This is a genomic window from Bradyrhizobium iriomotense (genome assembly GCF_030160715.1).
GTDB lineage: Bacteria > Pseudomonadota > Alphaproteobacteria > Rhizobiales > Xanthobacteraceae > Bradyrhizobium > Bradyrhizobium iriomotense.
In genome coordinates, this window is sequence record NZ_BSOW01000008.1 from 226,691 (window position 1) to 276,463 (window position 49,773).

44 protein-coding genes and 1 pseudogene (1 of these 45 running past the window's edge) are annotated in these 49,773 nt (G+C 64.5%); 20 read left to right on the forward strand and 25 right to left on the reverse strand.

The window, feature by feature from the left end; genetic code table 11:
* From QQL28_RS14075 to QQL28_RS14110, 8 genes are all read right to left on the reverse strand, one after another.
* Positions 1 to 190: the 5' end (the start) of a DUF1932 domain-containing protein gene (locus QQL28_RS14075; RefSeq protein WP_284265971.1), read on the reverse strand. It extends 734 nt beyond the left edge of the window; 190 of the gene's 924 nt are visible here — the first part of the coding sequence; its start codon is at positions 188 to 190; the stop codon falls past the left edge of the window.
* A complete protein-coding gene (locus QQL28_RS14080; protein WP_284265973.1) occupies positions 190 to 1,059 on the reverse strand; it encodes a substrate-binding domain-containing protein in 870 nt (289 codons plus the stop codon). The genes QQL28_RS14075 and QQL28_RS14080 overlap by 1 nt, the downstream gene beginning before the upstream one ends.
* Before the next feature lie 24 nt (positions 1,060 to 1,083).
* Positions 1,084 to 1,767, reverse strand: coding sequence for a 4-carboxy-4-hydroxy-2-oxoadipate aldolase/oxaloacetate decarboxylase (locus QQL28_RS14085; protein WP_284265979.1), 684 nt, complete (start codon positions 1,765 to 1,767; stop codon positions 1,084 to 1,086).
* Positions 1,764 to 2,477 carry a PIG-L deacetylase family protein gene (locus QQL28_RS14090; protein ID WP_284265981.1) on the reverse strand — a complete coding sequence of 238 codons (714 nt, stop codon included), beginning with the start codon at positions 2,475 to 2,477 and terminating at the stop codon, positions 1,764 to 1,766. Before QQL28_RS14090 ends, QQL28_RS14085 begins: the two co-directional genes overlap by 4 nt.
* Positions 2,478 to 2,545: 68 nt before the next feature.
* Entirely contained in the window at positions 2,546 to 3,847 is a 1,302-nt protein-coding gene (gene dctA, locus QQL28_RS14095; RefSeq protein ID WP_284265983.1) for a C4-dicarboxylate transporter DctA, read from the reverse strand.
* Positions 3,844 to 4,719 carry an amidohydrolase family protein gene (locus QQL28_RS14100; RefSeq protein WP_284265985.1) on the reverse strand — a complete coding sequence of 292 codons (876 nt, stop codon included), beginning with the start codon at positions 4,717 to 4,719 and terminating at the stop codon, positions 3,844 to 3,846. The genes dctA and QQL28_RS14100 overlap by 4 nt, the downstream gene beginning before the upstream one ends.
* Positions 4,720 to 4,728: 9 nt before the next feature.
* Positions 4,729 to 5,649 (reverse strand): amidohydrolase family protein, encoded by a 921-nt coding sequence (locus tag QQL28_RS14105; protein WP_431309601.1) that lies wholly within the window; start codon positions 5,647 to 5,649, stop codon positions 4,729 to 4,731.
* A gap of 114 nt (positions 5,650 to 5,763) precedes the next feature.
* Positions 5,764 to 6,474: a TetR/AcrR family transcriptional regulator gene (locus tag QQL28_RS14110; protein ID WP_284265989.1), complete on the reverse strand. Its 711-nt coding sequence runs from the start codon at positions 6,472 to 6,474 to the stop codon at positions 5,764 to 5,766.
* A gap of 114 nt (positions 6,475 to 6,588) precedes the next feature.
* Here QQL28_RS14110 and QQL28_RS14115 point away from each other — a divergent pair, with 114 nt between their 5' ends.
* Entirely contained in the window at positions 6,589 to 7,566 is a 978-nt protein-coding gene (locus QQL28_RS14115) for a tripartite tricarboxylate transporter substrate binding protein (RefSeq protein WP_284265990.1), read from the forward strand.
* A gap of 57 nt (positions 7,567 to 7,623) precedes the next feature.
* Here QQL28_RS14115 and QQL28_RS14120 read toward each other — a convergent pair whose 3' ends face one another.
* A complete protein-coding gene (locus tag QQL28_RS14120) occupies positions 7,624 to 7,920 on the reverse strand; it encodes a DUF2218 domain-containing protein (RefSeq protein ID WP_284265991.1) in 297 nt (98 codons plus the stop codon).
* 180 nt (positions 7,921 to 8,100) lie between these two features.
* Between QQL28_RS14120 and QQL28_RS14125 the strand changes: the two genes are divergently transcribed.
* On the forward strand, positions 8,101 to 9,357 hold the full coding sequence (locus QQL28_RS14125) for a DUF763 domain-containing protein (RefSeq protein WP_284265992.1): 1,257 nt from the start codon (positions 8,101 to 8,103) through the stop codon (positions 9,355 to 9,357).
* Here QQL28_RS14125 and QQL28_RS14130 read toward each other — a convergent pair.
* The 3 genes from QQL28_RS14130 to QQL28_RS14140 form a co-directional block, all read right to left on the reverse strand.
* Entirely contained in the window at positions 9,246 to 10,565 is a 1,320-nt protein-coding gene (locus QQL28_RS14130) for a cytochrome P450 (RefSeq protein ID WP_284265993.1), read from the reverse strand. The two genes, QQL28_RS14125 and QQL28_RS14130, sit on opposite strands and share 112 nt — an antisense overlap.
* Positions 10,566 to 10,652: 87 nt before the next feature.
* The gene (locus QQL28_RS14135) at positions 10,653 to 10,973 is read right to left on the reverse strand and encodes a hypothetical protein (RefSeq protein WP_284265994.1); all 321 of its coding nucleotides are present in this window, start codon (positions 10,971 to 10,973) and stop codon (positions 10,653 to 10,655) included.
* Between the two features lie 107 nt (positions 10,974 to 11,080).
* Positions 11,081 to 11,854: a ferredoxin--NADP reductase gene (locus QQL28_RS14140; protein WP_284265996.1), complete on the reverse strand. Its 774-nt coding sequence runs from the start codon at positions 11,852 to 11,854 to the stop codon at positions 11,081 to 11,083.
* Positions 11,855 to 12,004: 150 nt separating this feature from the next.
* Between QQL28_RS14140 and QQL28_RS14145 the strand changes: the two genes are divergently transcribed.
* Complete coding sequence (locus QQL28_RS14145) at positions 12,005 to 13,201, forward strand: amidohydrolase family protein (RefSeq protein ID WP_284265998.1); 1,197 nt, start codon at positions 12,005 to 12,007, stop codon at positions 13,199 to 13,201.
* Positions 13,202 to 13,322: 121 nt separating this feature from the next.
* Here QQL28_RS14145 and QQL28_RS14150 read toward each other — a convergent pair whose 3' ends face one another.
* The 9 genes from QQL28_RS14150 to QQL28_RS14190 form a co-directional block, all read right to left on the reverse strand.
* The gene (locus QQL28_RS14150) at positions 13,323 to 13,565 is read right to left on the reverse strand and encodes a hypothetical protein (protein WP_284266000.1); all 243 of its coding nucleotides are present in this window, start codon (positions 13,563 to 13,565) and stop codon (positions 13,323 to 13,325) included.
* Between the two features lie 190 nt (positions 13,566 to 13,755).
* Positions 13,756 to 14,211, reverse strand: coding sequence for a MarR family winged helix-turn-helix transcriptional regulator (locus QQL28_RS14155; protein WP_284266002.1), 456 nt, complete (start codon positions 14,209 to 14,211; stop codon positions 13,756 to 13,758).
* Between the two features lie 16 nt (positions 14,212 to 14,227).
* The gene (locus QQL28_RS14160; RefSeq protein WP_284266004.1) at positions 14,228 to 14,932 is read right to left on the reverse strand and encodes an ABC transporter ATP-binding protein; all 705 of its coding nucleotides are present in this window, start codon (positions 14,930 to 14,932) and stop codon (positions 14,228 to 14,230) included.
* On the reverse strand, positions 14,929 to 15,720 hold the full coding sequence (locus QQL28_RS14165) for an ABC transporter ATP-binding protein (RefSeq protein WP_284266006.1): 792 nt from the start codon (positions 15,718 to 15,720) through the stop codon (positions 14,929 to 14,931). Before QQL28_RS14165 ends, QQL28_RS14160 begins: the two co-directional genes overlap by 4 nt.
* A complete protein-coding gene (locus tag QQL28_RS14170) occupies positions 15,717 to 17,606 on the reverse strand; it encodes an ABC transporter permease (protein WP_284266008.1) in 1,890 nt (629 codons plus the stop codon). The genes QQL28_RS14165 and QQL28_RS14170 overlap by 4 nt, the downstream gene beginning before the upstream one ends.
* A 153-nt stretch (positions 17,607 to 17,759) precedes the next feature.
* Positions 17,760 to 18,962 (reverse strand): ABC transporter substrate-binding protein, encoded by a 1,203-nt coding sequence (locus QQL28_RS14175; protein WP_284266010.1) that lies wholly within the window; start codon positions 18,960 to 18,962, stop codon positions 17,760 to 17,762.
* 80 nt (positions 18,963 to 19,042) lie between these two features.
* Positions 19,043 to 19,627 (reverse strand): amino acid synthesis family protein, encoded by a 585-nt coding sequence (locus tag QQL28_RS14180; RefSeq protein WP_284266012.1) that lies wholly within the window; start codon positions 19,625 to 19,627, stop codon positions 19,043 to 19,045.
* 15 nt (positions 19,628 to 19,642) lie between these two features.
* A complete protein-coding gene (locus tag QQL28_RS14185; RefSeq protein ID WP_284266014.1) occupies positions 19,643 to 20,542 on the reverse strand; it encodes a UPF0280 family protein in 900 nt (299 codons plus the stop codon).
* Positions 20,539 to 21,996 carry a 6-hydroxynicotinate reductase gene (locus QQL28_RS14190; protein ID WP_284266016.1) on the reverse strand — a complete coding sequence of 486 codons (1,458 nt, stop codon included), beginning with the start codon at positions 21,994 to 21,996 and terminating at the stop codon, positions 20,539 to 20,541. The genes QQL28_RS14185 and QQL28_RS14190 overlap by 4 nt, the downstream gene beginning before the upstream one ends.
* Before the next feature lie 248 nt (positions 21,997 to 22,244).
* Here QQL28_RS14190 and QQL28_RS14195 point away from each other — a divergent pair, with 248 nt between their 5' ends.
* Positions 22,245 to 22,727: a (2Fe-2S)-binding protein gene (locus QQL28_RS14195; protein ID WP_284266018.1), complete on the forward strand. Its 483-nt coding sequence runs from the start codon at positions 22,245 to 22,247 to the stop codon at positions 22,725 to 22,727.
* Positions 22,727 to 26,251, forward strand: a complete 3,525-nt coding sequence (locus QQL28_RS14200) for a molybdopterin cofactor-binding domain-containing protein (protein WP_284266020.1) — start codon at positions 22,727 to 22,729, stop codon at positions 26,249 to 26,251. The genes QQL28_RS14195 and QQL28_RS14200 overlap by 1 nt, the downstream gene beginning before the upstream one ends.
* Here QQL28_RS14200 and QQL28_RS14205 read toward each other — a convergent pair.
* Positions 26,248 to 27,216, reverse strand: a complete 969-nt coding sequence (locus QQL28_RS14205; RefSeq protein WP_284266022.1) for a catechol 2,3-dioxygenase — start codon at positions 27,214 to 27,216, stop codon at positions 26,248 to 26,250. The genes QQL28_RS14200 and QQL28_RS14205 overlap by 4 nt on opposite strands.
* A 473-nt stretch (positions 27,217 to 27,689) precedes the next feature.
* Here QQL28_RS14205 and QQL28_RS14210 point away from each other — a divergent pair, with 473 nt between their 5' ends.
* From QQL28_RS14210 to QQL28_RS14230, 5 genes are all read left to right on the forward strand, one after another.
* The gene (locus QQL28_RS14210; RefSeq protein WP_284266024.1) at positions 27,690 to 29,420 is read left to right on the forward strand and encodes an ATP-binding protein; all 1,731 of its coding nucleotides are present in this window, start codon (positions 27,690 to 27,692) and stop codon (positions 29,418 to 29,420) included.
* Positions 29,421 to 29,580: 160 nt separating this feature from the next.
* A complete protein-coding gene (locus QQL28_RS14215; RefSeq protein ID WP_284266026.1) occupies positions 29,581 to 32,481 on the forward strand; it encodes an ATP-binding protein in 2,901 nt (966 codons plus the stop codon).
* Between the two features lie 269 nt (positions 32,482 to 32,750).
* Positions 32,751 to 34,526 carry a di-heme-cytochrome C peroxidase gene (locus QQL28_RS14220; RefSeq protein ID WP_284266027.1) on the forward strand — a complete coding sequence of 592 codons (1,776 nt, stop codon included), beginning with the start codon at positions 32,751 to 32,753 and terminating at the stop codon, positions 34,524 to 34,526.
* A gap of 95 nt (positions 34,527 to 34,621) precedes the next feature.
* Positions 34,622 to 35,203 (forward strand): peroxidase-related enzyme, encoded by a 582-nt coding sequence (locus QQL28_RS14225; RefSeq protein ID WP_284266029.1) that lies wholly within the window; start codon positions 34,622 to 34,624, stop codon positions 35,201 to 35,203.
* A gap of 197 nt (positions 35,204 to 35,400) precedes the next feature.
* On the forward strand, positions 35,401 to 35,826 hold the full coding sequence (locus tag QQL28_RS14230; RefSeq protein WP_284266031.1) for a GFA family protein: 426 nt from the start codon (positions 35,401 to 35,403) through the stop codon (positions 35,824 to 35,826).
* Positions 35,827 to 35,857: 31 nt separating this feature from the next.
* Here QQL28_RS14230 and QQL28_RS14235 read toward each other — a convergent pair whose 3' ends face one another.
* Positions 35,858 to 36,016, reverse strand: a complete 159-nt coding sequence (locus tag QQL28_RS14235) for a hypothetical protein (protein WP_284266033.1) — start codon at positions 36,014 to 36,016, stop codon at positions 35,858 to 35,860.
* A 421-nt stretch (positions 36,017 to 36,437) separates the two neighbouring features.
* On the opposite strand from QQL28_RS14235, the gene QQL28_RS14240 reads away from it, so the two are divergent.
* Entirely contained in the window at positions 36,438 to 36,593 is a 156-nt protein-coding gene (locus QQL28_RS14240; protein WP_284266035.1) for a hypothetical protein, read from the forward strand.
* Between the two features lie 14 nt (positions 36,594 to 36,607).
* On the opposite strand, the gene QQL28_RS14245 is transcribed toward QQL28_RS14240, so the two are convergent.
* The gene (locus tag QQL28_RS14245) at positions 36,608 to 37,231 is read right to left on the reverse strand and encodes a ParB-like protein (RefSeq protein WP_284266037.1); all 624 of its coding nucleotides are present in this window, start codon (positions 37,229 to 37,231) and stop codon (positions 36,608 to 36,610) included.
* Positions 37,232 to 37,339: 108 nt separating this feature from the next.
* On the opposite strand from QQL28_RS14245, the gene QQL28_RS14250 reads away from it, so the two are divergent.
* The 7 genes from QQL28_RS14250 (at position 37,340) to QQL28_RS14280 (ending at position 43,160) form a co-directional block, all read left to right on the forward strand.
* On the forward strand, positions 37,340 to 38,236 hold the full coding sequence (locus QQL28_RS14250; protein ID WP_284266039.1) for an ion channel: 897 nt from the start codon (positions 37,340 to 37,342) through the stop codon (positions 38,234 to 38,236).
* A 113-nt stretch (positions 38,237 to 38,349) separates the two neighbouring features.
* Positions 38,350 to 38,697 carry a hypothetical protein gene (locus tag QQL28_RS14255; RefSeq protein ID WP_284266041.1) on the forward strand — a complete coding sequence of 116 codons (348 nt, stop codon included), beginning with the start codon at positions 38,350 to 38,352 and terminating at the stop codon, positions 38,695 to 38,697.
* A gap of 220 nt (positions 38,698 to 38,917) precedes the next feature.
* A complete protein-coding gene (locus tag QQL28_RS14260; RefSeq protein ID WP_007592476.1) occupies positions 38,918 to 39,205 on the forward strand; it encodes an acyl carrier protein in 288 nt (95 codons plus the stop codon).
* A 10-nt stretch (positions 39,206 to 39,215) separates the two neighbouring features.
* The gene (locus tag QQL28_RS14265) at positions 39,216 to 39,680 is read left to right on the forward strand and encodes a 3-hydroxyacyl-ACP dehydratase FabZ family protein (RefSeq protein ID WP_284266158.1); all 465 of its coding nucleotides are present in this window, start codon (positions 39,216 to 39,218) and stop codon (positions 39,678 to 39,680) included.
* Between the two features lie 2 nt (positions 39,681 to 39,682).
* On the forward strand, positions 39,683 to 40,891 hold the full coding sequence (locus QQL28_RS14270) for a beta-ketoacyl-ACP synthase (protein WP_284266160.1): 1,209 nt from the start codon (positions 39,683 to 39,685) through the stop codon (positions 40,889 to 40,891).
* Between the two features lie 50 nt (positions 40,892 to 40,941).
* Positions 40,942 to 42,219: a beta-ketoacyl-ACP synthase gene (locus QQL28_RS14275; RefSeq protein WP_284266162.1), complete on the forward strand. Its 1,278-nt coding sequence runs from the start codon at positions 40,942 to 40,944 to the stop codon at positions 42,217 to 42,219.
* 8 nt (positions 42,220 to 42,227) lie between these two features.
* On the forward strand, positions 42,228 to 43,160 hold the full coding sequence (locus tag QQL28_RS14280; protein WP_284266164.1) for a lipid A biosynthesis lauroyl acyltransferase: 933 nt from the start codon (positions 42,228 to 42,230) through the stop codon (positions 43,158 to 43,160).
* A 189-nt stretch (positions 43,161 to 43,349) separates the two neighbouring features.
* Here the strand turns inward: QQL28_RS14280 and QQL28_RS14285 are convergent, their stop codons facing one another.
* Positions 43,350 to 45,071 carry a winged helix-turn-helix domain-containing protein gene (locus QQL28_RS14285; RefSeq protein WP_284266166.1) on the reverse strand — a complete coding sequence of 574 codons (1,722 nt, stop codon included), beginning with the start codon at positions 45,069 to 45,071 and terminating at the stop codon, positions 43,350 to 43,352.
* Positions 45,072 to 45,255: 184 nt separating this feature from the next.
* Between QQL28_RS14285 and QQL28_RS14290 the strand changes: the two genes are divergently transcribed.
* Together QQL28_RS14290 and QQL28_RS14295 are read left to right on the forward strand one after the other, a co-directional pair.
* Positions 45,256 to 49,458, forward strand: a complete 4,203-nt coding sequence (locus tag QQL28_RS14290) for an autotransporter outer membrane beta-barrel domain-containing protein (protein WP_284266168.1) — start codon at positions 45,256 to 45,258, stop codon at positions 49,456 to 49,458.
* A gap of 37 nt (positions 49,459 to 49,495) precedes the next feature.
* A pseudogene (locus tag QQL28_RS14295) lies at positions 49,496 to 49,773 on the forward strand (hypothetical protein); the annotation flags it as partial.

A 49,773-nucleotide genomic window follows, 5' to 3' on the forward strand; every position in this document is an offset into this window, starting at 1 on the left:
CGTGCGAGGCGGCCAGCTTGACGCCATGCTTTGTGGCGTGATCGCGCAAGGCCACGCCCTGCCCGTTCCCGAGCTTGAGGTCGAAGGTCGCAACCTTGATGTCCTGCTGGCGCAAGTCCTCCGCGAGGATCTTGCCGACCTCGCCATAGCCGACCAGTCCTATCTGCCACCGCCTGGGATCGCCGGACATCAGTTCATCCTTCGCGTGGTGTCGTCAAAGAGCTCCTCGACCGCAAAGCGGTGCGGGATCAATGCCTGCTGATAGGCGTAGTCAATGATCAGCTCCAGCGGCTTGCGGTTGGCCTCGACCCCGAACGGCAGCAGATCGGGCGATGCAGGCGCGCCTGCCTTCGCCTTGCCGGCCTTCAGGAGATCGTACACGCCCGAGACGACATCAGGGCGCGATTTTGCCAGCGCCTCGGTCACGACCACGAGATGGTTGACCGGCACGGCGCCGCGCCGGGCATACCAAGCGGCGGCCTCCGCGGCCGGATCGGGAAACAGCGGCTTGAGGCGCGGGTCGTTCGAGGTCTCGCCGAGCACGGCGTCGAGCTCGCCATCGAGCAGCATTTGCAGGATCTTCTTGTCCTTCGGCGCACGCTCGGTGGTGTCGACATATTCGGCAACATGCGGGTCCTCGAAGGTGATCCACTTCATGTTGTCGAGGTTCACGCCGTAGTCGTTGGCCAGAATGCCCCTGATCCAGGCGCCGGTCGTGGTCGTGAAGGAACGGATGCCGACGCGCTTGCCTTCGAGGTCCGACGGACCGAGCGTGCCGCGCTCGGGATTGTACAGGGCATAGCCGTGCTGGAAGCGGCCGAGCATCGTCGCCGGCAACAGCACCAGCGGCTTGCCATGGGCTTTCGCCATCAGATAGGTGACGATCGCCATCTCGCAGACGTCGAAGGCCTGCTCGCGCACCATCGGCTTGAACGCCGTATTGGTCGGCGTGTACTCGATGAAGTCGAGGTCGAAGCGGTCAGAGCGGAGCTCTCCGCTCTTCAAGGCCTGCACATGCGGATGACTACCGAGCACGGTCCGCAGCTTGAGACGATCCATCAGCCCGCTCCGCTTCTCGCCCAGTCAGACATCCTCGGGATTGTCGACATAGACGAGCCCGGCTTTCGCCAGAGCCTCGCGCATGTTGTACATGTCGAGGCCAAGCTCGCCCGAGGCAAGGCGATTGCGCTTGCCGCTCTCGTCCGCATTGCGCTTCCCGGCCCTTTCGGCAACCTCGGCCGCGACCCGCTTCGGCACCACCACGACACCATCGTCGTCCGCGACCACGATATCGCCGGGCTCGACGTTGACCCCCGCGCAGACCACGGGAACATTGACCGAACCAAGCGTCGCCTTGACCGTGCCCTTAGCCGAGACGGCGCGCGACCACACCGGAAATCTCATCTCATGCAGCGCATGCACGTCACGGCAGCCGGCATCGATGACGAGCCCCTGCACACCGCGCGCGTGAAGCGAGGTTGCGAGCAGCTCGCCAAACATGCCGTCGGTATTATCCGTGGTGCAGCCGACGACGAGAACGTCACCCCGCCTGCATTGCTCGACAGCGACATGGATCATCCAGTTGTCGCCGGGCTGCGCCAGCACGGTGACCGCGGGGCCGGCGATCTGCGCACCGGGCCAGATCGGGCGCATATAGGGCTTCATCAGCCCGAGGCGGCCCATCGCCTCGTGCACGGTGGAGACGCCATAGATCGCCATGCCGGCAGGATCGGCGCGCTTGATGTTGCGAACGACGACCGGCTTCATGCCAAGACCTCCTCGACCGTGGGGAACAGGCGCTGATAGGCCTCGCCGTAAGTCATGGGCACGCCCGTGTTGCGGCTGCCCTGGATGCCACGGTTGAGCGCGACGCGCTCATAATAGCCCCAGAGATGCTTTTGCGCGGCGAGGATCTGGAACGCCTCGTACTTCTCCTTCCAGACCTCGTCGATTTTGAGAATCAAGTTCGGCTTGAAGTTGCACATCTCGGGCTGATGCGGCTCGAACAGGAACACCGGCGGCGCGGCGTATTTATACTGCGCTCCGGGCTTGTGACCCATCGCCTGCGCGACCACGCGGGTCTCCTGCGCGAAATGCGCCGCGTTCGGATGGTCGAAATTATAGGGATCCTCGAGCGCATGGGTCAGCACGAAGCTCGGGCTGAGCTCGCGGTAGATATCGACCATGCGATCGAAATGCGCTTCGTTCAGCCTCAGCGGATAGTCGCCGCAGTCGAAGAACTCGATCTCGGCGCCCAGGAGCTTGGCGGCGCGCTCGGCCTCGTCCTTACGGCCGGCCTTCACCGATTCCAGCGTCGCGCCCTTTTCCTTCCAGGCGAACTGGCTTTCGCCGCGCTCGCCGAAGGACATGCAGACGATCTTCATGCGGTAGCCCTTCTTGGCATGCAGCGCGATGGCGCCGCCCGCGCGCCAGACGAAATCGCCGGGATGGGCGGTAATCACTAGGCCTGTCTTCATGGGACAAACTCCCCTTTCATCTCTTCAAAGCTTGATCTGCTCCCCGCGCAAAGCAAGCAGCCAATTCATCACGTCATTGCGGCGGGCACGGCCTCGCCGTTGAGCACGCGCTTCAACCGATCCGCGTCGAGCGCGCCTTCCCATTTGGCAATCGCAATGGTCGCCACCGCGTTCCCGATCAGATTGGTCGGTGTCAGCCCCTGCGACATCAGCCTGTGAATGCCGAGCACCAGCGCGACGCTGGCGACCGGAATGGTTCCGGTGGCCGACAGCGTTGCCGCCAGCACGACGAAGGCGGCGCCCGCAATTCCCGCCGCGCCCTTCGAGGTCACGAGCAGGATCAGCAGCAGCTCGATCTGCTCGGTGAGACCGAGCGGCGTGTTGGTCGCCTGCGCCAGGAACACCGAGGCGGCGGCGAGGTAGAGGCAGGTGCCATCGAGATTGAAGGAGTAGCCGGTCGGGATCACGAGCCCGACCACGCTGCGCTCGCAGCCGGCATTCTCGAGCTTGGTGAGCATGCGCGGCAATACGGTTTCCGACGACGTCGTGGCGATGCAGATCAACAGCTCTTCCCAGATGTAGCGGATCAGCTTGACGAGGCTGAAGCCGCACCAGCGCGCAACCGGGCCGAGCGCAATGACGATGAATACCAGGCAGGTGAGATAGAAGCCACCGAGCAGCTTGCCGAGCGAGGCCAGCGAGCCGACGCCGAACTTGCCGACCGTGAACGCGATGGCGCCGAATGCGCCGATCGGCGCCACCCACATCACGAAGCCGACGATCGCAAATACCATCTTCGCGGCAACGTCGATCAAATTGACCAGCGGCGCCCCACGCTCGCCGAGCTGCACCAAGGCAAAGCCGCACAGCACCGAGATGAACAACACCTGGAGGATGTTGCCCTCGGCGAACGCGCCGACGAAGGTGCCGGGAAGGATGTTCATCAGGAACGGCACGAAGCCGATCACCCCGGTCTGCTTGACATAGGGTTCGATCGCGCTGGTGTTGATGCTGGCAGCGTCGATGTTCATGCCGACGCCGGGCTTCAGGAGATTGATCGCGACGAGCCCGATCACCAGCGCGATCGTGGTCATGACCTCGAAATAGACGATCGCCTTGATGGCGACGCGGCCGACCCGGGCCATGTCGGCCATGTGCGCGATGCCGTGCACGACCGTGCAGAAGATGATCGGCGCGATCAGCATCCGGATCGCCTTGATGAAGGCGTCCCCGAGCGGCTGCATTTTCGCGCCGAGATCGGGATTGACGATGCCGAGCACGATGCCGGCCGTCATGGCGAGGAGAACCTGGACCCAGAGCTCCTTCCACCAGGCGCGGCTGCGCGGTTTGTCGATCGAGAGCGCCGTCATTCTCCGAACTCGAACAGGCGGGCCGGATTGCTGACCAGAATCTTCTGCTGGAGCTCCGCCTCCGGCGCGAACAGCGGAATCAGGTCGACGAGATCGCCGTCATTCGGCATCACCTTGACATTGGGATGCGGCCAATCCGTGCCCCAGATGACGCGGTCGGCCGAGGTCTCGACGATCTTGCGTGCGAACGGCACGGCATCGGTGAACGGCGGGCCCGCGGATGACACGCGCTCCGAACCACAGATCTTGACCCAGCATTTCTCGTCGCGCTGCATCAGCTCGATCAGGATCTTGAACGGAAGCTGGTTGAGCCCCTCGGATGCCTTGACCCGTCCCATGTGGTCGATGGTGTAGCGCACCGGAAGCCTTGCCAGCATGTCGGCATATTCCGGCAGGTCGATCGCATCGAAATGCAGGTCGATGTGCCAGCCGAACGGCGCAACCATCGCGATCACGCGGTCGAACACGCGCTTGTCCGGAACGCCGCCGAGATGACGAACGAAGTTGAAGCGGCAGCCGCGGAAGCCACCTTCGTGCAGCTCGCGCAGGCCCCGTTCGGTGATGGTGTCGTCGATATTGGCCACGGCCCGATAGGCGCCATTGCTCTGCGCGATCGCATCGAGCGCAACGGTGTTGTCGGTGCCGTGCACGCTGGCGTTGACGATGACGGCGCGCCCGACGCCGAGCTTGGCGTGCAGCGCCCTAAAATCCTCCAGCGGCGCGTCGGGCGGCGTGTAGGCGCGGTCAGGCGCGTACGGATATTTCGAGCCCGGACCGAAGATGTGGCAGTGCGCGTCGCAAGACAGCGGCGGCAGCTTGAACTTCGGCGTACGCGTGTTCGGATCGGGCGGCGGAATGGTCGGCTTGTACATCAGATATCTTCAGGTGAACTTGAACAGGCGCGCGGGATTGTCGACCAAGAGCTTCTGCTGGATCGCGGCATCGGGCGCATAGAGCGGGATCAGGTCGACGATCTCGCCGTCATTGGGCATGACCTTGACGTTGGGGTGCGGCCAGTCGGTGCCCCAGATCACGCGGTCGGGCGCGTTGTCGATGAGCTTCCTTGCAAACGGCACGGCGTCGTGGAACGGCTTGCCCGCGGCGGATGCGCGCTCGAGGCCGGTGATCTTGACCCAGCACTTCTCGTCCTTCTTCTGGAGATCGAGCAGCGCCGTGAAACCGGGATCATCGAGCCCCTTGCCCGCCTGCACCGTGCCCATGTGGTCGATCACATAGCGCGTCGGCAGCGCGGTGAGGACGGAAGCGAATTCGGCGATCGTGCCCGGCTCGAAATAGACATCCACATGCCAGCCGAGCTCGGCGACGCGATGCACGATGCGCTGGAATTTGGTCATGTCGCCGACGCCGCCGAGCCGCTTCAGAAAGGCAAAGCGGCAGCCGCAGATGCCGCCCTTGTCCAGCGCCTCGAGCTCCTTGTCCGACATCTCGTCCTTGACGTTGGCGATCCCCTTATAGGCGCCCTCGCTCTGCGCGATGGCATCCGTGACCACGCGATTGTCGGTGCCGTGCACCGTGGCGTTGACGATCACGCAGCGATCGACGCCGATCCTGTCGTGCACGGCGCGGAAGGCCTCCAGCGGCGCATCGGCCGTGTTGTAGGGCCGGTGTTCCGCGAACGGATATTTGGCGGCCGGGCCGAAGATGTGCGTGTGCGTGTCGCAGGATTTCGGCGGCAGCTTGAAGGCGGGTGTCCTGGGATTCGGATCCGGCGGGTCGATGGTCGGGATCGCCTTGGGCGGTTCACTCGCCTGCCCGCGCGCTCCCGAAGCCCAGGCGGCCATCGAAACGCCCGTCAAGAGTTGCAAGCAGTCCCGCCTGTTCATTCCGCGTCCCCAGTCAAATGCCGCCGGTTGCGGACAATGCGAGCGGCACGCTCGACGTCCGTCGGCGCTCGTCTACGTCTTGTTGCTTGCCGTCGCGCGCCGCCGTGCCGGCGCGGCCTGGTCGAGTGCCGGCGCCTGGAACGAGGCTACCGTCGCCTGAACGAGTTGCTCGATCGCAGCCGCCGCATCGCTGCCGTCGGCCTCGCCACGCGACAGGCGCGAGACGCGCTCCGGCGTCACCAGCGAGTAATAGAGCGCGCCGAGCAGGAAATGGCTGCGCCAGACGATCTCAGTGCGCGGCACATGCGGCAGGCTCTCGTGGATCGCGTCGATGAAGGCGTGGCTGGTGTCGTCAAAAGTCTGCGCGATGATGCGCCGCGCCACCTCGTTGCCCTCGGCCGACATCACGGCGCGCAACCGCGTGAACCGCGCCCCGCCGCCGGCGAGATCGCTGCCCGAGGTGAAGGCCGGCACGACATAGGCGCGCACGATTGCCTCGAGCCTGTCCTGGAGATCGCGCACGCGCCTGGCGGCCGCGAGCAGCTCGGAGCGGCGGAGATTCATCGGTCCGCAATGGCGGCGATAGATTTCGAGCAGCAGACCGTCCTTGGTTTTGAAATGATAGGTGACGCTGCCGGGGTTGGCCCCGGCGGCTTGCGCGATGTCGCGCACCGACACGGCGTTGAAGCCGTTGGTCGCGAACAACTCTTCCGCCGCGGCGAGGATCGCCTCGCGCATGTTCGGCTTCCGGGCCGTCTCTTTGCTGGTGGGCTTGCGTACCATGTGATTTGTACTATCGTACAAAAAATCAGGTCTCGTCAACAAAAACGATGGGCGGCGCCTGGGTGGTCCGAGAGGGGCGCCCGGATGGAGACTCGCCCCGGGGAGCGCTGGAAGATGCCGGGTTTGAACACGAAAATCGCACGTTTGCTGCTGGGCACGGGCCTGTTGCTGGCCGCGAGCGGCGCGCAGGCCGATAATTTCCCGAGCAAGCCGGTCCACATTCTGGTGCCCTATGCGGCCGGCGGCGCCGTCGACGTGCTCGCCCGCACGATCGGCCAGGCGCTGGCCAAGAGCTGGGGCCAGCAGCCGGTGATCGACAACCGCCCCGGCGCCGGCGGCATCATCGCCTCGCAAGCGCTGACGCAGGCACCGCCCGACGGCTACACGCTGATCCTGGTCGCGAGTGGCCATCCGCTCAACCAGTTCATCTATCCGAGCGTGCCCTACGACACCTTCAAGGATTTCACTGCGATCAGCGAGGTCGCCTCCTCGCCGCTCGCCATCGTCGTCGCCAAGGACAGCCCGTACAAGAGCCTCGGGGATCTGCTCGCCGCGGCTAAGAAGGAGCCGGACAAGCTCTCCTACGGCATGTCCGGCAACGGCACCTCGGCACACCTTGCCGGCGAGCTGTTGAAATACATGGCCGGCGTGAAGATCGTCTCTATTCCCTACAAGGGCGGCGCGCCGGCGCTGACCGCCGTCATCGCCGGCGAAATCCCGGTCAGCCTCAATCCGCTTGCCGAAGCGATCGGTCAGCTCGAAGGCGGCCCGGTGCGTGCGCTCGCCGTGACGTCGGCGCAGCGGTCAAAGGCCCTGCCCGATATTCCGACCGTCACTGAAGCCGGAGTATCAGGCTACGACGTCTCGGTCTGGTGGGGATTTCTGGGGCCGGCGAAAATGCCGCCGGAGATCGTGGCGAAGCTCGAAACGGATTTGAAGACGGCGCTGCAAGACGCAAGCGTGCTGTCGACCCTCGACAAGATCGGCGCGACGCCGGTCGGATCGTCCTCGAAGGAGTTCGATGCCTACATGCATGCGGAGGCGACCAAATGGGAGCCGGTGCTGAAGGCCGCGAACATTAGGGCGCAGTGAGATGAGCCGCCTTGGTCTGGCCGGCTCGGCGCGGTCAACGCACCACGCGATCAGGCCTCAATGCGACGCGCCCTCGCGCTGCCAGACGATGTCAGGCGGATCGCGGAAAGCGAAGCGCAGCAGATGCCGCGTGACGATGTCCTGAAGCTGCGCGAGGCGCTCTGCGTCCTCGGCTTCCGCCTTCAGGGTCAGGCTGTCGCCGGCGGCGGCGAGCCGGCAGGTGCCGACCGAGAACGAAATCATGCCCTGCTCCGGCGTGAACTCGACCGACAGCTTGTGGGCAAAATGCTTGCAGAGCTGCTGCAAATAGATGGAGGCACGCTCCGTCGTCACCTGCGCCACCGATTGAATCATCAGACACCCTCTCCTTCACGACAACTGGTCGTTGTCCGGCCAGTAAGCCGCTTATCTGTCCCGCAGGCCAATTGCAGCTAACGATGCCGTGAGCGCCGGATGAGGCCGCATCGCTCTGCCCCGCCGCGTGGCCAGCGTTTCCAGCCGTGCAACCGGCGCAGAATCCGGTTATCAATGGCCATGCCCCGACGCACCGGCAGCGCCGACCTTCCTCTCCATACCGGACGGGTTCCATCCTGGCTTGCAAGCCGCATGGCCTCTCTCGGCGCGATCGTCACGCAGGCGATCGTCCACCATTACGGCCGCGACGAGTTCATGCAGCGGCTGTCGCATCCGTTCTGGTTCCAGTCGTTCGGCGCCGTGATGGGGATGGACTGGCACTCCTCCGGCATCACCACCTCCGTGATCGGCGCGCTGAAGCGCGGGCTTACCCCGCTCCAGAACGAGCTCGGCATCTATGTCTGCGGCGGCCGCGGCCAGCATTCGCGCAAGACGCCGGATGAGCTTCTACAGCTTGGCGATCGTGTCGGATTTGACGGCGCAAAACTGACGCGCGCGAGCCGCCTCGTCGCGAAGGTCGACAGCGCGGCGGTGCAGGACGGCTTTGACCTCTATCTGCATGGCTTCTTCGTCACCGCCGACGGCAAATGGACGGTCGTGCAGCAGGGCATGAACGGCGAGAAGCGGCAGGCGCGCCGCTATCACTGGCACTCCGAAGCGCTGAAGAGCTTCGTCGATGCGCCGCACAGCGCGATCGACGGCCCCGTGCAAGGCGAGATCGTCAATCTCACCGACCACCGCGCCGACGTCTCGCGCATCGCGCAGCTCGAGCTGCTCGCGGGTCTCGGTCCCGATCGCATCGTGTCCGAATTCGAACGTCTGAGCGGCATCGAACCCGCGCAGGCCATGCTGCCGCACCTCATCATGCCCGCCCATCACGACGTGCGGCCGAAGGACGTCTTCGCTCGGCGCCTGCATGGCACATTGGCTGCGGCCGCCGAGCGCGGCCCGGTCGATTTTCCAGAACTGTTGCTGACGCCCGGCGTCGGCGCGCGCACCGTGCGCTCGCTCGCGATGGTCGCCGAGGTGGTGCACGGCGCGCCATATCGCTTCAAGGATCCGGCGCGCTTCTCGCTCGCCCATGGCGGCAAGGACCGCCATCCCTACCCCGTGCCGATCAAGGTCTATGACGAGACCATTCGCGTCCTCAAGGGCGCGATCGAGAACGCAAAGCTCGGGCGCGAGGAGGAAATGCAGGCGATCAAGCGGCTCGACGACCAGGCGCGGCGGCTGGAGCGCAGCGCGCGGGGCCCCTCCGTCGAGGCCTATATCGCCGGCGAGCGCGCCGCATCGCCCGAGCTCGACGGGCGATCGGTGTTCGGCTGGGAGCGCGACCTTCTCGCGTCAAAGCGAGCGCCCGGGACGTCGACCGGCTGACGAACCTCCGCGATCACGGGCAGTTTCGCGATCGCGCGGAGACCCGGCCGTTTGCGCCAATTCACTTGCGAGGGGTCGACGGCGAGACCGAGCCGCGGCCAGCGCGTGAACAAGGCCTGAAGCGCGCAGGCCGCCTCGATCCGCGCGAGCTGATGGCCGAGGCAGAAATGAATTCCCGTGCCGAAGGAGATGTGCCGGTTGGGCTTGCGCTCGAGATCGAGCCGCTCCGCATGATCATGCACGGCCGGATCCATGTTCGCCGCCGCGAGCATGACCATGACGCGGTCGCCCTTCTTCAGATGCACGCCTTCCAGCTCGATATCCCGCCGGATGTAGCGCGGCTTTGAGAATTGCACCGGCGAGACGAAACGCAGGAATTCCTCAACGGCAAGTCCGGCGCGGCTCCAGTCTTCCTCGAGCCAGTCGCGCAAGGCGGGATTTTTGAGGAGCTCGTAGACCGAGCCGCTGATGAGATGGGTGGTGGTCTCCGAGCCCGCCGCGAGCAGCAGGAACACCATCGACACCATCTCGTCCGGCGTGATGCGGCCACCCTCGCGCTCGACCTGGACCAGTTCGGCGATCAGGCCCTCGCCGCCTTGCGTGCGCGCGACCTGCAACTGCTGCTCAAGATAGCCGCGCATCTTGCGGAACGCGAAAACCAGCCGAAAGAAGCTGACCACATTGGTCAGGGAGGACATCGTGTTCGCCCAGGCGATGAATCGGGGGCGATCGGCCTGCGGCAGGCCGAGGAGCTCGCAAATGACCGACAGGGGCAAGATGCGCGCGTAGCGCTGGACGAGATCGGCCGGGCTTCCCGCCGCGAACAGCTCGTCCGCGAGACCATCGGCGATGGCGCGGATGCGCGGCTCCATCGCGACGATCGCACGGCGGCGGAAGGCCTCGTCGACGATGCTGCGCAGCCGCGTGTGATCCGGCTCGTCCTTCGTCAGCATGTTGTTGGCGATGGTCGTGACGAGTTTCGGCATCCACCAGCGCAGACCGGCTACCTCGCCGTCCTCCCTGCGCAAGGTGAACGTCGTGCCGTCCTTCAGCACCTGTGCCGTTGCGTCGTGGGTCGTCGTGATCCAGACGTCGCCGACGATGGGAAACCGGGTCGCGACCACGGGTCCGGAGGCGCGCAACGTCGCGATTCCCTTGGGCGGATCGCGAAAGAAGGCGTCGCTGGTGAAGTCAATGCGCGGTGTCATGGGTCACCGCCCCTGTTGATGGCGCCTCACCACATGGTGTGCGCAATCCCCGGCGCAAGGGCCGGAGGGTCGATCAAAAGAAGGCGATCAGCCGCGCCCCGGCGACCGTGGCCCAGATTTACGCTGGTTGGTGTAGGCGTCCCAATGGCTCCAGCTCCCATTGCTGAGGCTTTGCAGGTCGGTCGCGAGCGGGCGGCGCGTGCGCTTCTCGTAGTCGGCGATGGAACGCTCGGACTGCGCGATCTTGCGCCTGAGCTCGGCAATCGCCTTCTGGCTCTCTCCGTTGCGCTTGGACGATGCGATCTCGCCCATCGTGAAGCGCGCGGTCTCGAGCGCCTTCAACTCGGCACGGTTCTTCTTCAACTGAACCCGTTGCCAGGCGATGTTGCTGTCGCTGTCCGCAACCATATGGGAACTCCGCTGATTCGGCTTTCCCATAGTATCGCCAGCGGAATCGGCGCCGCAACGGGCGCCGGGCGGCGAAAATGCGGCTTTATTGCGCGACTGAGACCGATTCAGCGCTCGGCAAAGGCCTTTTCGACCACGAATTGCGCCGGCTCGCCGTGATTGCCCTCGGTAAGGCCGCGCTCGGTCAGGAGCACCCGGGTGTCGGCGACCAGCGCCGGACTGCCACAGATCATGACGCGGTCGTGGGCCGCTTCGAGCGGCGGCAGGCCGATGTCGCTGAACAGCTTGCCCGAGGTGATGAGGTCCGTGATGCGGCCGCGGTTGCGGAAGGGATCGCGGGTGACGGTCGGATAGTAGATGAGCTGGCTGCGGATGTAGTCGCCGAGCAGTTCGTCGTTCGGCAGCGTCTCGGTGATCATCTCGCCATAGGCGAGCTCCCTCACGTGCCGGCAGCCATGCAGCAGCACGACCTTCTCGAAACGCTCATAGGTCTCGGGATCCTTGATCACGGAGAGGAAGGGCGCGAGCCCCGTGCCGGTCCCGATCAAATAGAGGTTGCGGCCGTCCTCCAGATTGTCGATCACCAGCGTGCCGGTCGCCTTGCGGCTGACGATGATCTCGTCGCCTTCCTTCAGGTGCTGGAGGCGCGAGGTCAGCGGGCCGTCCGGCACCTTGATCGAGAAGAATTCGAGCGTGTCCTCGTAGTTGGCGCTGGCGACGCTGTAGGCGCGCAGCAGCGGCTTCTCGCCGACCTTGAGCCCGATCATGGTGAACTCGCCGTTGCGGAAGCGGAAGGTCGGGCTGCGGGTGGTCTTGAAGCTGAACAGCGTGTCGGTCCAGTGGTGGACGCTGAGGACGCTTTCCTGGTTGAAATTGCTCATCTCACCCTTCCCTTGCCGGCGCGCAGGCGATTGTCAGCCATGCGTCATTCGTATACGATCGTTCGTATACAAATGAATAATCCGGCTTGATCCTTTGGTCAAGGCTGCCCAAGATCGCGAGCGTTGCAGTTAGGAATAAGGAGCCTTTCCATGGCGCATGACGCACCCACGGCCACCGGGCCTTCGAAGCTCGTGATCCGCAATATCGGCCTGATGCTGTCGGGCGCCCTGGAAAAGCCGATCCTGGATGGCGATACCATCGTCGCCGAGAACGGCAAGATCACTGCCATCGGCCGCTTCAAGGACGTCAACACCGAGGGCGCGACGACGATCGTCGACGCTAACGGCACCACCGTCGCACCCGGCCTGATCGACAGCCATGTCCACCCCGTCGCCGGCGACTGGACGCCGCGACAGAACCAGATCAACTGGATCGACAGCTACCTCCACGGCGGCGTCACCACCATGATCTCGGCGGGCGAAGTGCACATGCCCGGCCGCCCGCGCGACGTCGTCGGGCTGAAGGCCATGGCGATCTTCGCGCAGCGTGCGTTCTGGACGCTGCGTCCGGGCGGCGTGAAGGTTCACGCCGGCGCGCCCGTGATCGAATGCGAAATGGTCGAGGAGGATTTCAAGGAGATGGCCGCCGCCGGCGTCAAGCTACTCGGCGAGGTTGGCCTTGGCGGCGTCAAGGACGGCCCCACCGCGCGCAAGATGGTCGGCTGGGCGCGCAAATACGGCATCCAGAGCACGATCCACACCGGCGGCCCGTCGATCCCCGGCTCCGGCCTGATCGACAAGGACGTGGTGCTGGAGGCCGACACCGACGTGGTCGGCCACATCAATGGCGGCCACACTGCCCTCCCCGACGACCAGATCCGCTGCATCTGCGAGGGCTGCAAGCGCGGGCTCGAGCTCGTTCACAACGGCAATGAGCGTTCGGCCCTCTTCACGCTGCGCACCGCGCGCGAGATGGGCGATCTCCACCGCGTCATCCTCGGCACCGACGCGCCGGCCGGCTCCGGCGTGCAGCCGCTCGGCATTCTGCGCATGGTCTCGATGCTGTCCTCGCTCGGCGAGCTGCCGGCCGAGATCGCGTTTTGCCTCGCCACGGGCAACACCGCGCGCATGCGCGAGCTCGATTGCGGCCTCATCGAAGTGGGCCGCGCTGCCGATTTCGTCCTCATGGACAAGGCGCAGCACTCACCCGGCAAGAACATCCTGGAGAGCGTCCAGCTCGGCGACCTTCCCGGCATCGGCATGACCATCATCGACGGCATCGTGCGGACGCAGCGCAGCCGGAATACGCCGCCGGCGGGGAAGGTGCCGGAGGTGGTGGGGAAGTGACGGCACTTGCCGTCATTCCGGGGCGCGCGTCAGCGCGAACCCGGAATCCCGCGCAACAACCTCTGGATTCCGGGTTCACGCGCGATGCGCGTGCCCCGGAATGACGGATTGAGCGCAGGAATCAGCGCGGTTTCTCTACCTCGCAACGCACATAGGTCTGGCGCTTGGCGCGTCCGACCGGGCCGTTGTCCATCACGAGCTTGCCGTCCGCAGCGATTGACACCCGGGGATTGGAACGAAACTTCTCGCCCTCGCCTTCGCAGGCGAGCCGCATCTTCCAGCTGAGTTTCCCGTCGGCGGTGATCTCGCTGGCGCGACACCGCGTCTCGTACCAGTAGAGGCGGTTGCCGCCTTCGATGCTCATGCGGTTCGCGCTGTCCTGGTCGCGGCAATCCTTTTGGGTCGATGCCCAGAACCCTTCGTAAGGTTGCGCGCCCCAGGCAGGAGCGCACCCGCCCGCCAGCGCTGCACCAAGCCTCAAAACCATCGCAAACCGCGTCGCCGCTCTCATGCCGGTCAACCTCGACAAAACCTTCATCGAGGTTAGTCGCCGCTCACCGCAGCTTGTTCAACAGCGCCATCAGCATCTCGCGCTCCTTCGCATCGAGCGGTGCGAGAGTCTCGCGGGTGATGGCGAGCGCGTTCGGCGCGACCTTTTCAGCCAGCTGCTGACCGGCGCGTGTGAGGCTGACGAGCAGCCGCCGGCCGTCTTCCGGATCCTGGCTCGTCTCCGTCAGTCCGCGGGCGCTGAGCCGGTCGATCACGCCCTTGATGGTCGCGACGTCCATCGCCGTCAGGCGTCCCAGCTGGTTTTGCGAGCAAGGCCCGGTCTCGGCGAGCTTTGACAGCGCCGCCCATTGCGTCGGCGTCAGGTTGGTGCCGATGTCTCGGGCAAAGATCGCGCTGTGACGCTGCCAGACTTGGCGCAGGATGAAGCCAACCTGCTCGTCGAGCACATAAGGCGGCTTGGCCTGCCTGACGCTCTTCTTGGCTGCGACGCCTCTCGCCATTCCCGCCCCGCCCCCTTCACAATGACAGATGCGCGTCGCGGATATCCGGGCGCGCATCGAGCTCGGCCATCGTACCACCGAAACAGATTCGGCCGCGCTCGATGATATAGGCGCGATCGGAGATCAGCTTTGCAAAATGCAGGTTCTGCTCGGAAACCACGATGCTGACGCCTTCCTTCTTCATGGTCAGGATCGCATCGACCATCTGCTCCACGATCTTGGGCGACAGCCCCTCCGACGGCTCGTCCAGCAGCACCAGCGATGGGTTGCCCATCAGCGTGCGGGCGATGGTCAGCATCTGCTGCTCGCCGCCGCTCATGCGGCCACCCGGCCGATTGCGCATCTCGTTCAGATTCGGAAACAGCGTGAACAGCTTTTCCCGCGTCCAGTATGGCGCGTTCGGCCGCTTGGGCTGGCGACCGACTTCCAGATTCTCCTCGACCGTGAGGTCGGTAAAGATGCGGCGCTCCTCCGGCACGTAGCCGAGCCCGCCGCGCACGATCTCATGCGTCGGCCGGGCCGAGACGTCCTTGCCCTCGAACACGATACGGCCCGAGCGCTGCGCCACGAGGCCGACGATGGAGCGGAACGTCGTCGACTTGCCGGCGCCATTGCGCCCCAGAAGTGCGACCACCTCGCCGTCACCGACCTCGAGGGCGATGTCGAACAGGATGTGGGCCGGACCGTAATGGCTGTTGAGCCCCCCGACCGTGAGCTTCATGTCGCGGCCCCCTCGCGATGACGGGCATCGTAGACGAGGCCCTCGCCGAGATAGACCGCCTGCACCTGCGGATTGCCCCGCACTTCCGTCGGCGAGCCCTCGGCAATCAGCGTGCCGCGGTTGAGCACGATGATACGGTCGGCATGTTCGAACACCACGTCCATGTCGTGCTCGGTGAAGAGCACGCCGATGGATTTCTCCCGCGCGATACGTGCGGTGAGCCGCATCAGGTCGATGCGCTCGCGCGGCGCCATGCCGGCAGTCGGCTCGTCCATCAGCAGGAGCTTTGGCTCGTTGGCGAGCGCAACCGCAAGCTCGAGCCGCTTGAGATCGCCATAGGCGAGCTCACCGCACGGACGATCCGCATAGCCGCCCATACCGACGAGCTCCAGCAGGCGCACCGCCTCGTCGCGATCGAAGCGCGGCGCCGAGCCCCAGAGATTGAGCAATTGCTTCTGGTGCGAGATCAGCGCGACCTGGACGTTCTCGCGCACCGTCATGGTGGCAAAGGTTGCTGTGATCTGGAACGTGCGGCCGACGCCGAGGCGCCAGACCTCACGCGGCTTCTTGGCCGTCGTGTCCTCGCCGAGCAGACGGATGCGCCCGGAGTCCGGCTTGTTTTGGCCGTTGAGCATGTCGAAGCAGGTGCTCTTGCCGGCGCCGTTCGGGCCGATCAGCGCAAGAATCTCGCCGGCGCGCAGCTCGAACGAGACGCCGCGCACGGCATGGATGCCGCCATAGGATTTGGTCAGGCCTTCGACCGCGAGAAGTGTGGGTGCGACGCTCATTCGGCGGGCCCGATCGGTTTGGCGAGCAAGGTCGAGCCCGGCGGCGATGAGCCCTTGCGCCGCTGCGCGAGCATTTCCAGCATGCCGACGATCCCCTTCGGGAAGACGACCACGATCAGCACGATGAAGGCGCCGAGCACGAGTTTTGAGAGATCGGTCTGGCTGACGAGCCAGATGTTGAGCGCCTTGTAGACGATCGCGCCGATCACCGCGCCCGACACCGTCTCGACGCCGCCGAGCAGCACCATGACGAGCGCATCAACCGAGAGCGAGATGCCGAGATTATCCGGGAAGACGCTGCCCTTCAGATACGCGAACAGCGCTCCGCCGATGCCGGCGGTCGTTCCCGCGATGACGAAGGCCGTCCACTGCATGCGCTTGACATTGATGCCGATCGCCTCGCTGCGCAGCGCCGAATCGCGCGTGGCGCGCAGCGCGTAGCCGAATGGCGAGAACACCGCGATGCGCAAGGCGATCGTCACGAGCGTGGCGACGCCGAGCGCCAGCCAGTAGAAATGCGACGGGCTCGCCGCCCATTTTTCCGGCCAGACGCCTAAAATGCCGTTGTCGCCGCCGGTGACGCTGACCCACTGGAACGCGATCGACCACACGATCTGCGCAAAGGCGAGCGTCAGCATCGCGAAATAGACACCGGAGAGCTGCACCGCAAAAAAGCCGAACACCGCTGCGCCGAGGCAGCCGAGCAGCGGTCCCAGCAGCAGGCAGACGATCATCGGTAGTCCCGCCATCTTGGCGAGGAAGGCAACGCCGTAGGCGCCGAGACCGAAATACGCCGCGTGTCCGAAGGATGCGAGGCCCCCGACCGCCATCAGGAAGTGCAGGCTGACGGCGAAGATCACGAAGATCGCGATCTCCGAGCCGACCGTCAGGGCATAGTTGCCGGCGAACAGCGGCAGCGCCGCCGCGACGCCGAGCGCAGCAAGCGAGGCCAGCCGTTCGTTCGACGTCAGTGGACGCCAGGGATTGACGGTGAGGCCCGGCGTACGGCGCGCGGGCGCCTCAGGCCTGCCAAACAGGCCCCAGGGCCGCACGATCAGCACCACCGCCATCACCAGGAAGACCAGGATGATGGAAATCTTCGGGAAAATCAGGATGCCGAAGGCGTTGAGCTCGGAGACCAGCACCGCCGCGACGAAGGCGCCGACGATGCTGCCGAGACCACCGATCACGACCACGACGAAGACCTCGACGATGATGCGCAGGTCCATGGCGTGATGCACGGCATCGCGCGGAATTTGCAGCGCGCCGCCGAGCGCGGCGAGGAAGACGCCGACCGCGAACACGGATGTGAACAGCCATTTCTGATTGACGCCGAGCGCCGCTACCATGTCGCGGTCCTGCGTCGCCGCGCGCACTAGCACGCCCCAGCGGGTGCGCTGGAACAGGAGCCAGAGGATGCCGAGCACGACCGGGCCGAGCACGATCAGGAACAGGTCGTAGCTCGGGATGTTCTGGCCGAAGAAATCGACCGCGCCCTTGAAGCCCGGCGCGCGGCGGCCGAGCAGATCGTCGGGGCCCCAGATGAGGACGACGAGATCCTCGACCATCAGCGTCAGGCCGAACGTCGCGAGCAGCTGGAACAGTTCGGGCGCGTGATAGATACGCCGAAGCAGCACCATCTCGACGAGGACACCGATCAGCGCCACCGCGAGCGCGGCGACGACGATGCCGCCCCAGAAGCCGAACGCGCCGGAAAGGCGGTCCGTCAGCGTGAACGCGATATAGGCGCCGACCATGTAGAAGGCGCCGTGCGCGAAGTTCACGATCCGCGTCACGCCGAAGATGATCGACAGGCCCGAAGCCACCAGGAACAGCGACGCTGCGCTGGCGAGTCCGGTCAGAAACTGTACGACGTAAAAGGCCATCGGCGGTCCGGGTTCACAAGACTCTCAGCATTCGGGCTTCATCCTTCGAGACGGCGCTTCGCGCCTCCTCAGGATGAGGTCCGAGACCCTCATGGTGAGGAGCGCGGCGACGCCGCGCGTCTCGAACCATAGGCCCCCGTTGTAGTCGCAGCATCAATCCTTCGGGCGCAGCTTCTCGACTTCGGCATCGCTCGGCAGATAGTCCGCTCCCTTCTTGTAGGACGACTCCACCATCACACCCTTGCCGTCCTTCAGCGCGGTCTTGCCGACGAAGGCCCCGAGCGTCGACTGGTGATCGATCTTGCGGAAGGTGGTCTCGCCGAAGGGCGAGCCGACCGAGAGGCCTTCGGCCGCCGCGATCAGCTTCTCCGGATCGGTCGATCCGGCCTTGGCTAGGATCGCCGCCGCCGACTTGATGGTCTGATAGCCGACGATCGAGCCGAGGCGCGGATAGTCGTTGTACTTGGCCTGATAGGCCTTGAGGAACGCATCGTGCTCGGGCGTCTTGATCGAGTACCAGGGATAGCCGGTGACGATCCAGCCCTCCGGCGTCTCGTCCTTGAGCGGATCGAGATATTCCGGCTCGCCGGTCAGGAACGACACTACGGCGCGATCCTTGAACAGGCCGCGGGTATTGCCTTCGCGCACGAGCTTCACGAGATCGGCGCCGAAGGTGACGTTGAGGATCGCTTCCGGATTGGCTTGGGCAACCGCCTGCACCACCGGGCCTGCATCGATCTTGCCCTGCGGCGGCCACTGCTCGTCGACCCACTGGATGTCCGGACGCTTCTCCGACATCAGCTTCTTGAACACCGCAACCGCCGACTGGCCGTATTCGTAGTTCGGCGCGATCGTCGCCCAGCGCTTTGCCGGCAGCTTCGCGGCCGCTTCGACCAGCATCGCGGCCTGCATGTAGTTCGAGGGACGCAGGCGGAACGTGTACTTGTTGCCCTTCGACCAGGTGACGGCATCCGTCAGCGGCTCGGCGGCGAGGAAGAACACTTTCTTCTGGTTGGCGAAGTCGCTCACGGCAAGGCCGATGTTCGACAGGAACGTGCCCGCGAGCATCGCCACGCCTTCGCTCGACACGAGTTCGTTGGCCGCGGTCTGCGCGTCGGCCGGCTTGCCGCCGTCATCCTTGGAGATCACGACGAGCTTCTTGCCGTTGATGCCGCCGGCCGCGTTGATTTCCTCGACGGCAAGCTGCCAGCCCTTGCGGTAGGGCTCGGTGAACGCCGGCAGCAGCGAATAGCTGTTGATCTCGCCGATCTTGATCTCCTGCGCCCTCACCGAGCTGGCCATGCCGCCGACCAGGAGCGCGAACGCCGCGCCCACGAAATAGTTCTTTGCTCGCATCCAAACCTCCACTTTCTTGAAAACTCTATTTCTTGCATGATCTGATCGGAAAACCGGTTCCCACTTTTCCGGATCATGCGCTAACGCAGGCCATCTTCGCCCTTGATCTCTGCAACCGTTAAGCCCCCGACCCGCGGCAGCGGGCGGCCGCTGTCGGTGACGGCGACCGCGACCATGATCTCGTTGGCCCGCGGCGCGTCGTTGATCTGCACTTCCATGCCGTCGAAATGGCTGCGCACGAAGGCCGCGTCCTTGTGGCCCAAGGGAATGTCGAGCGTCGTGCCGGGCCCGCTGCGCTTCTTCGACGACGGGATCAGCGCCGCGCCCTTGCTCAGCACTTTACGCACCGGCGCCCCCATCTTCGGATGCAGGATCGCAGCCGCGTGCTCGAGCTCGCCGTTCTCGCCGACGGCGGCAGCCTTGCCATAGCTCTGCACCTTGGCACCGTCGATGCCGAGCGCCGCGACAGCACGCTTCGACAACAACTCGCCGAGCTCCTCGCCGATCGCGATCAGTGGCGAGAGGTCCTCGACATATTTTCCGGCAAATGGATTCTCGATCACGGCAATCGCCGCGGCGCGCCGGGTCGGCGGCGACACGGACCTTCCCATCTCCATCTGCGTCTCTTCGACGACGGTGACGATCTTGCGGATGATCGCGCTCATGACTTGCTTCCCCGTTCAGGCATGGACCGGGCTCTTCGCGATACGGGCGCGCGGCCGCTGCCGATCAATATCCCTGGTGCCGATGACGAGCATATCACCACAAAGCCTGAGCACGGCACCCTCGATCAGTCCGCGATCGAACAATTGCCGTGCACATTCTGCGCCAGATTCGAGAGCTTCACGAATTTCTGTCTGCGACAATGCGCCGACGTCGCGGGTGACGAGACGCGCGCCGAGATCACTGTCGGGCTGGATCTCGTTCGCCGGACGGCGCTTGACCGCCGGATGCCCGGGCAGATCGACGGCATTGGCGATGACGGTCGCGGCCGCATCAGCTTGCGAGGCCGTCGCAGCCAGCACCGTCACCGCGTCGGCAATCCCGAGCGAGAAGCTGCGGCCATGGCGCCCACTGGTCGCGATGCCGCGGACCGGATCGTCTGCACCGATCGTCATCGTCCGCATCACGCCGTCACGATCGGGCCGATCCATCAGGCCGATGGTAAAGCGCTCGCCCTCACCAAGATGAAGCGCAATATCGCCGCCATTGTTGACGTAGGCCTGGTCGAGCTGCGCAGCATTCAGCATGGCGCTCAGGATTTCCTCCGCGACGCTGCCGGCGACCGCGGCCATCGGCGTGATGAAGCAATCGACGGCATAGGGTACGACGGCCGCGGACATGCGCCGCGCAACGACACCTTGCAGACAGGATTGCGCCGGAAGCGCTGCCTTGCGCAACTCGGTCAACTCGGAGCAGAGCTCGTCGAGCAGCCCGTTGAAACGTCGCGCCGCCGCCTCATAGGCCACGCGCACCCGGTGCTCGGTCCCCCTCGCCTCCACGATCAGATCAATCGGACCATCCTGCAAATGCAGCCGCCGGCCATCAGACAGCAATGCGATTTGCGGGAGCCTCCTCATGCGCGCCGCCCTGGAAGCGGGTTCTGCCACGGCACCTGGCGGATATCATCGCTCTCCTGGACCTCGGACAGCGGGCGAACATGGTCCATGTGGCCCCCGAGCGCGGCATAGTCGGACAGCCGCATCGTGAACTCGATCGGCGCGACCAGGGCCGGCGTCGGCACATAGCCGAACGCACCGGCTGGCATCTGCGTGACATCGACCATGTAGGTGATGCCGCCGCCGGGCCAGACATAAACCGGCGCGCCGCCGCTGGTGACGCGCGTCAGCGCATCCTTCACCGAGCGCGTCAGACGCACCGGATTGTCGGTGACGCCGGCGCGCAAGGAGCCGCCGGCCCCCGCCATGAACAGCACGGTGCACAAGGCCGGCTCGCAATTCTCCTGGATGCGCTCGACCGAGAATCGCAAGTCGGCAGGCATCTCGGTCTCGACCGGCTTCAAGGTCTCGTCGAGCACGTAGTAGGACGCGTGCTCGCCGGTCGTGGAGACCATCAGCATGGACAGTCCGGGCCTCGCTTCCTTGGCATTGAAGGGACCGAGGATCGACAGCGGATCGGAGATGTTGGTGCCGCCCCAGCCCGTGCCGGGATCGGCGACCTGAAAATAGCGGCCGGGCGTCGAGCGCCGGCCCTTCATCTTGATGCCGGTGTCGGCGATGTCGAGCAGCTTGCCGGCCTGGTGCTCGCTGAGCACGCCGGTGATGTGATCATCGACCACGACGACCTCATCGACCTTGCCGTGCCACTGTTTTGCGAACATGCCGATCGTCGCCGAGCCGCAGCCGACCCGCATGCGTTCTTCCTTCACGCCGTTGACGATCGGCGGCTCTCCCGCCTGCACCACCACCGTCGCGCCGCCGTCGATCGTGAACTCGACCGGCTTGCAGTTGGAGAGGTCCATCAGCGTGTCGCAGGTGACGCGGCCCTCCTTCTTGGACCCGCCGGTCAGATGATGCACGCCGCCAAGCGAGAGCATCTGCGAGCCGTATTCGCTGGTCGTGACGTGACCGACCGCCTCGCCCTGCGCGCGGACAACCGCGCTTTCCGGGCCGAGATAGCGGTCGGTGTCGATCTTCACCTTGACGCCGCAATAAGAGAAGATGCCTTCGGTCACGACGGTGACCATGTCGACGCCATCGACTTCCGACGAGACGATGAACGGCGCCGGCTTGTAGTCGGGATAGGTGGTGCCCGCGCCGATCGCCGTGACGAAGGTCGAGGGTTCGTGGACGATCTTGCCGTCCCAATCCTCGCTACGGCTGAACGGCACCAGCTTGCCGCCATGCGATACCGTGCGCTCGAGGATGATATGCGGATCGACGCGGACGAGCTTGCCGTCGTGGTTGGCGTAGCGGTCGCAGGCGCCCGCCGCGCCCGGCTTGATGTAGCACATCACCGGACAGGCATCGCAGCGGATCTTGTCGGAGGCAGCGCTCGTCGCTTCAGTCACCATGTCAAAGCCAGCGGATCACGGCGGTTATCATTCGTATACGAACGATGTTGCGCGCGATGCCGGAAGCTGTCAAGCGGCGCCACCGGCAAAACCGTGAGGCTGCCGAATAAAACCTCATCTGCCTGCCCGCTTTGTCCACAAAGCGGGCAACCGCGCTGCACTGCGGCATGCGGCGCTTGCACGTTTGTGTACAAACGGTATCGTCCGACTCTCCAATTTGACACGCGCACGCACGGCCGGGACCAGAGATGACGCAGACAATGATCCGCCTCACCGTAAATGGCAGGATCCATGACGTCGCCGCCGCGCCGGAGACACCGCTGCTCTACGTGCTGCGCAACGACCTCGCGCTCAACGGTCCCAAATATGGCTGCGGCCTCGGCGAATGCGGCACCTGTACTGTCCTGGTCGATGGCGCCGCCGCGCGTTCCTGCGTCATTCCGATCAGCGGCTGCGCCGGGCGCGACATCGTGACGCTCGAAGGGCTCGGCACGCGCGACAAGCCCGACCCGGTGCAACAGGCCTTCATCGACGAGCAGGCCGCACAATGCGGCTACTGCCTCAACGGCATGATCATGACCACCAAGGCGCTGCTTGCGATCAACCCGCACCCCACCGAGCAGGAGGCGATGGCGGCGCTGCGCTACAATCTCTGCCGCTGCGGCACGCATGTCGAAATCCTCCGCGCCGTGATGCGCGCATCGGGCCAGCTTGCCGAGGCCGGTGATTGATGGCCTCCCCTGTTTCGAATGGATCTGAGCGGCGCTCCGGTTCGCTCGTCGTCGCCCGCGCGCTGGATGACGGCACGTCCGAGACCTTCGTCCGGATCACCGCGGACGGCTCGGTCAGTGCCTATAACGGCCATGTCGATCTCGGCACTGGTATCCGCACCGCGCTCGGCCAGATCGTCGCCGAAGAGCTCGACGTATCCTTTGCCCGCGTCGTCGTGGTGCTCGGCGATACCGCCGTCGTGCCGAACCAGGGCGCGACGATTGCGAGCGAGACGATCCAGATCACCGCCATTCCCCTGCGCAAGGCCGCCGCGCAGGCGCGGCATTTTCTGATCACGCGCGCCGCCGAACGGCTGGAGCTGCCGGCTGCGGATCTCGGCATCGAGGACGGGCTGGTTCGCGGCCACAATCGCAGCATCAGCTTTGGCGAGCTGATCGGCGACGAGATCATCCGTCTCGAGCTCGCCGAGGACGTGCAGGTCAAGCCCGTCGGCGACTACGCCATCGTCGGCCGCTCCGTGCCGCGCGTCGACCTGCCGGCGAAGGCGACGGGCGAGCTGACCTTCGTCCACGACATCCGCCTGCCCGGCATGCTGCACGGCCGCGTCGTGCGCCCGCCCTATGCCGGCGTCGATGCCGGACCGTTCGTCGGCACAAGCCTGATAGCGGTGGACGAGTTCTCGGTGCGCGACATCCCTGGCCTCGTCGCCGTCGTGCGCATCGGCGACTTCGTCGGAATCGTCGCCGAGCGCGAGGAGAATGCGATTCTGGCCGCCAGCCGGCTCAAGGTGAGCTGGAAGCCGACGCCCGCCCTGCCCGATCTCGCCGATCTCGAGACTGCGCTGCGCGCCAACCCGTCGACGCCACGCACGCTGATCGACAAGGGCGACGTGACCACGGCAATCGCCGGCGCCGCCAAGCCGATGCAGCGCACTTATGTCTGGCCTTACCAGATGCACGCTTCGATCGGGCCGTCCTGTGCCGTCGCCGATTTTCAGGACGGCGCAATCCGCGTGTGGTCCGGAACGCAAAACCCGCACATCCTGCGCACCGACCTTGCCTTGCTGATCGAGCGGCCCGAGACCGAGATCGAAGTGATCCGGCTGGAGGCCGCCGGTTGCTACGGCCGCAACTGCGCCGATGATGTCACCGCGGACGCGCTGCTGCTGTCGCGCGCGGTCGGCCGGCCCGTGCGGGTGCAGTTGACGCGGGAGCAGGAGCACGCCTGGGAGCCGAAGGGCACCGCGCAGCTCATCGACGTCAATGGCGGGTTGAACGCCGACGGCGGCGTCGCCGGTTACGATCTCGCCACGCGCTATCCTTCGAACGCGGCGCCGACACTAGCTCTGCTTCTCACCGGCCGGATCTCGCCCGAGCCCGACGTGCTTCAGATGGGCGACCGCACCGCCATTCCGCCCTACGATTACGACCACATGCGCGTCGTCGCCCACGACATGCCGCCGATCGTACGCGCCTCCTGGTTTCGCGGCGTCTCGGCGCTGCCGAACACCTTTGCGCATGAATCCTATATCGACGAGCTCGCGAGCGAGGCCGGAGTCGATCCCATCGAATATCGCCTGCGCTATCTCAGGGATCAGCGCGCGGTCGATCTCGTCAATGCGGTCGCCGAGCGCGCCGGCTGGACGCCGCGGCCGGTGCGGCAGGACAAGGACGGCGAGATCGTGCATGGGCGCGGCTTCGCCTATGCGCTCTACGTGCACAGCAAGTTTCCCGGCTATGGCGCGGCGTGGTCGGCCTGGATCGCCGACGTCGCGGTGAACAAGACGACCGGCGATGTCAGCGTCACCCGCGTCGTCGCCGGACAGGATTCCGGATTGATGATCAATCCGGACGGCGTGCGCCACCAGATCCAGGGCAACGTCATCCAGTCGACCAGCCGCGCGCTGATGGAGGAGGTCTCCTTCGAGCGCGGCGCGGTCGCGGCACGCGAATGGGGCGCCTACCCGATCATCCCCTTCCCCGACGTGCCCAAGATCGACGTTCTGATGCTGCCGCGTCAGGACCAGCCGCCGCTCGGCGTCGGCGAGTCCGCCTCGGTGCCGAGCGCTGCGGCGATCGCGAATGCGATCTTCGATGCCACCGGCGTGCGTTTCCGCGAGCCGCCGTTCACGCCGGAGCGCATCCTCAGGGGTTTGCGTGGCAATGTTCCAACTGAGCCTCAGGCGTTAGCTGCGCCGGCGGCCGCCCCGACCAGCTCCTGGACCAACCCGTTTGCGAAACGCGCTGGCATCTTCGCAACGATGGCCGCGCTCTGCACGGCCGCGATCGGCATCGGCGCCGCCATGCTGCCGGGCCGCGCCATCGCGCCGATCGCGCGGCCCGATGTATCAGTCTATTCCACTGCCACGATCGCGCGCGGCGCAGAGCTCGCCGCGCTCGGCAATTGCGCGGAGTGCCACACCAGCATCCACGGCGCATTCAATGCCGGCGGCCGTGCGCTGGAGACGCCGTTCGGCACAATCCATAGCACCAACATCACCCCAGACGTCGAGACCGGCATCGGCGCCTGGTCCTATCCGGCCTTCGAGCGCGCGATGCGCGAGGGACTGCATCGCGACGGCCGGCAACTCTATCCCGCATTTCCCTACACGCATTTTGCGAAGACGAGCGACGCCGACATGCAGGCGCTGTACGCGTACCTGATGGCGCAACCCGCGGTGCGTGCGACCGCACTGAGCAATGCGCTCGCCTTCCCGTTCAATCTCCGGCCGCTGCTGGCGGGCTGGAATGCACTGTTCCATCGGACGGACGCACTGAAACCTGATCCGACCAAATCCGAGCAGTGGAATCGCGGCGCTTATCTCGTCGAGAGCCTCGGCCATTGCAGCGCCTGCCATTCGCCGCGCAATGCGCTCGGCGCCGAGCAGCGTAGTGCCTATCTCGCCGGCGGCTTTGCCGAGGGCTGGGAGGCGCCGGCGCTGACGTCGCTGTCGCGGTCGCCGATCCCCTGGAGCGAGGACGAGCTTTACGCCTATTTGCGCACCGGCTATTCGCGCTTCCACGGCGTGGCGGCGGGTCCGATGGCGCCCATCGTGCGGGATCTCGCCGCCCTGCCCGACCAGGACATTCGCGCGATGGCGGTCTATCTCGGCTCGTTCAACGACACCGCGATCGACCGGCAAGCACAGGAGGCGCTCGCGGCCCAGCTCGAGAGCGCAACGCAAGTCACCACCACTGCCTCGACCGGCGCGCGGCTCTATCAGGGCGCCTGCGCCGTCTGCCACGAGGTCGGCGGCTTGCCGCTGTTCGGCAGCCGGCCCTCGCTTGCGCTCAACAGCAATCTGCACGGCGCGACGCCGGACAATCTCGTGCAGGTCATCCTGCACGGCATCACCGAGCCCGCATCAAGCGACCTCGGCTACATGCCAGCCTTCAAGCAGAGCATGAGCGACGCGCAGGTCGAAGAGCTCGTCACCTTCCTGCGCAAGCAGTTCGCGCCGAACCAGCCGGCGTGGCGCGGCGTGCGCGAGACGATCGCGCGCGTGCGATCATCCACGCACTAAGCGTGCTTCTTCATCTCCACCGGCGGCGTGCCGTGGGTGTGGAAGGACTCGATCGTCTTCAGGCCCCAGGCCTGGCCCTTCTTGCGCTCCTCCTCCGTCCACACGATCGGCTTCCAGTCCGGCGCGAGGATGAGGCGCGCGCCGGCATTGGCGACTTCGACGCGGTTGCCGCCGGGCTCATAGACGTAGAGGAAGAAGGTCTGCTGGATCGCGTGCTTGTGCGGGCCGGTCTCGATGTAGACGCCGTTCTCCAGGAAGATGTCGGCAGCGCGCAAGATCTCCTCGCGGCTGTCGAGCGCGTAGGTGACATGGTGGAAGCGGCCGGGCACGCCGGAGTGGTCGAGCGAATAGGCGAAATCGTAGCTCTTGTTCGACATCGTCAGCCACATCGCGGCTTCCCGGCCGTCGTTGAGCACGATCTGCTCGGTGAGGCGGCAGCCGAGATAGGTCTCGAAGAACTCGCGGTTGGCCTTGATGTCGGCCGCGAGGCAGTTGAGATGGTCGAGGCGGCGCACATTGACGCCGCGCGCGGGAAAGCGCTGCGCCTGGTTCTTCAGTGCGGGCTTCAGCTCGGGCGGCGCCTGATACCACTCGGTCTCGTAATAGAGCTCGACGATGTGGCCGTCGGGATCGCGGCAGCGGAAGGTCGGACCCTGCCCCATGTCACCGTCGATCCAGCCGATGTCGAAGCCGGAGCCCTTGACTGCCGCGACGCGCCGCTCCAGCGCCTGCTGGCTGCGCGCACGCAGCGCCATGTGACCCATGCCCGAGGTCTTCGACGCCGTGAGTTTCAGCGAATAGCGCTCATAATCGTCCCAGCCGCGCAGATAGACCGACTCACCCTTCTGGCCGCTGACGGTCATGCCCATGACGTCGACGAAGAACTTCAGGCTCTCGTCGGGCTTTGGCGTCAACAGCTCCATATGGCCGAGATGGGCGAGATCGAGGATCGGTTCGGGCTGCATCTTTTCCTCCATGGCATGACGGGCGATCCGCTTTCCGCGGATCCCGGAATTTCGACGCGGCTTGCGGACGCAACGGGCGGAACCTGCATGCGCGCGGGCAGCCTGCATGCGCGCGGGCAGCCTGCCGGCCGCCGGTTCATTTGTACTAATGTACAAATGATTAGGTCCCGTCAACAAATAGAACCGCCCGCCCGCCCGGCGCCGGGCTGCACCGGCCCGCGCCGCTTTCATCTCCCAACCAGGGTCAGGCGGCTTTCCGAATGGTAAATCCTTCCTTACGCGGTGACCGGCCGGCCGACCGAGGAAAGCGGCAATTTCATACCGATTTTCGCGGAGAGCATGCATTGGGAACAAATCTCCCGACCGAATTGTCGCGGATTTAACAAAGAGCCGACGCTCAGCGTTTAACCGTTTGTCCAGTGACGGCCGCGCATAGTTGCGAACAAATCCTCTTTGTTGCCAGGTTCATCATCGTGACATCCTTTGGACGCGTGATTTCGGTACGCGGATCGCTTGCCCGGGTCGGGCTTTTGGCGGAAAGCCGGATGCCGATCTCGGAAGTGCGCGCCACCGTCGGCCGCTTCGTAAGCATCCGCTGCGCAGGCTCGATCATCGTGGCGATGATCACCGAGGTCTCCTGCGAGAACCTCGGAAACTCCGACACCTATATCGCCATCGCCTCCGTCGACCTGCTCGGCGAGATCCTCAATGCCAGCGACAAGGCCAAGTTCCAGCGCGGCGTCACCAACTATCCGACCATCGGCGACGCAGTCGACCTGATCACCAGCCAGGAGCTGCGCACGATCTACGCGCCGACGGGATCGGACCAGATCAACGTCGGCTTCCTGCAACAGGACCGTTCCGTCGTCGCCTATGTCGACGTCGAGGAAATGCTTTCCAAGCATTTCGCGGTGCTCGGCTCCACCGGCGTCGGCAAATCGACCGGCGTGTCGCTGCTGCTCAACGAGATCCTCAAGGCGCGCCCGAACCTGCGCATCTTCCTGCTCGACGTCCACAACGAATATGGCCGCTGCTTCGGCGACCGCGCGCTGGTGCTCAACCCGCGGAACCTGAAGCTGCCGTTCTGGCTGTTCAATTTCGAGGAGATCGTCGACGTGCTGTTCGGCGGTCGGCCCGGCGTGCCCGAAGAGCTCGACATCCTCGCCGAGGTCATCCCGATCGCCAAGGGCGTCTACACCCAGTATCAGAATGCCGACCGCATCGGTTTGAAGCGCGTCGATCCCAAGCAGGTCGGCTTCACCGTCGACACGCCGGTGCCGTACCGCCTGGTCGATCTGATCTCGCTGATCGACGAGCGCATGGGCAAGCTGGAAAACCGCTCCTCGCGCATCGTCTACCACAAGCTGATCTCGCGTATCGAGGCGGTACGCAACGATCCGCGCTACGCCTTCATGTTCGACAACGCCAATGTCGGCGGCGACACCATGGCGGAGGTGATCAGCCATCTGTTCCGCCTGCCAGCCAACGGCAAGCCGATGACGGTGATGCAGCTCGCCGGCTTCCCGGCCGAGGTCATCGACTCCGTCGTCTCGGTGCTCTGCCGCATGGCGTTCGATTTCGGCCTGTGGAGCGACGGCGTCTCGCCGCTGCTGTTCGTCTGCGAGGAGGCGCACCGCTATGCGTCCGCCGACCGCAATGTCGGCTTCGGGCCGACCCGCAAGGCAGTGTCGCGCATCGCCAAGGAAGGCCGCAAATACGGCGTCTATCTCGGCCTCATCACCCAGCGTCCGGCCGAGCTCGACGCCACCATCATCTCCCAGTGCAACACGCTGTTCACGATGCGCCTGGCCAACGACCGCGACCAGGCGCTGCTGCGCGCCGCGGTGTCGGACGCGGCCGCGAACCTGCTTTCCTTCGTGCCCTCGCTCGGCACCCGCGAGGTGCTTGCGTTCGGCGAAGGCGTGGCACTGCCGACGCGACTGCGCTTCAAGGAGGTACCGCCGCATCAATTGCCGCGCGGCGAAGCGACCATCAGCAGTGTTCCCTCGGTCACCGCCGGGCACGACATGCATTTCGTCGGCGCCGTGCTCGAGCGCTGGCGCGGCGCCACCTCGCAGCGCGACGCGCCGAACGATCCGGTGTTCTCGGCGCCGCCTGCGAAGAGCCTCGACGCCCCGATGCTCCAGCCGTCGATGGGGCTCGACCCCGACCGCTTCTCGCTGTTGAAGAAGCCGCTAAGGTAAGACCAGTCGCATCGCAGACGATTTCCGTTCGCGAAAGCCGGGCGATCAGTACGCCGCAGCGCCCGGACCCAAGCCGGTTGCGCGCTCTGGCGCATAGCGGAAGGTTGGTCCTTCGTGCTACCCTGCGTCTAAAGCTGGTTTGAGCGCACGGGGCGACAGGATGGCCGTGGGCAGCGCCAATACTGCGGATCGTAACATCATAACGGTTCTCGCCGTCGACATGGTGGGTTCAACTCGCCACATCGCGGAGTCCGATCCCGACGAGGCGCAAGCATTTCTCGACCAGTGGCTGGATCACATCCGCAGTTCCGTGGAGCGTCTCGGGGGACAGATTGTCCACTACGCCGGAGACGGCGGCATCGCGATCTTTGGCTGGCCGACCGCATATGAGGATCATGCGGATCGTGCATGCATCGCAGCCTGGGACATTCAGAGTCACCGCCAGTCGACCGGCCCGGGGGGAGCTCCGGTCAATTTTCGCGTCGGGGTTCACTCCGGCCTGGTCGGTCTGCGCATGGGCGGTCGCAATGCGATCGCGCGCTTTGACGTTGCCGGCGCGACGGTGCACGTTGCCGCCAAATTGCAGCAGGACGCGATGCCGGGCGAGGTTCGCGTCAGCGCCGAAACCGCAAAGCTGTGCCGATCGTCACTTGACCTCGCGATGCACAAGTCGTCTTCCGGGATCGCCGATCGGGTCATCGAGGCCTACACGCTGAATGCCCGGCCGGACGATGTCGATCACAACGACGTCGCTCGCCGCTATCAAAATCCGATGGTGAATCGGATCGACGAACTCGCGACTCTTCGTGAACGGCTCCCGCGCGTGGGCGGCAAAAGTTCCTCCGTGGCCGTGCTGGGCGAGCCGGGTATTGGCAAGAGCCGCCTTGCGACGGCCGCGATGACCGACGCGCTGACCTCGGAAGCGAGATGTTGCGTCTTCTATGGCGGCGTACAGAGGCGCGTTACGGCATTTGCCGCCGCCCGCGCCCTGGTAGGCGAATTGCTGAGTGCAAGCAGCCTGTCATCGGCTGAACACATTCGCGGGACGCTTGCGGAATTGGACGTCGAGGCAGGCGATCGCAGAAAGCTCGAGGCCCTGTTCATCCCTGGAAAAGCGCAGGCACGCCAACGACTGGGCGACAACACGCAAACGCAGATTGCACGCGCGCTCGTCAACGCCTTCCTGGCATTGGCACTCAACAGGCCAACGCTCCTGCTGATCGAAGACCTCCAGTGGATCGATCCGGAAAGCCGTCACTTCCTCAAATTGCTCGCACGCGCAAATAAGTCACAGCCGCTTTGCATATTGCTGACCGGACGCCCGGAATCGTCGAAACAGGCTGCCGACATTGCGGAATTGGTCATTCGTCTGCAACCGCTGTCGCGGAGCAACATGGAGGCTTTGGGGCGCCAGTTGTGGCCGAAAGACCGATCTCCGGGCGTGTTTGCCAGAGCGATCGATCGCGCCGACGGCGTGCCCTTCGTGTTGGAGGAGGTTTTGCGTTCGGCGGATGCAACCAACGCAATGAGCGAGCAATCACTGCCTCAGAGCGTCGAATCCGTGATTCATGCGCGGCTGCAACGGCTTTCACCGAAGATAAAAACATTCGCGCAGACGCTCAGCCTGTTGGGGGAGGAAGTTGAAATCCAATTGGCTACGGCGGTGCTCGGCGTAGAAATGGGCGAGCTGTTGAATGCGCTGTTCGAGCTCGACCGATTTGCATTTATCCACCCGCTCGCGGGCAACTCCGTGCGTTTCAGGCATCAGATCATCGCCGAGGCCTGTGCAAACACGATACCGCGCGATCGACGGCGAGAAATCCATCGGGCCGCCATCGAGGCGATTATTCGGCGCTACCCAAATCTGAATGGTCGCCACGAACAGCTGGCCTTCCACGCAGAGGAAGCCGGAGATTCTGTCGCCGCACTTGACCATCTCTGGGAGGCTGCCGTTGAAGCACGCCGCAACGCCGCCGCCTCATCGCTCAGTCTGATATATGACCGGGCGCTCAAGCTCATTGAACGGTTGGGGGAAGCTGCCGAAGAAAAATATGTCGACTTCGGTCGAATGAGCTTCGCTTCGATGTTGCAGCTCGGCGAATTCAACAAGGTGAACATGCATCTGCCGCGCACCATGGAGCTGGCGCGGCGCCAAGGCAAAGCTGCCCAGGTGTGCAGCGTTCAGTCGCAACTCGGGATGATCTACTGGTTTGAAGGCCGGTATGAAGAAGGGTTGCAGATCACGAGCGAGGGGCTGAGAACGGCCCGCGCGCTGGAATCGCCCGCGCTCATATTTTCAAATCAAACCATCATGGCGAATGTGCTGTACAGCATGGGCCATGTCGATCGCGGGATTGCCGCGATGGACGAACTCAATGAAATGCTTACGGGAGAACTCGAAAATGCCCGGCTCGGGACACCAGCCGGTCCGAAATGCACGGTCTTGGCATTCAGGAGCTGGTTCATGAATGCAACAGGTCAATATGCGGAGGCGCTTGAATTCGCCCGCCGCGCATTGGAGATCGCAGTTCGCGAGCAGGATTCATACGGTGAAGTGCTCGCCCGCATCACGATGGGGCGGAATCTCCTCATGCTCCACCGAAATGACCAAGCCGTGGAATGTTTGTCAGTCGCAAGGGAGATCGTCGAACGCAACGGCTACGATACCAGCAAGGCCAACCTGACGGGAGCACTCGCGACCGCGCTTGCGCGAACAGGCCAGGCGCATCAGGCCGTCGGCCTGGTAGAGACCTGCATCGAAAGCGGCATGCATCTGCGAACGGGCCAGATCGAGGTCTGTTATCTCCATGCAGGCTATGCCGAGGCCCTCGTTCGGGATGGGAAATCCGAGCCTGGACTGAGTGCCTTGGATCGCGCTCTTTCCATCGCCAGGACCGTCAGGAATCCATGGCTGATTGTCGAATGCCTTGGTTTGAGGGCCCGACTGCTCGCTGAGACGAAGCCGGGCGCCCCCCGCGTCGATGAGGATCTCGCCGAGATGCACGCGATTTGCGATCAATATGGCGTTGTCGCATGGGACGGATCCCGGCTCGTGGTCTAGCAACCCGCGGCTCGCCGCGCTTCCACGAACGCTGCCTGCAATCCGGACGAGTTCGACCTTGACGCGAAAATGGCAAGACGTACAATTGCGATCAGCTGGCGGATATTCCTGACAATGTCCGCCGCTACACGCGCCAGCTGCGCCTCTTTAACTTCGCTCATTACCGTGAGCTCGTGTCCAGCGAGCTCACTCGGCATATCTCGCGCAACGACGCGGATCCTGGTTTTGAAGAATAGGTGATCGAGTCATAGTTTTTGGAGGGTCATGCGATGCGTCGTGTCGCTTTCCTCATTCGCTTTGCGCTCTTCGTCGCGGCAAGTTCGGGAATAGAGGCCGCTCTTGGCGATCCGATATATGTCGACCAGGGCCGAGATTGGACAACGGCGGAAAGAACAGATTTCTACATACGCGATCAAGGCTCGCGCCTGATTAACCTCGCCTGGTTGCAGGCTTTGAAGGCGCGCGACGGACAACCGTTCCTCTCGGATAGCATGTCCCGATACGGCTTTCTCCCGAATCCGGGCAACACCACCAACCTCCCCGTCGGCTTCCACACCACAGGTTCGGGAGACGCCCAGATTGTCGGGGTAACATGCTCCGCATGTCACACGCGACAGCTTGAAGTCGACGGCAAGGCGTACCGCATCGACGGCGGTCCGGCCTTCATCGATTTCCAGGCATTCCTGAGCGACCTGGACAAGGCGGTAGGAGACGCAACCGCCAGCAAGGCGGCGTTCGATGCATTTGCTGCAGCGGTGCTCCGGAGCGCAACACCCGCCGCCGCCGATGTTGACAAGCTACGTCAGAGGGTTGACGCATGGTACCGGCGCTTTCACACGTTCGTGGCCGGGACATTGCCGGCAGTTGGCTGGGGGCTTGGACGTCTGGACGCGATCGGGATCATCTTCAACCGCATATCCGGCACCGACGTTGGGCCGCCACCTGATTTTTTGATCCCGGAGAACATGAAGATTGGCGATGCGCCGGTGCGCTATCCTTTCCTGTGGAATTCACCGATGCAGAGCCAGACCGACTGGGCCGGTTTTGTGTTGAATGGAAACCGCGTCTTCGCACTGGCTCGGAACACGGGACAGGCTCTCGCATTCGGCAACTTCGAACCAAGGCGTTCGTTCGGCCCGTTCTTCAACTATGCCAACTCCATCAACTTCGATGGACTGAAACGACTCGAGGAATTGCTCCTCAAGATGGGCCCGCCAAAATGGCCATCCGATTGGCCCATCGACTCGAAGCTGGCTCAAGACGGTCAAAAAATCTTCGAGAGGCAGTGCAGCAAGGGATGTCACGAGAAGAAGGAAGTCCGTGCCCTGCGCGACCTGTTTGTTACGACGTGGGTGACGCCGATCCAAAACGTGGGCACCGACACACGTCAATACGACGAGCTTGGTTGGAGAGTGAAGACCGGCGCGCTGAAGGGAGCAGGTATTCCGTTGATCGCCAGGCACCTCGATGAGGAGGATTATGCCGTCCACATGATGTTCAGTGCAGTCGCCGGAGCGATCCTGGAAAATAAGCTGTTTCTGAGGAGCGACATCGGCTCCGGTGACGGCTTCGGCTCCTCCGTGACTCCCAACGGGCAAACGGCGCCCTCCACACCCCGCCCTCCATCACTGGCTCCGGTGCAGGCGTCCACTGCGCCGCCGCCCAGCAGCGCGGAACCTCCGGACCAGCCGGAAAGCCTGACGATCGAACCTGGCACGCTTCTCGAGCGGACCCTCAACAGAGGCGAGTATGAAGCTCGCGTGTTGGAGGGAATTTGGGCCGCAGCACCTTATTTGCATAACGGCTCGGTGCCGACCTTGGCGGAGTTGCTCGTGCCGCCCGCGAAACGCAAGGCATACTTCAATCTCGGCGCGAAATACGACATCAAGAATGTTGGTCTTGATGTCGACCAGAACGGTCCGGCTCGCGATGTCACCGATTGCAATGACCTCAATTCAGGAAACAGCCGATGCGGTCACGACTATGGCACACGCTTGACCATCGATGAAAAGAAGGCGCTTCTCGAATACTTGAAGACTCTCTGAGCGCTCGACTTGCGCGGGGCGCCTCCGCGCTTTGCGCGAAGTATTGCGATCGACTATGTTCCGGAAATCCCGAGCGCCTGATCCGGAACATCGTCATGTCCTCACCATCCGCAAAACGCTTCCCCGCCCCCGCCCTCGGCAGTCTGCCCGAGGACATCCGCACGCGCCTCCTTGCCGTGCAGGAGAAGAGCGGCTTCGTGCCCAACGTGTTCCTGACGCTGGCCTACCGGCCCGACGAGTTCCGCGCCTTCTTCGCCTATCACGACGCGCTGATGGAGAAGGATAGCGGCCTCACCAAGGCTGAGCGCGAGATGATCGTGGTGGCGACCTCGGCGGCCAACCAGTGCCAGTATTGCGTGATCGCGCATGGCGCGATCCTGCGCATCCGCGCCAAGAATCCGGTGATCGCCGACCAGGTCGCGGTGAACTACCGCAAGGCCGACATCACGCCGCGGCAGAAAGCGATGCTCGATTTCGCAATGAAAGTATCCGCCGACGCGCAGCGGATTTCCGAGGAGGATTTCGCGGCGCTAACACCTCACGGTTTCAGCGACGACGACATCTGGGACATCGCCGCGATCTCGGCATTCTTCGCGCTGTCGAACCGGCTGGCGAACTTCACGGGCATGCGGCCGAATGACGAGTTTTACCTGATGGGGCGCCTGCCGAAGCAATGATCGCCTCGCTCGACTGGCACCGCGCGTGGGCGCGAGGAGTGAGTTGAAGACCGCGCGCGTCCGGCGGAGAGCGCTTGCCGCGTCTCCCGGCACATCCAGCATGCTGACAGAATGCTGGCAGCAGCGCTCGCCTACGGTCCGCCGAGATGCCCGGCAGCGGCCGTGGCGACATCCGGAAAGCGGAGGATGAGATGACCATGACCGATCGTACGGGAGGATGTGCGTGTGGGGCGATCCGATTCAGGGTCACGGCGCCGCTGATGGGCGTCGGGGTCTGCCACTGCACCGACTGTCAAAAGGCCTCGGGCGGCGGGCCGAACTATGTCGCGCTCGCGCCGAAGACCGCCCTCGAGGTCACGAAGGGCGAGGCACGGATCTACTTCAGCAAGGGCGATAGCGGTGGAGACGTCGGGCGCGCCTTCTGTCCGGATTGCGGGGCTCCGTTGTGGAGCCTGCCGCCGCATGCTCCGTTCGCGACCATCAAGCTGGGCGCACTCGACCACAACTCTGACCTGACGCCGGGCCTGCATCTCTATACGTCGTCGGCACAGCCCTGGCACCTGATGCATGAGGGCGTGCCGACCTTTCCCAAAATGCCGCCGTCTCCTCCGCCCGGAGCATGAGCGACTGCCGTTGACCCGATGATAGGCAGCATCACTGATGCTTCGCCATCAACTCGGCCGCCGGGGCGAAGCGTTCAGCGAACGTGGCTGCCTTGGCGTCGCGGGCTGCGCCGAGCGAGGCCGAGAGGAACGTGTGAAACCCTACTGTGGCGACCGCGAGCAAGGCGGCGGCGAAGACGAAACGGCGCATTCCTCCCTCCTTTGTGGGCTCGACTACCCCAAAGGATGAAGCGGCTTTGTTTCAGGACCTCTTCGTGCGGCCGGAAAATGATTTCGCTCAAGAGACCGTGATGAGGTCCAGGCCGTGAATCTACGTGCCCCAACGGGGTTCGCATACCTTCGTATAGCCCCCTCATCCTTTTTTATGCCCTCCGCATAGACTCGTACAATTGAGCGGCGGCGAGAAATTCTTATGCTCGCAGACTAGTCCAAAGCGACGCATGAACGACGCGAACTTCACTCTCGAAGAGAGCGACTAACAATAGTCACCGTTGTTTTACGTAGACGCGAGTCGTGTTGGGAATTATGCGCTCGGGATCACGATCATGAATCGCAAGACTGTCGCGACAAGCAGCCTTTGCAGGAAGGCAGGATCTCTAGGGAATACTCAAATGAACGTCGTCATTCAGAAGCTCAATGGCCTGTGGCACCTCATCGTCGGGTCGTGCCAGATCCGCACGCCTTTCCTGGACACCCAGGATCGCGAGCTGGTCGTCACTTACGCCCGGCGCGTCTACCCCGGCGCTAAGATCTTCCAGCGCGACTGATGTGAGCGTCGCGCCTAATCCTCCGACGCAGGTCCGCACCAGCCGGGCAGATAGATTGCGTCCTTGATTTTTGCCGCAGCCAGCGCCTTCTCCAGCGCCTTGTCGAAATTGGCATCGACCGCCTTGCGCGACAGCTTGCGGCGCAAATAATCGGCCCACAGGAATTCGGAGAATGGCGTGGTGTCCTTGGCGAAGCCGCCCATGCGGCGGAGTTCGCCGGCGAGACTGCGGAACGGGTCGTCCTTGAGATCGGCGATCGATTTCGGCAGGTCCTTGAAATGCCGCCGCTCGCCCTTGGCATCGTAGGGGTAGACCCAGCGCTTGTTGTCCATCACGCCCCAGAAGGCGTCGCGCTCGACCATTCTGAGGTCGCCGACAATCGTCACCAGCACGTCCTTGACGCCCTCGTCGTGCAGCGCGCGAGCCAGGTGATGATGGTCGATGACGTAGTAGCGCTCGTCCGGCCCGTGAACCACCGGGATCATGTGCCTGCCGAGCGAGTCCGCCTGCTTCTGCTTGTCCTGCTCACGCCAGCGCTTGCGCTTCTCCTTGACCTCGCGCATGCCGACCGTCATTTGCGTCGGCCTCAGCGACAGGATCGGCACCGGGTGCACTCTGGGCTCGCGCGTGTTGGTCATGATCGAAAACCCCACAAAGGTTGCAAAGAACGTCCTGAAGTCCGTACGATTATGCCATGACGGCCGGGACGGCAAATGCCGCTGCGGCGCGAAGAGATCAAAAAACGGATGCTTAAAATCCAAAATGAACGGACGGCCAGAGCGCGGATCGTCAGGCTCGGCGGGCGCGAGATCATCGCCGAGGGCTTGACGCTGAATTTCTGGGCCGACATCAGCCATCGGTGCATGACGGCGTCCTGGCCCATGTTTATCGCGAGCGCCGCGCTGGTCTTTCTCGCCTTCAACGCGTTCTTCGCCTTCTTTTACTGGATCGGCGACCTGCCGATCTCGAACGTCCCCGGCGGCGCCTATATCGACTACTTCTATTTCTCGATCGAGACGCTCTCGACCGCGGGCTACGGCGACATGCACCCGCAGACCCATTACGGGCACCTCATTGCGACGGTCGAATTGTTCACCGGCATCTTCTCGATGTCGCTGATGACCGGGTTGATCTTCGCCCGCTTCTCGCGGCCGAGCGCGCGGCTGTTGTTCGCCGAAAATCCGGTGATCTCGCTGCACGAGGGCAAGCCGACGCTGATGGTCCGCCTCGCCAATGAGCGGCACAACATCATCGCCAATGCCAATGCGCGGCTCTGGGCGTTCAAGAGCGCGGTGACGAAGGAAGGCCGGCCGCTGCGGCGCTTTTACGAGCTCGCGCTCGACCGCAACGAGATCCCCGGCCTTGCCTTGAGCTGGACGCTCTATCACACGCTCGACGAGACGAGCCCGCTGCATGGTTTGTCAGCGGAAGACATGGAAGCCGCGACCGTCGCGCTCATCGTGGTGCTGTCGGGCTACGACGTTGTTGCAGCGCAAACGGTGCATGCCCGCAAATCCTACGAGCATTTCGAAATCAGGTTCGGTCACCGCTATGCCGACATCCTCGATACGCAGGACGATGGACGGCAGCGCATCGACTACGGCAAGTTCCACCAAACACTGGAAACGACTGGCGAAGGATAATTCCGAATGCGCAGGCGCACGCTGTATTTGCGAAGATTTTCTGCAACGCCTCGTGCCCGTGTGCTATCTAAATTTCGCTGCTTCGAAAGCTGATCCGCGACCCATCCATTGGCATGAAAACCCAGCGGCCCATAACCTCGGACGACGAGCACCGGGTGCTCCAGTTCAGGCCGCGCAGCCAGCTCCAGGGCGTAAGCCGGCGGGGGAACGGGACCGTGCAGCCGCTGCAAGCCCAGCCCGCACCGGAACCGCTCGATCTCTCGCGTTATGAGCAGCCCCGTGGCGAGCCGGACGACTTCCGCCACCGCATGCTCGCCAACATCGCAGCCCTCGCCTTTACCATCGCGCTCACCGCGATCGGGATCTGGCTCGCGGTCAGCATTGCCGACCTCAGGCGGACCCAGGATTGCGTACTGATGGGCCGGCGCGACTGCGTGAAGATCACGACGCCTCATATCTAGGCAGGGCGGCGCGGAGAGCCCGATTCGCGGGGCTCGGGCCGGCATTCCCAGCCCTATCCCGGGGCTTGCCCGGCTCCATTGAACTCAGGGCTGCCCTCCGATATACGGGCACTCGACCCGGCCAGAGGGCGTTTGAGGGCATCACTCGGGGCGCGATGCCCGCCCACCGTGCCTCTCTGGAACATCTGAAAAATACCCGCAATATATCAAAGGCTTAGTGATGTCCTCTACATTCGATCAGGTCGCCACGATCATCGCTGAAACCTGCGACATCCCGCGCGACACGATCACGCCGGATAGCCACGCCATCGACGATCTGGGCATCGACAGCCTCGATTTTCTGGACATCGCATTCGCGATCGACAAGCAGTTCGGCATCAAGCTGCCGCTGGAGAAGTGGACTCAGGAGGTCAACGACGGCAAGGCAACCACCGAGCAGTATTTCGTGCTGAAGAACCTGTGCGCGCGCATCGACGAGCTGGTGGCGGCCAAGGGCGCGAGCGCCTGATCGCGCGACCATGCAACTCGAATACTTCCACATGATCGATCGCATCGTCGACCTCAAAGTCGACGAGAAGCGGATCGTCGTCGAGGCGCTCGTTCCGAAGGAAAGCACCATCTTCGAGGGACACTTTCCGGGCTATCCCCTGATGCCCGGCGTGCTCCTGATCGAATCGATGGCGCAGGCCTCGGGCTGGCTGCAGCTCGGCGTGTTGAAGTTCGAGCGCATGCCGATCCTCGCCGCCGTGAAGGAGGCCAAGGTCCGCGGCTCGGTCTTCCCCGGCGATCTCATGAGCATCGAGGCTACCCTCGTCCACGAGGGTTCGGGCTATGCCATGACCGAAGCCAAGATCAGGGTCGGCGGCAAGCTGCGCGCGAATTCGACGCTCACCTTCACGCAGATTCCCTTCCCCAATGCGGATATGCGCGGCTACATGGACGCGTTCGCCAAGCGCATCGGCTTTCCGCAACAGGCCGTTTGACCATGACTGACACTCCTGCTTCGAAGCCCGGCCAGACGGAAGTCTGGATCACCGGTATTGGGCTCGCCACTTCGCTCGGCGAAGGACTTGACGCCAACTGGGCCGCGCTCGGCGAGCGGCGCATCAACGTCGACGAGAAAGGGTTTGCCCCTTTCATCGTGCATCCCCTGATGCCGGTCAGTTTCGACAGCCAGATCCCGAAGAAGGGCGACCAGCGCCAGATGGAAGCCTGGCAGCGCATCGGCACCTATGCGGCCGGTTTGGCGCTCGATTCGGCCGGGATCAAAGGCAACAAGGACATCCTGTCCAAGATCGACATGGTGGTCGCAGCCGGCGGCGGCGAGCGCGATCTCAACGTCGATACCGGCGTGCTCACAGCCGAGGCCAAGGGCGCCAATGCGCCCGGCTTCCTCAACGAGCGGCTGATGAGCGATCTGCGGCCGACGCTGTTCCTGGCCCAGCTCTCCAACCTGCTCGCCGGCAACATTGCCATCGTGCATGGCTTAGGGGGCACCTCGCGCACCTTCATGGGCGAAGAGGTGGCGGGCGCGGATGCCACGCGCATCGCACTGGCGCGGATCGCCTCGGGCGAGAGCGACATTGCGCTGGTCGGCGGCTCGCATAATGGCGAGCGCAAGGACCTGATGGTCCTCTACGAGTTCGGCGACTTCAACCTGAAAGACAAGTTCGCTCCCGTCTGGGCGCGCAAGGACCACGCCGGCTTCGCGCTCGGCTCGGCCGGCGCGTTCCTGGTGCTGGAATCGAAGGCCCATGCGGAAGCGCGCGGCGCAAAACCGTTCGCGAAGCTGACCAGCGTGGTGGCCGATCTCGCCAGGCGCAAGCAGCCGGGCGAGTTGACCGCGACGCTTGAGAAGTTGTGGTCGAAGCTGCCCAGGGGCGAGGGCAAGGGCGCGATCATCACGGGGGCAACCGGCGCGGAGCCGGCGACCGCCGAGGAGCGCACGTTTCTCGAGAGCCATACAGACTTCCCGGTTCGCGCCACCGGTACCATGTTCGGCCACACCATGGAGACGCAGTTCCCGCTCGGGATCGCGCTCGCCGCACTGTCGCTCTCGCGCGGGGCGCTGTTCCCGCCGAACGATTCGACCGGCCTCGAGATTGAAATGCAGGGGGCTCCGACCCAGATTGTGGTGGTGGGAGCCGGACACTGGCGCGGCGAAGGCATGGCGCTGGTGGAAGCCGTCAGCTGAGCTGCGCGTTCGGCTGGTTGTTTGGCACGATTGAGACGAGCGGGGGAAACATGACTGCACCACGCGACAAATTCGGACGGCCCGTCGTCGTCGTCACCGGCATGGGCATCATGACCTCGCTCGGCGCCGGCAAGGCCGACAACTGGTCGAAGCTCGTCGCCGGGCAATCCGGCATCCGCACCATCACGCGCTTTCCGACCGACGGGCTGAAGACGACGATGGCCGGCACGGTCGATTTCGTCAGCGTCGATCCGTTCTCCTCCACCGGCCTCTCCGAGCGGATGGCCGAGATGGTCACGGAGGAAGCGCTGGATCAGGCCGGTATCGGCGCCAAGGGCGACTTCCCGGGTCCGCTGTTCCTGGCGGTCGCGCCGGTCGAGGTGGAATGGCCGCAGCGCCGTGAGCTCGGCCGCGCCGTCGGCAAGCCCGACTTCACCTATGATGATCTCCTGCGCATCTCCGGCGGCGGCAAGTACAACGCCTATCATCACCGCTTCATGTTCGGCTCGGTCGCGGCCTATCTCGCCGAGACCTTCGGCACCAAGGGCTCGCCGATCTCGCTGTCGACGGCGTGCGCCTCGGGGGCGACCTCGATCCAGCTCGGCGTCGAGGCGATCCGCCGCGGCGAGACCGACGCTGCGCTGTGCGTCGCAACCGACGGCACGGTCAATCCGGAAGCGCTGGTACGCTTCTCGCTGCTCTCGGCGCTGTCGACCCAGAACGATCCGCCGCAGGCGGCCTCCCGCCCCTTCTCCAAGAACCGCGACGGCTTCGTCATGGCCGAGGGCGCAGGCGCCCTAGTGCTGGAAAGCTATGAGGCTGCGACCGCGCGCGGCGCAAAAATCCTCGGCGTGCTCGCCGGCTGCGGCGAGCTCACCGATTCCTTCCATCGCACCCGCTCCTCGCCGGACGGCAAGCCGATCATCGGCTGCATGAAGAAGACGCTGGCCGATGCCGGCATGGAGCCGGACCAGATCGACCACATCAACGCGCACGGCACCGCGACGCCCGAAAACGACAAGATGGAGTACAATACGACATCGGCCGTGTTCGGCGAGCTCGCGCAGAAGATTCCGGTCACCTCCAACAAGTCGATGGTCGGCCACACCATCTCGGCCGCCGGCGCCGTGGAGGCGATCTTCTCGCTGCTCACGCTCGAGCATCAGCGCATTCCGCCGACCATCAACTACGACAATCCGGATCCCACGATCCTGTTCGACGTCGTCGGCAACACCGCGCGCGATGCCCGCGTCACCGCGGTGATGTCGAATTCGTTCGGCTTCGGCGGCCAGAACGCATCCCTGATCCTGACCCGCGAACCGGCCTGACCTGACGCATGGCGCTGCTTCCTGCGAGCACGAAGGCCCGCGCGCGGGAGGCTGCCAAGTCGATCGGCGGCGGCCTGATTGGCGCGGCCACCGTCGGCATGCTGCGCACCACGCGCTATTTCGATCCGGTCAAGACCTCGGACTTTTTCGCGCGCGTCACCAAGACGATCGGCCCGCGCCTGCGCGAGCACCGCATCGGCCGCGCCAACCTCAGCGCGGCATTTCCGGAAAAGTCTCCCGAAGAGATCGAACAGATCCTGATGGGCGTGTGGGACAATCTCGGCCGCGTCGGCGCCGAGTTCGCCCACATGGACCACGTCTGGGATTACGACCGCGCGCATCCGGAGAAGAGCCGGATCGAATTGCCCCAAAGCAGCATCGAACGGTTCGACCATATCCGCGACGACGGCAAGCCGGCGCTGATCTTTGCGGCGCACCTCGCCAATTGGGAATTGCCGGCGCTCGCCGCCGTCGCGCACGGGCTGGACGCTGCGATCCTCTACCGCCGGCCGAACATCGCGTCTGCCGATCGCATCATCCAGGAGATGCGCCAGGTCAACATGGGCACGCTGATCCCCGCGGGCCGCGACGCGCCGCTGCGGCTCGCGCAGGCGCTCAAGGACGGCAAGCACGTCGCCATGCTCGTCGACCAATATCTGACTGGCGGCGTCGAGGTCACCTTTTTCGGCCGCAAGACCCGCGCCAATCCGATGCTGGCGCGTCTGCTTCGCCAGGTCGAATGCCCGATCCACGGCGTGCGCATCATCCGCAAGCCCGGCTTTCGCTTTACCGCCGAGCTGACCGAGGAAATCCCGCCGGTGCGCGATGCCGACGGCAAGATCGACATCCAGGGCACCACGCAGACGATCACGAACGTTGTGGAAGGCTGGGTCCGCGAGCATCCCGAGCAGTGGCTGTGGCTGCACCGAAGGTGGCGGTAGTTATTACTCCGTCATTGGACTGCCGTTCCTCATCCTGAGGAGCGCGGAACGCGCGTCTCGAAGGATGAAGGCCCGGCTATCGGCCTCGCCCTTCGAGACGCGCGCGAAGGGCGCGCTCCTCAGGGTGAGGGTCTGTCTTTCTGGATTGCGTCGAGAGGCATGGACGACGCGAACCGGTATGAGCCGCCCTCACTGCTCCGGCAACCCCGCGTCGACCTCGGCCTGAACGACGCGCTCCCAGGCTGCGATGCAAACCGGACTTGCGTTCTTCATCGGCGGCCAGACGTTGAGCCTGGTCGTACCGGGCCGCAGCCTCAGCCCCTCCGCAATCGCCGCCCTCGCCTCCTCGAATCGGCTCGTTCTCCGGTAAGCGGCAGCGAGCAGAAAGTGCGAGCGGCCGGTCCCCGGCGTGATCGCGATCGAACGCTGCAGCCACGGCAACGCCTCCTCGTCGCGCCCCATCAAGACATTCGCCATGCCTGCGCCGAGCAGCCAGGTCCAGCGCGAGGCCGGCGGCGTGTCGTAACGATCGGCTTGCCGGAATGTCGCGAGCGCATCGTCGAAGCGGCCGAGATAGATCTGCCCGAGGCCGATCAGATAGAGCGCAGACCCGTTCCACGGATCGAAGCTCAACGCCTTGGCGCAGGTGACGAGACTTTCGACGAAATGATTGGTCGCGCTCAGGAAGCGGCAATGGGCCTCGAGCACCGGAATCGAATTCGGCTTCGCCCGCAACGCCTGCTCGAGCGTCGCATTGGCCCTCGCCTCGACCGTAACAGCCTCCTCCGGGCTGAACCAGACCATCTGGATCCCGCGCATCTGGAGCGAGGCGAGCGCGACGGCGAGATCGACATTATCAGGGTCGTCGGTGAGCGCCTTTTGCAGCATCGCCTGTGCCGCGCCAAAACGCTCGCGCGTGGTTTGGTTGATCGAGGCGAGCGCCTGCTCGACGGCCACCCTGTCGCCGCCCGTCGACGATTTGCGGCTCGCAGATGACGATGCGCTCGGCTCCAGAATTTCGTTGAGGCGGCGCGCGAGCACATGGCCGACGCCCGCGGCGAGCCGGGACTGCGCAAGCGGCGCGTCCGCCTCGTCGGCGCTGACCGAGGCCGCGACGACCGACTGAACCTCACCGGTGCCCGCCTTGATGATGCGCGCCCGCAGCGTCCAGGATTGATCGCTGTGCTGCAACTCGCCGCGCAGTTCGAAATCGGACGAGGTGCCCGGCGCGGCGCTGCTATCGCCGCCCGCAGCCGCCGCCAATCGTGGCGCAACCACGCTGATGTTCTGGATCTTGGCAAAGCCGTCCGTAAGACGGCCGGTGACCTCCGCCGCCATCACCGCCCCACGCGGATCGTTGCTGGCATCGACGATCGGCATCACGGCGAGCCGCGGCGGCGTTCGCCTGAACAGGAGGTCCGGCTTCAGCACGGGTGCGGCAACCGCAAGCCCCACGACGATCACACAGAGTCCGGCCACGGCGGCCACCAGGGCCTGCCGGCTCAAGCCGAACATGGCGCGTTGTGGCGCCGCGGCGACCTCGGCCGGCAGTTCACTCCTGCCCGCCGAATCCGGCCGGGTCGCCTCGGCCTGCGCCGTGACCTCCGGCGCGGCCACCACCTCCGTCGCCAGCAGATAGCCGCCGCCGGAGGCGAGCTTGATCAGCTGCCGCCGCTCGTCGCCGAGCGCGGTGCGGAGCTCGCGGATGCATTGGAACAGGCTGTCCTCGCCGACATGCACATTCGGCCAGACCGCCTCCATCAGTTCCTGCTTGCTGAGCACCCGGCCGCCGCTGCTGGCGAACAGGCGGAGCATCTCGAAGGTCTTCGGCCGGAGCTTGATCGCAACGCCGTCCAGCCCTCGCAGCTCCGCGCGCTGCTGATCCAGCTCGAAGCCGGCGAAACGAAGCACGCTACCCCCCAAGTGTCTCTGCAGCTCGCTCATATAGTGAAAGTTTGCCGAAAGTGACCGAAAAACGGGTCTGAAGCAGAAATATCAGAAAGCTTCAGAAACTCGCCACCGCCTTATCAGGACACCGCGCCGCCGCCAATGAGAAGAATCCCGCTGAGACTCGCTGTGCGTGCCGGGGGAAGTGGTGTCGACGGGGAAATATTATTTCATTGCTGGCCGCAGCCTGCGCGCCGCGCTGCTGACGTCATCGGCGCTGGCGCTGGCCTGGACGCTCCCGGCCGCACCGGCGCACGCCGCAGCGAATGGCACCTGGCTCACCTCTCCCGGCAGCAACGACTATGGCACCGGCTCCAACTGGGACGGCGGCTTCGTACCGCCGGCCACGGCCTCCTTCGGCGCCTCCAATACCACCAGCCTGGTGATCTCGAGCGCCAGCGTCGGCGGCTGGACCTTCAATGCCGGCGCTTCGAACTACACGTTTTACGTCGGCAACACGCTGAACTTCACGGGTGCCGGCATCAGCGTCAACGGCGGCAGCGCCACCATCAACAACTACGGCGCCGTGAATTTCCTCAACGGCAGCACGGCCGGCAGCGCCACCATCAACAACAACGGTGAGTTAGTCTTCTTTGGTTCAAGCACCGCCGGCAACGCCACCATCAACAACACCACCGACCTCCAGTTCGTGGACAACAGCACGGCCGGCAATGCCACCATCAACAACAGCAACGTTGGCAGCATACTGACTTTCTTCAATTCAAGCTCGGCCGGCAGCGCCACCATCACCAACAATTACATCGTCCGGTTCCGGGACAACAGTACGGCCGGCAATGCCGCCATCATCAACAATGGCGGCGCCTCGGTCGATTTCTCCCTCACCACGGGATTGAACGGCGACAACAAGATCAGCGCCGGCTCGATCGCCGGGGCCGGCTCTTACAACCTCGGCGCCAATGAGCTGACGGTCGGCTCCAACAATGCCTCGACCGAGGTCAGCGGCGCCATCTGGGGCGCCGGCGGCTCGCTGGTCAAGGTCGGCACCGGCACGCTGACCCTGTCGGGCACCAACAGCTATACCGGCGGCACCACGATCAACGGCGGCACGTTACAGCTCGGCAGTGCCGACGGCGTCGGCTCCATTGTGGGGACCGTTAACGTTGGCAGCTCGGGCGCATTCGACGTCGTCAACGCCGACACCAGCGGCATCACCACCATCACCAACAGCGGTCTTCTGAACTTCAGGAACACCAGCACAGCCGGCAGCGCCACCATCACCAACAACTACTATCTGTACGTCTGGGACACCAGCACAGCCGGCAGCGCCGCCATCACCAACAACCGGTTCTTGGGGTTCTACAATCTCAGTTCGGCTGGCAGCGCCACCATCACCAACAGCAGCATGCTGACTTTCAACGACACAAGCACGGCCGGCAGCGCCGCCATTACCAACAATGGCAGCATGAGTTTCTACGACACCAGCACCGCGGGCAGCGCCACCATCACCAACAACACCAATCTGTTTTTCAACGGCGCCAGCACGGCGGGCAATGCCACCATCACCAACGACAACAATTTGCAGTTCTTCAACTCCAGCACGGCGGGTCATGCGGCCATCACCAACACCAGCACCCTGGAATTCAACGACACTAGCACGGCGGGGAGCGCCACCTTCGCCAACAGCTTCAGGATATTTTTCTTCGGCGCCAGCACGGCCGGCAGCGCTGTTATCACCAACAATACCGGCGGCACGACCTCCTTCCAGGACAATTCGACCGCCGGCAATGCGCAGCTGATCAACAACGCGGCCAACGCCGTGTTCGATTTCTCCGGCAGCTCCGGCCCGAACGGCGACCACAAGCTCAGCGCTGGCTCGATCGCCGGCGACGGCACCTTCTCACTCGGCGCCAACGAACTCACCGTCGGCGGCAACAATCTGTCGACCGCCGTCAGCGGCGTGATCGCCGATGGCGGCGCGAGCGGCGGCACCGGCGGCTCGCTGGTCAAGACCGGCACCGGCACGCTGACGCTGTCAGGCACCAACACCTATACCGGCGGCACCACCTTCGCCGGCGGAACGGTCAGCGTCTCCTCGGACGCCAATCTCGGCGACCTCGCGGGCAGCCTGACCTTCAACGGCGGCACGTTGCAGATCACAGGCACGACATTCGGCGCCACCACGCGCAGCATCAATTGGGGTGCCGCCGGCGGCACATTCGACATCGCTGCTGCAGCCAACAATTTCACCGTTGGTCAGGTCCTCAGCGGCGGCGCGCTGACCAAGGCCGGCGCCGGCTCGCTGACCCTGACCAGCGCGGACACATTTTCCAGCGTGACTGTCACCGCCGGCACGCTCGTGTTCTTCAATACGACGGCCGGCAGCAACGACATCACCAACAACGCGCAGTTGACGTTCTACGGCCACTCCACGGCCGGCGACGCGACCATCGTCAACAGCGGCAACGTGCTGTTCGACGGCAACTCCACGGCCGAAAACGCGCAGCTCATCAACACCACCTCCAGCGCCGTCATCGACTTCAACACCCCCGGCCCGGGCAGCGACGGCAAAATCAGCGCCGGCTCGATCGCCGGCAGCGGCACCTTCAACCTCAACGGCGAAGAATTGACGGTTGGCGGCAACAATCTGTCGACCACCGTCACCGGCGTCCTCACCGGCGACGGAAGCATGACCGGGACATCGCTGATCAAGACCGGCACCGGCACGCTGACCTTGGCGGGCATCAACACCTACACCGGTGCAACCGTCGTGGATGCCGGCGCGCTGCTCGTGAACGGCTCGATCGCCGCCTCAAGCGGGGTCACCGTCAACAATGGCGGCATCCTGGGCGGCGGCGGGACGGTGAGCAGCACGACCGTCAACGCCGGCGGCACGCTGGTGGCCGGCAACGGCACGGCCGCCTCATCGCTGACCATCACAGGCAGCCTCGCGCTGCAGTCCGGCGCCGCCTACATCGTGCAGATCAATCCGGCGACGTCGAGCTTTGCCAATGTCTCCGGAACCGCGACGCTCGGCGGCTCGACGCTCAAAGCGGTGTATGCCAATGGCAGCTACGTTGCCAAGCAGTACACCATCCTGACCGCTGGCAGCATCAACGGCACGTTCGGCTCAGTCGTCGAGACCAACCTGCCGTCGAACTTTCACAGCACGTTGAGCTACGATGGCACGCACGCCTACCTCAACTTGATCCTGAACTTCGTCGCGCCCCCGGGCCAAGGCCTCAGCGGCAATCAGCAGAGTGTCGGCAACGCCATCATCAACGCCTTCAATGCCAATGGCGGCATCTCGCTGGTCTATAGCGGGCTCACCGCGGGCGGCCTGACGCAGGCCTCAGGTGAAACTGCCGCAGGATCACAGCAGACCACGTTCCAGGCCATGGGCCAGTTCATGGGCCTGCTCACCGATCCCTCCGGCGCCAGCCGCGAGAGCGGCGGGTCCGCGTCGTCGGCCTATGCCGACAGCGCGCCGGCAGGCGCCGCACGCGATGCCTTCGCCATGTTGCCGCCTGCCAAAACCTTCGAGCAGCGCTGGAACGTGTGGGTCTCAGGCTTCGGCGGCTCGCAGACCACGGATGGCAACACCGCGCAGGGATCGAACAGCGCGACCAGCCGCCTGTTCGGCACGGCCGCCGGCGCCGAGTATTGGTTCTCGCCGCAGACGCTCGCTGGCTTCGCGCTGGCCGGCGGCGGCACGACTTTCTCCGTCGTCAATGGCGGCACCGGCCGCTCCGACCTGTTCCAGGCCGGCGCCTATCTCCGCCACAGCAACGGTCCAAGCTATATCTCGGCGGCCCTCGCCTATGGCTGGCAGGACGTCACCACCGATCGCACCGTGACGCTTGCCGGCGTCGATCATCTGCGGGCCGAGTTCAACGCCAATGCGTGGAGCGGACGTCTCGAAGGCGGCTATCGCCTCACTGCACCATGGATTGGCGGCGTCGGCATCACCCCCTATGCCGCGGGCCAGTTCACGACGTTCAATCTGCCCGGCTATGCCGAGTCCGTTGTCTCGGGCAGCAACGCCTTCGCCCTCGCCTATGCCGCCAAGAGCGTCACCGATACGCGCACTGAGCTCGGCCTGCGCACCGACAAATCCTTCGCGCTGACGAACGCCGTCCTCACCCTGCGCGGCCGCGCCGCCTGGGCACACGACTTCAATCCGGATCATTCGGTCGCAGCAAGTTTCCAAGCACTCCCTGGCGCGAGCTTCGTCGTCAACGGCGCGCGGGCTGCGAGCAATTCCGCACTGACCACGGCCTCCGCCGAGATGAAATGGCTGAACGGTTGGTCGGCAGTTGCAAGCTTCGAGGGTGAGTTTTCCAGCGTGACACGTTCCTACGCCGGCAAGGGCACGGTTCGCTATGCGTGGTGATCAATGCGCGGCCGCGATCGAATTGAGGACTGATCTCGTGTCGCATAAGCAACGCTGGTTGGCGGCCGCGATCGTCTTCTCGATGCTTTTCTCGATACTTTTCCTGGCCACCCCGACGCTTGCGCAAAGCGGTGGCGCCGGCGGTGACGGCGACTACGCCCCGACGGGACAAATCGGCGGCGCCGGCGGCGTTACGGGTGTCAATGGCGGGGTCGGCGGCAACGGCGGCGCGCCGAACCGGTCGTGTCAATGCACCGGCGGCGGCGGCGGTGGCGGCGCTGTGGGGGCAGCGGGCGGAGCTGGTGGCCCGGGCGG

Bases quoted from the DNA above. Each gene is read 5' to 3' on its own strand.
- QQL28_RS14200 (WP_284266020.1), top strand. From the start codon at position 22,727: ATGGCCTCCCCTGTTTCGAATGGATCTGAGCGGCGCTCCGGTTCGCTC.
- QQL28_RS14230 (WP_284266031.1), top strand. From the start codon at position 35,401: ATGACCGATCGTACGGGAGGATGTGCGTGTGGGGCGATCCGATTCAGG.
- QQL28_RS14245 (WP_284266037.1), bottom strand. From the start codon at position 37,231: ATGACCAACACGCGCGAGCCCAGAGTGCACCCGGTGCCGATCCTGTCG.
- QQL28_RS14175 (WP_284266010.1), bottom strand. From the start codon at position 18,962: ATGCGAGCAAAGAACTATTTCGTGGGCGCGGCGTTCGCGCTCCTGGTC.
- QQL28_RS14130 (WP_284265993.1), bottom strand. From the start codon at position 10,565: ATGACACCGCGCATTGACTTCACCAGCGACGCCTTCTTTCGCGATCCG.
- QQL28_RS14115 (WP_284265990.1), top strand. From the start codon at position 6,589: ATGCCGGGTTTGAACACGAAAATCGCACGTTTGCTGCTGGGCACGGGC.
- QQL28_RS14240 (WP_284266035.1), top strand. From the start codon at position 36,438: ATGAACGTCGTCATTCAGAAGCTCAATGGCCTGTGGCACCTCATCGTC.
- QQL28_RS14100 (WP_284265985.1), bottom strand. From the start codon at position 4,719: ATGTACAAGCCGACCATTCCGCCGCCCGATCCGAACACGCGTACGCCG.
- QQL28_RS14265 (WP_284266158.1), top strand. From the start codon at position 39,216: ATGCAACTCGAATACTTCCACATGATCGATCGCATCGTCGACCTCAAA.
- QQL28_RS14270 (WP_284266160.1), top strand. From the start codon at position 39,683: ATGACTGACACTCCTGCTTCGAAGCCCGGCCAGACGGAAGTCTGGATC.
- QQL28_RS14150 (WP_284266000.1), bottom strand. From the start codon at position 13,565: ATGAGCATCGAAGGCGGCAACCGCCTCTACTGGTACGAGACGCGGTGT.
- QQL28_RS14275 (WP_284266162.1), top strand. From the start codon at position 40,942: ATGACTGCACCACGCGACAAATTCGGACGGCCCGTCGTCGTCGTCACC.
- QQL28_RS14185 (WP_284266014.1), bottom strand. From the start codon at position 20,542: ATGAGGAGGCTCCCGCAAATCGCATTGCTGTCTGATGGCCGGCGGCTG.
- QQL28_RS14215 (WP_284266026.1), top strand. From the start codon at position 29,581: ATGGCCGTGGGCAGCGCCAATACTGCGGATCGTAACATCATAACGGTT.
- QQL28_RS14220 (WP_284266027.1), top strand. From the start codon at position 32,751: ATGCGTCGTGTCGCTTTCCTCATTCGCTTTGCGCTCTTCGTCGCGGCA.
- QQL28_RS14145 (WP_284265998.1), top strand. From the start codon at position 12,005: ATGGCGCATGACGCACCCACGGCCACCGGGCCTTCGAAGCTCGTGATC.
- QQL28_RS14165 (WP_284266006.1), bottom strand. From the start codon at position 15,720: ATGAGCGTCGCACCCACACTTCTCGCGGTCGAAGGCCTGACCAAATCC.
- QQL28_RS14180 (WP_284266012.1), bottom strand. From the start codon at position 19,627: ATGAGCGCGATCATCCGCAAGATCGTCACCGTCGTCGAAGAGACGCAG.
- QQL28_RS14135 (WP_284265994.1), bottom strand. From the start codon at position 10,973: ATGGTTGCGGACAGCGACAGCAACATCGCCTGGCAACGGGTTCAGTTG.
- QQL28_RS14235 (WP_284266033.1), bottom strand. From the start codon at position 36,016: ATGCGCCGTTTCGTCTTCGCCGCCGCCTTGCTCGCGGTCGCCACAGTA.
- QQL28_RS14160 (WP_284266004.1), bottom strand. From the start codon at position 14,932: ATGAAGCTCACGGTCGGGGGGCTCAACAGCCATTACGGTCCGGCCCAC.
- QQL28_RS14225 (WP_284266029.1), top strand. From the start codon at position 34,622: ATGTCCTCACCATCCGCAAAACGCTTCCCCGCCCCCGCCCTCGGCAGT.
- QQL28_RS14105 (WP_431309601.1), bottom strand. From the start codon at position 5,649: ATGGCCGCCTGGGCTTCGGGAGCGCGCGGGCAGGCGAGTGAACCGCCC.
- QQL28_RS14090 (WP_284265981.1), bottom strand. From the start codon at position 2,477: ATGAAGACAGGCCTAGTGATTACCGCCCATCCCGGCGATTTCGTCTGG.
- QQL28_RS14125 (WP_284265992.1), top strand. From the start codon at position 8,101: ATGCCCCGACGCACCGGCAGCGCCGACCTTCCTCTCCATACCGGACGG.
- QQL28_RS14205 (WP_284266022.1), bottom strand. From the start codon at position 27,216: ATGCAGCCCGAACCGATCCTCGATCTCGCCCATCTCGGCCATATGGAG.
- QQL28_RS14195 (WP_284266018.1), top strand. From the start codon at position 22,245: ATGACGCAGACAATGATCCGCCTCACCGTAAATGGCAGGATCCATGAC.
- QQL28_RS14170 (WP_284266008.1), bottom strand. From the start codon at position 17,606: ATGGCCTTTTACGTCGTACAGTTTCTGACCGGACTCGCCAGCGCAGCG.
- QQL28_RS14080 (WP_284265973.1), bottom strand. From the start codon at position 1,059: ATGGATCGTCTCAAGCTGCGGACCGTGCTCGGTAGTCATCCGCATGTG.
- QQL28_RS14190 (WP_284266016.1), bottom strand. From the start codon at position 21,996: ATGGTGACTGAAGCGACGAGCGCTGCCTCCGACAAGATCCGCTGCGAT.
- QQL28_RS14250 (WP_284266039.1), top strand. From the start codon at position 37,340: ATGCTTAAAATCCAAAATGAACGGACGGCCAGAGCGCGGATCGTCAGG.
- dctA (WP_284265983.1), bottom strand. From the start codon at position 3,847: ATGACGGCGCTCTCGATCGACAAACCGCGCAGCCGCGCCTGGTGGAAG.
- QQL28_RS14120 (WP_284265991.1), bottom strand. From the start codon at position 7,920: ATGATTCAATCGGTGGCGCAGGTGACGACGGAGCGTGCCTCCATCTAT.
- QQL28_RS14280 (WP_284266164.1), top strand. From the start codon at position 42,228: ATGGCGCTGCTTCCTGCGAGCACGAAGGCCCGCGCGCGGGAGGCTGCC.
- QQL28_RS14110 (WP_284265989.1), bottom strand. From the start codon at position 6,474: ATGGTACGCAAGCCCACCAGCAAAGAGACGGCCCGGAAGCCGAACATG.
- QQL28_RS14255 (WP_284266041.1), top strand. From the start codon at position 38,350: ATGAAAACCCAGCGGCCCATAACCTCGGACGACGAGCACCGGGTGCTC.
- QQL28_RS14260 (WP_007592476.1), top strand. From the start codon at position 38,918: ATGTCCTCTACATTCGATCAGGTCGCCACGATCATCGCTGAAACCTGC.
- QQL28_RS14155 (WP_284266002.1), bottom strand. From the start codon at position 14,211: ATGGCGAGAGGCGTCGCAGCCAAGAAGAGCGTCAGGCAGGCCAAGCCG.
- QQL28_RS14140 (WP_284265996.1), bottom strand. From the start codon at position 11,854: ATGAGCAATTTCAACCAGGAAAGCGTCCTCAGCGTCCACCACTGGACC.
- QQL28_RS14085 (WP_284265979.1), bottom strand. From the start codon at position 1,767: ATGAAGCCGGTCGTCGTTCGCAACATCAAGCGCGCCGATCCTGCCGGC.